The 57,240-nt window shown below is 56.2% G+C and carries 56 protein-coding genes and 1 pseudogene (1 of these 57 only partly in view); 29 read left to right on the forward strand and 28 right to left on the reverse strand.

The genetic code is table 11. The annotated features are described in order from the left end of the window. From Q0955_RS16540 to Q0955_RS16555, 4 genes are all read right to left on the reverse strand, one after another. On the reverse strand, nt 1-1,082 hold a 1,082-nt coding region (locus tag Q0955_RS16540; RefSeq protein WP_299426427.1), incomplete at its 3' end, for an AMP-binding protein. 368 nt (nt 1,083-1,450) lie between these two features. Further along, nucleotides 1,451-2,647, reverse strand: a complete 1,197-nt coding sequence (locus Q0955_RS16545) for a carbohydrate porin (RefSeq protein WP_299426430.1) — start codon at nt 2,645-2,647, stop codon at nt 1,451-1,453. Between the two features lie 18 nt (nt 2,648-2,665). Next, nucleotides 2,666-3,487: a hypothetical protein gene (locus tag Q0955_RS16550; RefSeq protein WP_299426433.1), complete on the reverse strand. Its 822-nt coding sequence runs from the start codon at nt 3,485-3,487 to the stop codon at nt 2,666-2,668. Between the two features lie 126 nt (nt 3,488-3,613). After that, nucleotides 3,614-4,921 carry an amidohydrolase family protein gene (locus Q0955_RS16555; RefSeq protein WP_299426436.1) on the reverse strand — a complete coding sequence of 436 codons (1,308 nt, stop codon included), beginning with the start codon at nt 4,919-4,921 and terminating at the stop codon, nt 3,614-3,616. 235 nt (nt 4,922-5,156) lie between these two features. Between Q0955_RS16555 and Q0955_RS16560 the strand changes: the two genes are divergently transcribed. From Q0955_RS16560 to Q0955_RS16600, 9 genes are all read left to right on the forward strand, one after another. Beyond that, nucleotides 5,157-6,161: an AraC family transcriptional regulator gene (locus Q0955_RS16560; protein ID WP_299426439.1), complete on the forward strand. Its 1,005-nt coding sequence runs from the start codon at nt 5,157-5,159 to the stop codon at nt 6,159-6,161. 178 nt (nt 6,162-6,339) lie between these two features. Continuing rightward, the gene (locus Q0955_RS16565; RefSeq protein WP_299426441.1) at nt 6,340-7,653 is read left to right on the forward strand and encodes a hypothetical protein; all 1,314 of its coding nucleotides are present in this window, start codon (nt 6,340-6,342) and stop codon (nt 7,651-7,653) included. Nucleotides 7,654-7,877: 224 nt separating this feature from the next. Next, the gene (locus tag Q0955_RS16570) at nt 7,878-8,375 is read left to right on the forward strand and encodes a J domain-containing protein (RefSeq protein ID WP_299426442.1); all 498 of its coding nucleotides are present in this window, start codon (nt 7,878-7,880) and stop codon (nt 8,373-8,375) included. A 189-nt stretch (nt 8,376-8,564) separates the two neighbouring features. Continuing rightward, the gene (locus Q0955_RS20915) at nt 8,565-8,870 is read left to right on the forward strand and encodes a helix-turn-helix domain-containing protein (protein ID WP_366140696.1); all 306 of its coding nucleotides are present in this window, start codon (nt 8,565-8,567) and stop codon (nt 8,868-8,870) included. A 122-nt stretch (nt 8,871-8,992) separates the two neighbouring features. Next, nucleotides 8,993-9,424, forward strand: a complete 432-nt coding sequence (locus Q0955_RS16580) for a hypothetical protein (RefSeq protein WP_299426446.1) — start codon at nt 8,993-8,995, stop codon at nt 9,422-9,424. Between the two features lie 5 nt (nt 9,425-9,429). Further along, nucleotides 9,430-10,074, forward strand: coding sequence for a MotA/TolQ/ExbB proton channel family protein (locus tag Q0955_RS16585; RefSeq protein ID WP_299426447.1), 645 nt, complete (start codon nt 9,430-9,432; stop codon nt 10,072-10,074). After that, nucleotides 10,067-10,432: a biopolymer transporter ExbD gene (locus Q0955_RS16590; protein WP_299426449.1), complete on the forward strand. Its 366-nt coding sequence runs from the start codon at nt 10,067-10,069 to the stop codon at nt 10,430-10,432. The genes Q0955_RS16585 and Q0955_RS16590 overlap by 8 nt, the downstream gene beginning before the upstream one ends. Before the next feature lie 4 nt (nt 10,433-10,436). Next, complete coding sequence (locus tag Q0955_RS16595; protein WP_299426451.1) at nt 10,437-10,814, forward strand: biopolymer transporter ExbD; 378 nt, start codon at nt 10,437-10,439, stop codon at nt 10,812-10,814. Next, entirely contained in the window at nt 10,811-11,935 is a 1,125-nt protein-coding gene (locus tag Q0955_RS16600; RefSeq protein ID WP_299426453.1) for a TonB family protein, read from the forward strand. Before Q0955_RS16595 ends, Q0955_RS16600 begins: the two co-directional genes overlap by 4 nt. 222 nt (nt 11,936-12,157) lie before the next feature. Here Q0955_RS16600 and Q0955_RS16605 read toward each other — a convergent pair whose 3' ends face one another. The 4 genes from Q0955_RS16605 to Q0955_RS16620 are packed head-to-tail and all read right to left on the reverse strand — an operon-like array spanning nt 12,158 to nt 15,962. Then, nucleotides 12,158-12,949 carry a heme ABC transporter ATP-binding protein gene (locus tag Q0955_RS16605; protein WP_299426455.1) on the reverse strand — a complete coding sequence of 264 codons (792 nt, stop codon included), beginning with the start codon at nt 12,947-12,949 and terminating at the stop codon, nt 12,158-12,160. An 11-nt stretch (nt 12,950-12,960) separates the two neighbouring features. Then, complete coding sequence (locus tag Q0955_RS16610) at nt 12,961-14,028, reverse strand: iron ABC transporter permease (RefSeq protein ID WP_299426457.1); 1,068 nt, start codon at nt 14,026-14,028, stop codon at nt 12,961-12,963. 3 nt (nt 14,029-14,031) lie between these two features. After that, a complete protein-coding gene (locus tag Q0955_RS16615) occupies nt 14,032-14,910 on the reverse strand; it encodes an ABC transporter substrate-binding protein (RefSeq protein WP_299426459.1) in 879 nt (292 codons plus the stop codon). After that, nucleotides 14,907-15,962: a ChuX/HutX family heme-like substrate-binding protein gene (locus tag Q0955_RS16620; protein WP_299426461.1), complete on the reverse strand. Its 1,056-nt coding sequence runs from the start codon at nt 15,960-15,962 to the stop codon at nt 14,907-14,909. The genes Q0955_RS16615 and Q0955_RS16620 overlap by 4 nt, the downstream gene beginning before the upstream one ends. A gap of 327 nt (nt 15,963-16,289) precedes the next feature. On the opposite strand from Q0955_RS16620, the gene Q0955_RS16625 reads away from it, so the two are divergent. Continuing rightward, the gene (locus Q0955_RS16625) at nt 16,290-18,278 is read left to right on the forward strand and encodes a TonB-dependent receptor (protein ID WP_299426463.1); all 1,989 of its coding nucleotides are present in this window, start codon (nt 16,290-16,292) and stop codon (nt 18,276-18,278) included. A gap of 87 nt (nt 18,279-18,365) precedes the next feature. Here Q0955_RS16625 and Q0955_RS16630 read toward each other — a convergent pair whose 3' ends face one another. From Q0955_RS16630 to Q0955_RS16640, 3 genes are all read right to left on the reverse strand, one after another. Continuing rightward, nucleotides 18,366-18,527, reverse strand: a complete 162-nt coding sequence (locus tag Q0955_RS16630) for a hemin uptake protein HemP (RefSeq protein ID WP_299427023.1) — start codon at nt 18,525-18,527, stop codon at nt 18,366-18,368. Nucleotides 18,528-18,827: 300 nt separating this feature from the next. Continuing rightward, nucleotides 18,828-19,877, reverse strand: coding sequence for a TonB-dependent receptor (locus Q0955_RS16635; protein WP_366140697.1), 1,050 nt, complete (start codon nt 19,875-19,877; stop codon nt 18,828-18,830). A gap of 18 nt (nt 19,878-19,895) precedes the next feature. After that, nucleotides 19,896-20,801: a TonB-dependent receptor plug domain-containing protein gene (locus tag Q0955_RS16640; RefSeq protein ID WP_299426466.1), complete on the reverse strand. Its 906-nt coding sequence runs from the start codon at nt 20,799-20,801 to the stop codon at nt 19,896-19,898. Between the two features lie 162 nt (nt 20,802-20,963). On the opposite strand from Q0955_RS16640, the gene Q0955_RS16645 reads away from it, so the two are divergent. The 5 genes from Q0955_RS16645 to Q0955_RS16665 all read left to right on the forward strand — a co-directional run bounded on the left by Q0955_RS16645 (nt 20,964) and on the right by Q0955_RS16665 (nt 24,937). Continuing rightward, on the forward strand, nt 20,964-21,905 hold the full coding sequence (locus Q0955_RS16645) for a helix-turn-helix domain-containing protein (RefSeq protein ID WP_299426469.1): 942 nt from the start codon (nt 20,964-20,966) through the stop codon (nt 21,903-21,905). Nucleotides 21,906-22,124: 219 nt separating this feature from the next. Continuing rightward, nucleotides 22,125-23,165: a MotA/TolQ/ExbB proton channel family protein gene (locus Q0955_RS16650; protein WP_299426471.1), complete on the forward strand. Its 1,041-nt coding sequence runs from the start codon at nt 22,125-22,127 to the stop codon at nt 23,163-23,165. Nucleotides 23,166-23,169: 4 nt separating this feature from the next. Beyond that, nucleotides 23,170-23,547, forward strand: a complete 378-nt coding sequence (locus Q0955_RS16655) for a biopolymer transporter ExbD (RefSeq protein ID WP_299426474.1) — start codon at nt 23,170-23,172, stop codon at nt 23,545-23,547. Nucleotides 23,548-23,549: 2 nt separating this feature from the next. Next, entirely contained in the window at nt 23,550-23,933 is a 384-nt protein-coding gene (locus Q0955_RS16660) for a biopolymer transporter ExbD (protein WP_299426477.1), read from the forward strand. Beyond that, nucleotides 23,930-24,937, forward strand: a complete 1,008-nt coding sequence (locus tag Q0955_RS16665; RefSeq protein WP_299426480.1) for a TonB family protein — start codon at nt 23,930-23,932, stop codon at nt 24,935-24,937. The genes Q0955_RS16660 and Q0955_RS16665 overlap by 4 nt, the downstream gene beginning before the upstream one ends. A 6-nt stretch (nt 24,938-24,943) precedes the next feature. Here Q0955_RS16665 and Q0955_RS16670 read toward each other — a convergent pair whose 3' ends face one another. From Q0955_RS16670 to Q0955_RS16685, 4 genes are read right to left on the reverse strand one after another with little or no spacing between them, the layout of a single operon-like run. Beyond that, complete coding sequence (locus Q0955_RS16670; protein WP_299426483.1) at nt 24,944-25,696, reverse strand: ATP-binding cassette domain-containing protein; 753 nt, start codon at nt 25,694-25,696, stop codon at nt 24,944-24,946. After that, the gene (locus Q0955_RS16675; RefSeq protein WP_299426486.1) at nt 25,693-26,637 is read right to left on the reverse strand and encodes an iron chelate uptake ABC transporter family permease subunit; all 945 of its coding nucleotides are present in this window, start codon (nt 26,635-26,637) and stop codon (nt 25,693-25,695) included. The genes Q0955_RS16670 and Q0955_RS16675 overlap by 4 nt, the downstream gene beginning before the upstream one ends. Then, the gene (locus Q0955_RS16680) at nt 26,627-27,589 is read right to left on the reverse strand and encodes an iron chelate uptake ABC transporter family permease subunit (protein ID WP_299426489.1); all 963 of its coding nucleotides are present in this window, start codon (nt 27,587-27,589) and stop codon (nt 26,627-26,629) included. The genes Q0955_RS16675 and Q0955_RS16680 overlap by 11 nt, the downstream gene beginning before the upstream one ends. Before the next feature lie 6 nt (nt 27,590-27,595). Next, nucleotides 27,596-28,480 (reverse strand): siderophore ABC transporter substrate-binding protein, encoded by an 885-nt coding sequence (locus tag Q0955_RS16685; protein WP_299426492.1) that lies wholly within the window; start codon nt 28,478-28,480, stop codon nt 27,596-27,598. A gap of 119 nt (nt 28,481-28,599) precedes the next feature. On the opposite strand from Q0955_RS16685, the gene Q0955_RS16690 reads away from it, so the two are divergent. Then, entirely contained in the window at nt 28,600-28,884 is a 285-nt protein-coding gene (locus Q0955_RS16690; RefSeq protein WP_299426495.1) for a DUF2218 domain-containing protein, read from the forward strand. Nucleotides 28,885-29,362: 478 nt separating this feature from the next. Here the strand turns inward: Q0955_RS16690 and Q0955_RS16695 are convergent, their stop codons facing one another. From Q0955_RS16695 to Q0955_RS16710, 4 genes are all read right to left on the reverse strand, one after another. After that, entirely contained in the window at nt 29,363-29,764 is a 402-nt protein-coding gene (locus Q0955_RS16695; RefSeq protein ID WP_299426498.1) for a hypothetical protein, read from the reverse strand. 48 nt (nt 29,765-29,812) lie between these two features. Then, a complete protein-coding gene (locus Q0955_RS16700; protein WP_299426501.1) occupies nt 29,813-30,574 on the reverse strand; it encodes a M90 family metallopeptidase in 762 nt (253 codons plus the stop codon). A gap of 439 nt (nt 30,575-31,013) precedes the next feature. Then, nucleotides 31,014-31,610: a UbiX family flavin prenyltransferase gene (locus Q0955_RS16705; protein WP_299426504.1), complete on the reverse strand. Its 597-nt coding sequence runs from the start codon at nt 31,608-31,610 to the stop codon at nt 31,014-31,016. Next, nucleotides 31,610-33,127, reverse strand: a complete 1,518-nt coding sequence (locus tag Q0955_RS16710; RefSeq protein ID WP_299426507.1) for a UbiD family decarboxylase — start codon at nt 33,125-33,127, stop codon at nt 31,610-31,612. Before Q0955_RS16710 ends, Q0955_RS16705 begins: the two co-directional genes overlap by 1 nt. A gap of 303 nt (nt 33,128-33,430) precedes the next feature. On the opposite strand from Q0955_RS16710, the gene Q0955_RS16715 reads away from it, so the two are divergent. The 4 genes from Q0955_RS16715 to Q0955_RS16730 are packed head-to-tail and all read left to right on the forward strand — an operon-like array spanning nt 33,431 to nt 36,881. Beyond that, nucleotides 33,431-33,799, forward strand: coding sequence for an SCP2 sterol-binding domain-containing protein (locus Q0955_RS16715; protein WP_299426510.1), 369 nt, complete (start codon nt 33,431-33,433; stop codon nt 33,797-33,799). Continuing rightward, nucleotides 33,799-34,776 (forward strand): peptidase U32 family protein, encoded by a 978-nt coding sequence (locus tag Q0955_RS16720; RefSeq protein WP_299427029.1) that lies wholly within the window; start codon nt 33,799-33,801, stop codon nt 34,774-34,776. Before Q0955_RS16715 ends, Q0955_RS16720 begins: the two co-directional genes overlap by 1 nt. Nucleotides 34,777-34,779: 3 nt before the next feature. Beyond that, nucleotides 34,780-35,691 carry a U32 family peptidase gene (locus tag Q0955_RS16725; protein ID WP_299426513.1) on the forward strand — a complete coding sequence of 304 codons (912 nt, stop codon included), beginning with the start codon at nt 34,780-34,782 and terminating at the stop codon, nt 35,689-35,691. Further along, a complete protein-coding gene (locus Q0955_RS16730; RefSeq protein WP_299426516.1) occupies nt 35,688-36,881 on the forward strand; it encodes an NnrS family protein in 1,194 nt (397 codons plus the stop codon). Before Q0955_RS16725 ends, Q0955_RS16730 begins: the two co-directional genes overlap by 4 nt. On the opposite strand, the gene Q0955_RS16735 is transcribed toward Q0955_RS16730, so the two are convergent. Beyond that, on the reverse strand, nt 36,878-38,023 hold the full coding sequence (locus tag Q0955_RS16735; RefSeq protein WP_299426519.1) for an alkane 1-monooxygenase: 1,146 nt from the start codon (nt 38,021-38,023) through the stop codon (nt 36,878-36,880). The genes Q0955_RS16730 and Q0955_RS16735 overlap by 4 nt on opposite strands. Further along, the gene (locus Q0955_RS16740; RefSeq protein ID WP_299426522.1) at nt 38,016-39,368 is read right to left on the reverse strand and encodes a cytochrome P450; all 1,353 of its coding nucleotides are present in this window, start codon (nt 39,366-39,368) and stop codon (nt 38,016-38,018) included. The genes Q0955_RS16735 and Q0955_RS16740 overlap by 8 nt, the downstream gene beginning before the upstream one ends. Before the next feature lie 311 nt (nt 39,369-39,679). Between Q0955_RS16740 and Q0955_RS16745 the strand changes: the two genes are divergently transcribed. From Q0955_RS16745 to Q0955_RS16755, 3 genes and pseudogenes are all read left to right on the forward strand, one after another. After that, a complete protein-coding gene (locus Q0955_RS16745; RefSeq protein WP_299426525.1) occupies nt 39,680-40,306 on the forward strand; it encodes a Crp/Fnr family transcriptional regulator in 627 nt (208 codons plus the stop codon). Nucleotides 40,307-40,455: 149 nt separating this feature from the next. After that, entirely contained in the window at nt 40,456-40,596 is a 141-nt protein-coding gene (locus Q0955_RS16750; RefSeq protein WP_299427044.1) for a hypothetical protein, read from the forward strand. Further along, nucleotides 40,530-41,064: pseudogene (locus tag Q0955_RS16755) on the forward strand (DDE-type integrase/transposase/recombinase); the annotation flags it as partial. The gene Q0955_RS16750 and the pseudogene Q0955_RS16755, both read left to right, overlap by 67 nt. A gap of 360 nt (nt 41,065-41,424) precedes the next feature. Here the strand turns inward: Q0955_RS16755 and Q0955_RS16760 are convergent. Then, a complete protein-coding gene (locus Q0955_RS16760) occupies nt 41,425-43,107 on the reverse strand; it encodes a sulfatase-like hydrolase/transferase (RefSeq protein ID WP_299426528.1) in 1,683 nt (560 codons plus the stop codon). Nucleotides 43,108-43,259: 152 nt separating this feature from the next. Continuing rightward, on the reverse strand, nt 43,260-44,471 hold the full coding sequence (locus Q0955_RS16765; protein ID WP_299426531.1) for a DUF3179 domain-containing (seleno)protein: 1,212 nt from the start codon (nt 44,469-44,471) through the stop codon (nt 43,260-43,262). A gap of 288 nt (nt 44,472-44,759) precedes the next feature. Between Q0955_RS16765 and Q0955_RS16770 the strand changes: the two genes are divergently transcribed. Then, nucleotides 44,760-45,566 (forward strand): hypothetical protein, encoded by an 807-nt coding sequence (locus tag Q0955_RS16770; protein WP_299426534.1) that lies wholly within the window; start codon nt 44,760-44,762, stop codon nt 45,564-45,566. Nucleotides 45,567-45,699: 133 nt separating this feature from the next. On the opposite strand, the gene Q0955_RS16775 is transcribed toward Q0955_RS16770, so the two are convergent. The 3 genes from Q0955_RS16775 to Q0955_RS16785 all read right to left on the reverse strand — a co-directional run bounded on the left by Q0955_RS16775 (nt 45,700) and on the right by Q0955_RS16785 (nt 49,363). Next, on the reverse strand, nt 45,700-47,370 hold the full coding sequence (locus tag Q0955_RS16775; protein ID WP_299426537.1) for an alkaline phosphatase family protein: 1,671 nt from the start codon (nt 47,368-47,370) through the stop codon (nt 45,700-45,702). Nucleotides 47,371-47,442: 72 nt separating this feature from the next. Beyond that, entirely contained in the window at nt 47,443-49,086 is a 1,644-nt protein-coding gene (locus tag Q0955_RS16780) for a sulfatase-like hydrolase/transferase (protein ID WP_299426540.1), read from the reverse strand. A gap of 22 nt (nt 49,087-49,108) precedes the next feature. Next, nucleotides 49,109-49,363: a hypothetical protein gene (locus tag Q0955_RS16785; RefSeq protein ID WP_299426543.1), complete on the reverse strand. Its 255-nt coding sequence runs from the start codon at nt 49,361-49,363 to the stop codon at nt 49,109-49,111. Between the two features lie 120 nt (nt 49,364-49,483). Between Q0955_RS16785 and Q0955_RS16790 the strand changes: the two genes are divergently transcribed. Continuing rightward, nucleotides 49,484-50,800, forward strand: coding sequence for a tetratricopeptide repeat protein (locus Q0955_RS16790; RefSeq protein ID WP_299426546.1), 1,317 nt, complete (start codon nt 49,484-49,486; stop codon nt 50,798-50,800). A gap of 203 nt (nt 50,801-51,003) precedes the next feature. Here the strand turns inward: Q0955_RS16790 and Q0955_RS16795 are convergent, their stop codons facing one another. Continuing rightward, nucleotides 51,004-52,344: a hypothetical protein gene (locus tag Q0955_RS16795; RefSeq protein WP_299426549.1), complete on the reverse strand. Its 1,341-nt coding sequence runs from the start codon at nt 52,342-52,344 to the stop codon at nt 51,004-51,006. 62 nt (nt 52,345-52,406) lie between these two features. On the opposite strand from Q0955_RS16795, the gene Q0955_RS16800 reads away from it, so the two are divergent. The 4 genes from Q0955_RS16800 (at nt 52,407) to Q0955_RS16815 (ending at nt 56,048) form a co-directional block, all read left to right on the forward strand. Beyond that, nucleotides 52,407-52,670, forward strand: a complete 264-nt coding sequence (locus tag Q0955_RS16800; protein ID WP_299426552.1) for a hypothetical protein — start codon at nt 52,407-52,409, stop codon at nt 52,668-52,670. Then, on the forward strand, nt 52,670-53,359 hold the full coding sequence (locus tag Q0955_RS16805; RefSeq protein WP_299426555.1) for a DUF3299 domain-containing protein: 690 nt from the start codon (nt 52,670-52,672) through the stop codon (nt 53,357-53,359). Before Q0955_RS16800 ends, Q0955_RS16805 begins: the two co-directional genes overlap by 1 nt. Before the next feature lie 58 nt (nt 53,360-53,417). Continuing rightward, nucleotides 53,418-54,857, forward strand: coding sequence for a guanitoxin biosynthesis MBL fold metallo-hydrolase GntH (gene gntH / locus Q0955_RS16810; protein ID WP_299426558.1), 1,440 nt, complete (start codon nt 53,418-53,420; stop codon nt 54,855-54,857). An 81-nt stretch (nt 54,858-54,938) separates the two neighbouring features. Next, nucleotides 54,939-56,048: an efflux RND transporter periplasmic adaptor subunit gene (locus Q0955_RS16815; RefSeq protein WP_299426561.1), complete on the forward strand. Its 1,110-nt coding sequence runs from the start codon at nt 54,939-54,941 to the stop codon at nt 56,046-56,048. Nucleotides 56,049-56,472: 424 nt separating this feature from the next. Here Q0955_RS16815 and Q0955_RS16820 read toward each other — a convergent pair whose 3' ends face one another. Further along, nucleotides 56,473-57,240 carry the 3' end of a hypothetical protein gene (locus tag Q0955_RS16820; protein ID WP_299426564.1) on the reverse strand. 840 nt of this gene lie beyond the right edge of the window, so 768 of the gene's 1,608 nt are visible here — the last part of the coding sequence; its start codon lies off the right edge, out of view — the gene reads right to left on this strand; it ends in the stop codon at nt 56,473-56,475.

Raw genomic sequence — 57,240 nt, forward strand, 5'->3', positions numbered from 1 at the left:
GGCGCGGTGTAGAACTGGTTCACGCGGTGCTTTTCACAGACCTGCCAGAAGCGGGAGGCATCCGGATAGGTCGGCACACCTTCAAACATCAGCGTGGTGGCGCCATTGGCCAGCGGGCCATAGACGATGTAGCTGTGGCCGGTAACCCAGCCCACATCGGCGGTACACCAGAAGATGTCGCCATCTTTGTAATCAAAGGTGTATTGATGCGTCATGCTGGCATAGACCAGATAGCCGCCGGTGGTGTGCACCACGCCTTTGGGCTGGCCGGTGGAGCCGGAGGTATAAAGCACAAACAGCGGATCTTCGGCATTCATCTCGGCGGGTTTGCAGTAGTCACCCACCTCCATGACCATCTCGTTGTAGTCATAATCACGGCCGTCAATCCAGGTGGTCTGATCACCGGTGCGCTTCACCACCAGACATTTTACAGTGTCTTTGGTGTGCAAAAGCGCGGCGTCGGTGTTGGATTTCAGTGCAGTCTTGCGGCCGCCACGCGGCGCGCTGTCGGCAGTGATCACAACTTTGGCGTCACAGCCGTTGATCCGGGCGGCGAGCGCATCCGGGCTAAAGCCGGCAAACACAATCGAGTGGATCGCGCCGATGCGGGCACAGGCCAGCATGGCGTAAGCGGCCTCCGGGATCATCGGCAGGTAGATGACAACACGGTCGCCTTTGCGCACGCCCATCTCTTCGAGCACATTGGCAAAGCGGCAGACACGGCGGTGCAGGTCAGCATAGGTGATCGACTGGGCCGGCTCGTTGGGATCATCCGGTTCAAAGATGATCGCGGCCTGATTGCCGCGGGTTTCCAGATGGCGGTCGATACAGTTGGCGGCCACATTGAGCGTGCCGTCCTCAAACCATTTGATGTCCACATTTCCCGGCGCAAAGGAGGTGTTTTTCACCTTGGTGTAGGGTTTGATCCAATCCACACGCTGGCCATGCTCGCGCCAAAACCCCTCAGGATCAGACATCGATGCGGCGTACATTTCATCGTATTTGGCGGTATCAATATGTGCGTCTTTGGTTAGCTCTGCGGATGGCAACGAGCTGGTGGATGCATTGGTGTCCAACGACATGAAGGCTCCTCCCTCGGTCAATATCTCAAAAAACTCCTCACTCAAGCCAAATGGCTCAAGACCCCGAGGCCAGAATAGGGATTTGTGAAAACAAGGAAACAAAGCACGGAAATAAAACAGAAAATCTGTAAAGATATTTCCGAACAAACCGGCTGATCTGTAAATTTTTTTGTGACGGCGAAAAGAAACCCCCTATTTCTAAGGGTTTGATTACGTTTTATTAACCACCTGAAAGGGCCAGAAATCCGCCCCGACACCCCGCGCTAGCGCTAACATTTTCATTTTCGCAGGTGTGACAATTCGTTCCGGTGTAGATGGTCACAAACAGGTCTTGCGCTAACAGAGACGACTCACAGCAAAGCTCCCGGTCAGAAAACCAAACGTGTGCGCAACCCCAGCACCGTCACGGTGCCCAGCCCCGGATTGCCCAATGGGCTGTCGATAACTTGAATGGAAGGTGTGATCTGCAACCCTGAAGAAACCGTGAACCGGTAGAACAGCTCCGCCGTAAACTGTGTCTGGGTCGAGGTTGCGCTCTCCGCCCAATTGAGCCCAAGCCCGGCAGCATCGGTGTTGCGTCCGTAGTAAGCCAAACCGGTGGACAACGAACGCTTGTACAGCCCCGTGCCTTGATCCGCGACACCGGCGCGCAGGAATGGCAACCACTTATTGTCCACAAACCAAGCCGCAGAGAAGCTGGCGCCATAGTCCTCCGCCCGGCTCTTGCTGGCATCTCCGTCAATATGCCAGAGCGTCATATGCACGTTGTCAAAATAGATCCGGTCCCGCGCACTGGTGACACCCAACTCGAGGCTTTTGAACAGCTTGCCGTGGTCAAACACATCAAATCCCGGATCAGACGGGTCCGCATTGGCATCGGCCACACTGCCCACCGCGTAAACCGTATCCCCAAGCCACACACCGCCAGCCAAGCCCAAGCCAGGGTTTGGCGCATTGATGGTGGGATTGGTGTTAAACGACAGATTCTGGAATGCTGAATAGGGGCTCACCGCACCGTAGATGTCCAAGAAGTCCGTCACATCAATTTGTCCAGCCTGGAAACTCCAGCCGCCTTCCGGCGCGCGCTGGGTCCAGAACAGATTGGTCAAAAGCGTGCCGTTGTCATTAAACGCGGTGCCAGGCATAAACGTTGCCCCCGCCGCAAAGCCAAGGTTCTGCGGCGCCACATCAGTATAGGCGTGCCGGTGCTCCAACTTGAACGTCAGGCTGCCATTCTCGGTGGCCGCCCAATTGCCATAGAACCGGAACATGCCACCGGCCGCGCTGTCCTCCGCCACATCCATGTTGCTCCATTGGCCCAGCGCGAGATAGTCAAAGTTGAACTTGAAGCCGCTCTCCGCAAGCCCATCTTTCCGGGCAAACCACCCAGGTGCCACATTGCGAGGGAAGTCTGACCGCAGCTGTGGATCGGTCAGCCCGTCACCCGGCTGCAAATCTGCTGCCACGGAAGAAGGCCCAGACAGACCACCTGATTGAGCCCTGGCGTAACCGCCAAACGCCGCCGCACCCATCAACCCCATCAATATGTATTTATAGATCGTCATTCTGGCCTCCGAATAGGCTTAGCGTATAGGTGCAAGGGCAGCGGCACGCGTTGCCGCATCTACCGGTACGGGCGGCGTTCTCTGAAATGGATTTTTGACAACTGGACTAAAGGTAAAGGTGTAAGTCCATTCTTCGGCAAAAACGTCTGGTCGTACCGCATTGTACTCAGCCGAAAAATTTAACTTCACCAGTTGCTCACCAATCGCAGTTGTTTTTGAAAGGGACAGCTGCACCGGCACGGTCCAGGCATCGCCATCTGGGGCATTCCAATCGTAGCTCATGGTTGGTCCTGTGCCGATCAACCAGCCTTCACCAAGGCTGTAGAACAGGAAATACTGCAATGATGTGATAGAGGTATCCGGCCCGCTGCCACCCACTTTTTCATTGTGAAACGGAAACAGCCCCCAAACTCCCCAATCGGCAGTTCGCACAGCCAAGGCGCTCGGGCCCAGCAACCAATTGTCAGATGAAGCCGCGCTTCCTGTCGGCATCGACCCGACGACCCCAGCACCAAATGTCCACCCATCGCCACTCCAAGAGTAAAGCAGATCATAAGGGACATCGCCCCAAGAATTTCGTTGCGATATGCCGCCACCACTCACGCTTGGCTGATCCCATGCATAGCTGAAAGCCGGGCGGAAAATCAGGTTATTGCCATTTGGGAGGATAAACGGCAGCACAGGCTGAAACGTCAGGGTTGTGCTGCTCTGATCACCCGCGCCTGCCAAAGATCCGTCAAAACTGCGATACTCCAGTTTGAAATTCAAAGTCGCATTTGCGGCTCCAGGATTGGAAAGCTCCTTGGCCAGATCGTCGATATTTGGCCCGACCTGCGCCAAGAGGGGCGCGCCTGCAAAACACCCGATCAAAGCCAGAATTGGAAACCGCATATGCTGTGCTCCACGTCCAGAGAGTTGCGAGGATAAGCCGATAGGACGGAGCCAACAGACACCGCCCTAACAGGTTTAATTCAGCGTGTTTTTATAGATCACGCCGTCTTTCATGATAATGCGCAATGTTTCTGGGCTGTCTGGTCGCGGGTCCGCGCCAAACCACTTGTCGCCGGTCCCAACCACAGAGAAGTCTTCCAAAGGATTACCGTCAATCAGCAGGATATCTGCATAGGCGCCCTCTTCGATCACACCCAGCTTGCCGGCAGTGTAAGGGTTGGTGAAATCACCAGACAGTCCAACCAATTCGCCACCAACCGAAGTCAGCGTTACCAGTGACGCATAAGGTCCAAAGAAGTCGTTGTTCAGATTCTTCTCATAAGCAATTTGAATGTTACAGGCGGCCACCGAGCCCACACAATCGGTTTGGAACGCACGCTTAACGGGACATTCCTGCATGTTGGGAATGTAGTTGGCAAAGGTGGCAGAGGCCGACTTTGCCTTGGCCAGGCTACTTGGCACGCTGGCAACAGCCGGAATCTCCAACAGACCTGGATCAAAAGCCGTCAAGTTGGTGGTGATAAACGCGCCTTTGGCATTCATCACTTCGGCAATCTCGCAGTCAAAAGAGAACCCGTGCTCAATCGACATCACGCCAGCTTCCAATGCACTCAAGATCGCCTCTTTGCGATAGGAATGTGCCATGACGTAGCTGCCGTATTCCTCTGCCACCTGCACGGCCGCTTCTATCTCCTCGGTTGACCCAGCCAGCAGCTGCCAGGGGTCAAACGCCGAGACTACGCCGCCTGATTGCATGTATTTGAGTTGAGTTGCCCCCATGCGAAAGTTATTGCGGCCAAACTTTTGAACATCCGCTGCGCTGTCCGCTTCCTGCGCCATATTCAAGCGTCCCATATTGGTCGACGACCCTGGAGGGGCTGTGAAGTTCGCAAAATCCGCATGGCCGCCACGGGTGCCAATAAACGCCGCCGAAGGATAATATCTAGGGCCAAGGATTTGTCCGCTGTCAATCGCACGCCGCAAGCCAGCATTGCCACCACCCGCATCACGCACTGTGGTAAACCCCTGCATCAGATACATCTCTGCCATCAGTGTCCCGTGGATGGCAAAATCTTCCCACGTGGTATTCGCTTCCATCGAAGGTAGACTTGGCCCCATCAGCATCAAGTGAGCGTGGGCTTCCACGAACCCCGGCGTCAGCGTACGTCCGCCACCATCAATCACTGTGGCATCCGGTGCATCAATTGCCTCGGCACTCACAGCTTTGATTAGGTTGCCTTCAACCAGTACCGACGCGTTTTCAATCCGCGCCTCGTTCACGCCATCAAAAACATGCACATTGGTGAAAAGTGTCTGTGACACAGCATCTTGTGCCGCAAGAGAGGTACCAAAAACCCCGACAACAGCAGACATGAGTCCTGAGAAAATCCGGTTTGACATAATCGCGCTCCCTAAAGAAATATCCTCAATTCTACTTCTACGTGTCGCAAGAAACAGGCCACTTTCGATCTCTTTTTGCCAAACAGTCAAAAAAAATGGCCGACACCTGCATCAAACTGGCCTAAAAGTGACAGTGTAACAACCTGGACGTCACCCAATGCCAACCAAACATGACGGCTTTATCAAGGCCCAACTTCTGCGCCCTTTTGTGGACCTCGCCATGGCGCGGGGCTGTAATGTCGACGCCGCCTTAAAGCTCTATGGGTTGACCAAAACTGACTTGCGAGATCCTGAAAAAGCCGTGCATGCAGAAATCATTTACGGCCTCACTAACACGCTTGCAGAAAAGGCCAAAGACCCGCACCTCGGCTACCATGTTGCGGACACCTTTGACATGAAAACGTGGCTTCCCACTCAGGATGCCTTTGAAAATGCGCGTACTATTGGCGACTATTACACCCGGTTTCTGCTAAACGTCCCGCAACAAGCGAGTTCGGTGCGCCATACATTGACGGTCACCGCACCCCGCGCGACATATGCGGTTACACGCACGGTGCAGACGCACCAAAGGCCGGTTCAGGTAGAAGGTTTTGGTATGGGGTTGCACATCCGCACCTTGCGACATTTGTCTCACGCGCATTGGCAAGCCGATTTGGTGCAATTGGAAACGCCCTTCCCGGAGGCGCTTCCCAAAATGCCAACAGGCGTTAACATCAAACATTCCAATGTGTCAGGTCTCTCACTCACCTTCCCAAGCAGCTGGCTTACCCTGCCTGTTCAGCCTCAAGACAGTCGCCCCAATCGCCCCAGCACCTCTGTGGCATCAGCCTCGCGAGATATCTCCATCATCAGCACCCTGCGCACTGCCGCACGCCCCCTATTGGACGACCGCACCCTCACCGAACAAGACTTTGCAGACGCATTGGGTTTGTCCCCGCCCCGCCTCAAAGCCTCGCTGCGGCTGCAAAACACAACCCTGCCTCGGGAGCTGAAACGTCTACGCATTGATGTTGCCAAAGAGATGTTTAGGGAGGCGACCTATTCGGTCGCCACCGTCGCACAGGCGTTAGGATATTCAGATCAGTCCCATTTCTCCCGCTTTTTTCGCTCTCAAACGGGCCAATCCCCGCGGGAATACCGCGCAACCCTGAACCAAAACTAACGGGCTGAATCTTAAATCCAGTCGCAAACCGTGCTCCGGCAACCCCACATCCAGTTGCAATTACCCCTCAAATGGTTTCTGGATTTGACCATTACGCGCCACTCAGGCAATTAAACATAAATCGCATTTTGTGCAGGCTGACGACCGCCGCACCACCTACAGAAGACAGAAAGACACAATGGAACAGTCTATCCCTCTGACGCATCTCCCCAACAACACGCTCTATGGTGAGGGTGACGTGTTTGTCCTCTTTGGTGAGCTGTTTGGACGCGGCTACGCCACAGGCCTGATCGACGCCGCCAAAGCGGCCGGAATGACCATTGTTGGCATCACCGTTGGCCGCCGTGAAGACGATGGCGCCCTGCGCGCCCTGACCGACGAGGAACTGGCCCAGGCGGAAGACAACCTTGGCGGCAAGATCATCAACATTCCACTGATGGCCGGCTTTGACATGGACGCGCCAGAAGGTGGTGACACCCCAACCGACATGCTCAAAGAGATGACGCTGGACAACTGGCAAGAGTTCAAACTCGACTGGGACAAAGTTGACGCCTGCCGCGAGACCGGCACGGCCCGTTTCACTGGAGCGCTGAAAGAGGTCATGGGTGCCCTTGCTGCACACATTCCTGCTGGAAAAAACGTGCACTTCGCCCACACTATGGCGGGTGGCATCCCTCGCGCGAAGGCTTTCTTGGCAATTGCCAACCGTATCTACAAAGGCCGCGGCGCACGTCACATGTCGTCTCAGGCCCTACTGGACGCCGACCTGGGCAAGCTGATCCTGCAGAACTTTGACGAGGTCACAGCCAACAGCTTTGGCCACCTGCTGGAACACAGCGCAGAGCTGCGCGGTAAAATCGAAGCAGACGGCGGGCAGGTTCGGTACTCCGCCTACGGCTACCATGGCACGCGTGTGCTGATCGATGGCGAATACCGTTGGCAGACTTACACCAGCTACACCCAGGGCTACGCAAAAATGCGTCTGGAACAGTTTGCCCAGGACGCCTGGAACAACGGCGTGAAAGCCACTGTCTACAACTGCCCGGAAATCCGCACCAATTCATCCGATGTGTTTGCTGGTATCGAGCTGTCCTTGCTGCCCCTACTGGAAGCTTTGCGCCATGAAGGTGGTGGTGCATGGGTCGATGCACTTTGGGCGGAATGCCAGGGCCTGCTGAAAGACGATGTGTCCCTCGAAAGCGTGCTGACGACTGTACAGGACTACCAGCAGAGTGACGCAATGCAGCCGTTCTACAACTTCACCGCTTGGCCGATGAACAACTCCGCCGATCAGGTCGACATGACCGTCGGCACCTCTCAGGATATCGTAGCCCTGCACAGCAATCGTAAGGAGCTGGTCAGTGACGTGCTCAGCCAGCACGTGGTGAACGCAACCGGTGCGCTGATTTTTGGGTCCGCAGGCAACCCAGACGGTCCAGTGCTGTGGCTCGATCACGACATGGTTGCCCAGCACCTGATCAAATCAAGCTAAACGCATAGACACCAACGCTTCAAAAGCCCCGGTCACAGCACCGGGGCTTTTTCTTTTCTCACAACGCCTTAGCATACAGAAAATTTTGAAACGCACGATCAAGGTTAACCCTTGTGTATGTTAACCAACGGGCCCGACGGCGCTTCCGGACATCTCGCAGAAAAGGTAATTCAAATTATTACCAAATGATTAACGACTGCACTGCGCGGAACGAGGGCCTGAGTATGAAAAAAGAGATTGCACAAGCCTACAAGATCTTGGGCGTGTCTCCTGAAGTCAGCGACAAAGAGATGCGGACAGCGTGGCGCAAGTTGGTGCGCAGCTATCATCCTGACTTGGCACGCTCCGACCCGGAAGAGGCGTCGCGGCGCATGGGTGAAATCAATGCAGCCTATGACGCTGTTGCACATCACCGCTTAAAAAAAGCTGAGCAGCCAAGACCCAAGCGCCGCCGCCACCCACGCCAGCAGACCGCTCAAACAACCAAAAATGCGCGTCCTGATGCCCAGCGCGCCCGAACAGGCCATACCCGCACGGCCAACAGCGCCACACGCAAAGCAAAGCCATCTCAAACCGCGCCAAACGCCCCGCTCCTCAAGCGCCGCACCTACCGCAGCCCGCAGGAGCAACGCTTGATCGACGCTGCCTGCGCTGTCTTTGAGGAAACCCGCCGCAACCTCAGCGCCGCCTCGCGCCAACCAGCCTTCTCTACATGCCGCTAGGGCGCCTCACGGTCATAAAGCGTCGCATATACTGCCCATGAATTTGCAGAAACCAAACGACAACTGCCATGTAGGGCAGCTTATCTCGGCCGTGTCCGGTCGGTAGAAGCTGATGATCTTGTTCTGGCTTGGGCGGGGCCGTGCCGGTTCAATCAGCGACAGCTGCTTCTCTGGGAAGTCACACATCGCATTCACACACACCAGCTGGCAGAGTTGCTGGAGGCCGGTTTTGTGCATTGCGAGGATTTTCAAACCATCCCACCGCATGTGGAATACAGCCTCACGCCCTTGGATCAAAGCTTGATACCATTGTTGGAGGCGATGCATGGCTGGGCCGTCAAAAATGCCGGTGGCCGCCGAGTAAACGACAAGAACAAAGCATCGAGCGCGCGGTTCTCCAGCCGATCCTGTCCTGTGACGCGGCGACCAGGTTTGGCTCTCATCCGTGTTTGCGCACGCCGTCTTTCTGAAATCTTGCCTCCGGCAGGCAATTGATTGCCACCAGATCGTGATCACCCCTTCCTTCCACTTGATCATTGTCTAAGTTATCACAATCAAGTTTCAGTGGGTGTAGACAGTCCGTCGCGGACTGCCCATCCTGTCGTAAAGGAATTGGCATGTCTGTTTTTACCCGCGCGCTTGCGTTCGCCCTGCTGTTTACGCCAGGCTTGGTCCTGGCTCAATCAGACGGCACAACCAAGCCCGGCGTGTCTCTTGAGCTCAATGCCGTGCAAGATGTGGAAGGTGCCTGCCGGTTTACTTTTGTGGCGGGCAACAGCACGAGCACTTCCATTGACAAGGCTGTCTTTGAGACTGTGATTTTTGACACGGAAGGCGCGGTTGTGCGCCTGTCCTTATTTGACTTTCGCGCGTTGCCGGAAGGTCGCCCCCGGGTGCGCCAATTTGATGTGCCGGGTATGGCCTGCGACCTAATTGGCCAAGCTCTCATCAATGGCACAAACAGCTGCATCGTGAATGGAGCAGAAAGCGGCGTGTGCGGCGACGGACTGACGCTCACCAGCCGTATCACCATGAAACTACTGGGATAACAAAAATGAGTGGATTGCGCGATGTGGTCGCCTTAGGTGGACCAGTGGTGGTCATCCTTTTGGTGATGTCTGTTTTAACGATGGCTGTGACCATCTACAAGCTGTGGCAGTTTGCGGCGTCCGGCGTTGGGCGTCATAAGGTGCTGTCCGAGGCTTTGGCGGCCTGGGACGCGGGTGACGCGGGTCAAGCACAAGCGCGGTTGTCGCAGAGCCGCAGCTATCTGGCACCGCTTATTGAAAGCGCCATTCAAACGCGCACCTCCCAAGCGCTGAGCGATCGACTGGATGCCGAAGCAGGTTTGGCGCTGGCCCGACTGGAGCGCGGCTTTCGCCTGCTGGATACCATTGCGCAGCTGGCGCCTCTACTGGGTCTGTTTGGGACCGTATTGGGCATGATCGAAGCCTTCCAAAGCCTGCAAACTGCTGGCGCGTCAGTGGACCCATCTTTGCTTGCTGGCGGTATCTGGGTGGCCCTTGTCACCACAGCAGTGGGCCTTGCGGTTGCCATGCCTACCTCAATGATTTTGTCCTGGTTGGAGAGCCGCACAGCACGGGAACGCGTGTTTGCCGACAAAGCGTTGCGCACGGCATTGATGCAGCAAGACGCAGGCAGTCATCAGGCATCGCAAACAAAAACACATCATGCGTAACCATGCGCGCTTTGTCCGTCGCCCGCTTGCGCTCACGCCGTTGATCGACGTGATCTTTTTGTTGCTGCTGTTCTTTATGCTGACGTCGACGTTCTCCACGTTTGGCGAGATCGAACTCAGCAACGCGCGCAAAGGCAGCGGCACAGCGGCGGCGGACGTCGAGCGTTACTTTGTGCAGCTGGGCGCAGAGCGTCTTACCCTAAACGGCCAACCAACAACGCTCGAAGACATCGCAGCAACCATTGAAACGGGACAGGTTTTGGTCAGTCTGGATGCGGACACCACGGCGCAACGGCTTGTGGACTTACTCCGCCTCATGCGCGCGCGTGATGGGCTCGACGTTTTGGTTCTGGAGTAAGCAGATGATCCGACACACTCCTCTGCGCAAGAAACGGGATTCGACCATTCCGTTGATCAATGTTGTCTTTCTGATGTTGGTGTTCTTCTTGATTGCAGGCACCGTTGCGCCCCCGCTCGACCCCAATTTGAACCTGGTGCAAACCAAAGACCTCGAAGGGCGCGAACCACCCGACGCCTTGGTATTGCACGCGGACGGCCGCTTGAGCTTTAGAGGCCGTGCCACCTCGCCTGACCAACACATCCTGGAAAATGGCACCGGCCCAAGCCGGATCGTGCCAGACCGGGATGCCCCCGCCAAGCGCTTGATGGAAGTCACAGGCGCATTGCGACGCGCGGGCGCCTCCTCCGTAATCCTTGTCACCGAGCGAGCGCTGCAGTGATCCGTCGCTCGCTCCTCATTGCCTCTGTTGCGCTGCTGCTTTCCCTTGCGGTGCACCTGCTGGGTCTTGGTTATGCCATCAGGATTGAGCACGCCCCGTCGAGGTCGCAAACCTCGGCTGAGCCTATCGCCCTCGGCAACGCCTTTGACGACTTAGCCGAGGAGCTCGAGGCGCCCGAACAGCCCGATCCAGCCCCGGAACCGGAGCCCCCGCAACCTGTAGAGCCAGTGGCGCCAACCACCGACGCCGATGTGCCAGATACCGAAGTTCTTGTGGCTTCTGAAAACCCACAAGACACCTATGCGCCCGATACAGGCACCGCCCAAACTGTCGCGCCGGTCCCGCTTGCCGGGACGCAAAGCGATTTTGTGGCAGAGCCAGATGTAACCGAACCAACCGCTCAATCAAAAGCAACCGCTCCGGTGCCACCACAAACCGACCAGGCTGCACCGCTTGGAAGCGAGACCGACACCGTAGAGATCACCGAACCTGTGGCTGCACAGCCGCCTTCACCGACCACAGCCCCGGAAGTCACACCGCCAACAAAAGAGGTCATCGCAGCTCTACCGGAAACCGTGGTGCCGGTAGAGCCCATCCAGCCGCTGTCTGTTCCGAAAACCGAGGACCAGGCAGCCCCCACTCCCACTGAAAACCAGGACGAGGAGCAGCCGCAGGACAACACCGAAAGCAAACTGCAACCCTTGTTTCCAGGCCTGCGCAACGGGTTTGATGATCTGCGCAATCCAACGCAAACGCTTGAGTCTCCGTTGGAAACCTTCAAACGCGAAGGCGCTCATGCCTCCGTGGGAGGCTTTGGCATCCCATCGGGCTCTGCAGCCAACTCTCGCGGGCCCGGAAATTCTGACACCACCAACTACGCGGGCCGTGTGCTGGTTCATCTCAACCGAACCCGCCCGGTCCACGTCAAAGCAACAGGCTTCGCCCGTGTGTATTTTGAAATTGCCCCGAATGGTTCCATAAACTGGGTGGAAATCATCGACAGCTCCGGCAACGACGCTGTCAATCGCGCGGCCCGCACGCAAATCCAAAGCGCCGTGCCGTTTCCACGGCCGCCAAATGGCGAACGCCGGCAGTTGTCGTTTTTGTATAGCTCAAGATAGCGCGATTGCCTCTGGTGCGTCTGGCCACCTGTCAAAAGTCACTTTTTGATTTCAAATACAAGAGTGTCGCTATCCGGATCAGTGAGGTCAGCCGAAACCGTGACCGACGGGATCGTCGTCATAACCTTGATACAGAAATTGAAAGCAGCTTGGATTCTAGTGATGCGTCTCTCTAAATAGCGAGGAGACCATGCCCCTGACCGCGCAAACAAAAATGGTTATCTAAAGTAACTCCTGGGATGGATAAACACGCGCCAATTGAGGCAACGTGAAAAAACCCGATATCGGCGCTTCGCAGACCTTCAAATCGCACCCATAGGCGTCCGTTAGCCGCTCCGCTGTCAGCGCCTTGGGAACGCTATCCTGCACAACCAACGCGCCATCCACAACCAAAGCCACACGATCCGCAAACATCGCGGTCAAATTGAGATCGTGCATGACAACCACAACACCGCCCCCCTGATCGGCAAAGTCCCGCGCCGTCTGCATCACCCGCAATTGCTGGCCAATATCGAGACTGGACACAGGCTCATCCAGAAACAACCAGCGCGGCACCCCATCCTCAACCGGCTGCCAAACCTGACACAACACGCGCGCCAATTGGACCCGCTGTTGCTCCCCACCGGACAGAGACTGGTAATATTGCCCCTCAAATCCCGCCATCCCAACTTTTTGCAACGCATGCGCCGCGATTTTTGGTTCCGTGTGCCTTTGCAATCCAAGACGCACGATTTCAAACACGGTGAATGGAAAGGCCAAAGGCGTGGCCTGCGCCAGAACCGCCCGATGGTGCGCCAGCACGGAGGCCCGGATGGACTTGATATCCTGCCCGTTCAAACTCACGCTGCCAGTGTAGGCCACATCCCCGGACACGGCTGACAGCAACGTGGACTTGCCTGCTCCCGATGGACCAACAATGGCTGTGACCGCACCAGGCTGTGCATCAAAAGTCACGTCCCGCAGCAGAACCTTCTTTTCAACGCGAACTCCGATATTCTTGGCAATCAAAGCCATTGTCTTCAGCCTCACAGGTCAACCACGCCCCGTTGGCGCAGTAATATCCACAGAAAAAACGGCCCGCCAAAAATCGCTGTGATAATGCCAATCGGCAGCTCCGCCGGCGCTATGATCACCCGTGCCACAACATCGGCCGACACAAGCATACATGCGCCCAACAGCGCGGAGTTTAACACGAGATGCTTGTGATCCGGCCCGGACACAAGCCGCAATACATGGGGAACAACGATGCCGACAAAACCAATGCCACCGCTGATTGCCACAGACACGCCCGTCGCAGCGGCCACACATAGAATGGCCAACCGTTTGATCACCTGCACGGACACCCCCATATGGCGCGCGGCATCCTCTCCCAGCGCCATGGCGTTCAAACCGTTTGCCAAGAACTGAGCTGTCCCCAGTGCAAGCAAAACGACAGGCGCAACAATCAAAAGCTTGTTCCAGTTGGCACCGGATAGCGCCCCCATATTCCAGAACGTGAAATCCCGCATCTGGGCGTCATCCGCCATGTAGATCAGCACCCCTGTGAACGCCATTGTCAGGGCTGACAACGCGATCCCCGCCAACAGCATGGTGGCCACCGACGTGCGCCCTCGACGTGTAGCAATGCCATATAGCAAAAGGGTCGCACCCCATGCGCCTGCAAAGGCAAATATAGGCAGGAGAGCCGCTCCCAAAAAGTTTGCGAACGGCAAAGCACCGCCAAGCACAATGGCGCAGACCGCTCCGAAACTCGCGCCTGCACTCACGCCAATGATCCCCGGGTCCGCCAATGGGTTGCGAAAGAGCCCCTGCAAAAGCGCACCAGAGGACGCCAAAGCAGCGCCAACCAGCAGGCCGGTCAACAAACGCGGCAACCGTATGTGCAGCAGCACAATTTCATCCCGCAACGACAGGTCTTCCCCTTGCATCACCGCAAACAGGCCGGACCAAAGAGAGGTATCAGCAGCCCCAACAGCCAGGCCAGCAATCGACACCCCCAAAAGCAGCACGCATAAGGCAGCTGTCACTTTTTGAGCACCCGATGTGCGGCCTCCGTTTTGGTGCGGCGCATAATCTGTTGTCGCGGCAACCATGGATCAGCTGCCCGCGGCGGCCAATCCAGCGGCCAGTTCAGACACCGCTTGCCCGGTCCGCACGGAGAAGCCGAGAAGCAACATTCCGTCCATTTGCAACACGGCCTGCGCCCGTCCGGCAGGTGTCGCCGCGATGGAGGGATGCGCCAACACATCCGCAGCAGTAACAGCGCCCGGCCGGTGCGATTGCATCATCAAAATCACATCCGGCGCGGCGGTCAAAACGGCCTCGTCTGACACCAACTTATACCCGTCAAAGCCTGCTATTGCATTCTGGGCGCCAGACAGCGTCAAGACGCCTTGCGCGGCGGTATTCCCTCCCGCTGCCATGATCCGGCCACCCTGCATCGACAACACAAACAACACCTTTTGATCACGCAATCCAGCGAGCTGACTGGCCTCTTCCACGTCAGTGGTCACCTGCGCTGCCAAGTCTTCACCTGCATCCACCGCATCCAGAGCTTTGGCCACGGCACGGATCTTGTTTTGGACCGAAGGAAGGTCAAATCCCATGGGAACAGTGACAATCGGTAACCCAGTATCGGCCAGAACGTCAAAGGTTTCCGGTGGGCCTGCCCCCTCTTCCGCCAAGATCATGTCGGGCGCAACGGACAGCAAGCCTTCTGGCGATAACCGGCGTACATAGCCCACGTCCGGAAGCTTGCGCGCTTCCGCCGGGAAATTTGAGGTTGTATCACGCGCAACCAACCGATGCTCTTGGCCCAGCGCAAACACAATCTCCGTCACCGATCCCCCAACAGAGACAATCCGTGAAGGCACGGAATCCGCCATGGCACCACGTGCCAGCACAATCGTAAAAAGCGCAAGCAACGCACCCCCCATACTCACTTGCAGTTTGCTAAGTGGAGACAATTTGGTCATGCCACAGCCTCCTCTTTCAGGCTTGGCAAACCCGCCACCAGATCATTCCATTTTTCGGCGGCCTCAGGCTCAGCCAGAACACCAAAGACCTGCAAAATCAGACCACCCTCGGCGTCAAATGCCTCCACGGAAACAGCGTCTCCACGGCGGGTGGCTTTGGTCGCCTGCCAGACTTCGGCAATATGGTCGTTGCGCAGATGCAGATTGAACCGCGGGTCAAGCACGTTGATCCAAGGCCCCATTGATTTCACTGTCTCAATTGGCCCGGTGTGGATTTCAATGCACCCGCGATTGCCAACAAACACCATAATTGGCAGCCCCAAATCGCGGGCCTTTTCAAGCAAGTCTGAAACCGCAGAGGTCTGCAAGGGACGCACATATGGCGCACCGGCCACGCGATAGGCTCCTAGCCGATTCATCGTGAGCTTTTTCACCATCTGCAAGAACTGGTGCGTGTCGGTGATCTTGTCCCACTCGGCATGCAACCGCTCTGCTTTTGCGTGGTCACCAATCGCTGCTTCTGTCTTCTGCCGGGGAAGGATTGGAAGGTCACCGGACTGCTCCGGAAACCTCAGTTCCGCAAGCACGCCTCGCCACGCCTCATGCTGGGAAGTCTCTTTGAGAAATACCTTATGCACCGCATCGCCTGCGGCATCAAACACCTGAAGGGAGCGGCGCTCGCTGCCATCGTCCAACGGCTTCACGACCGCAAAGGCATACTTCCAATGTCCAGGAAACATGCGCAGGTCAATCTCATCATTCACCACCAACGCCGCATGTGGACCACCGCGGTAGTCAGCATAAACGCCAGTCTTCTCAATCACGCAGCTCTTATTGCGGGTGAGCGCCATTACTTCGCCTAACCGCATAATCGCAGGCATCAATACATCCATCTCCGGCGTTATGCGTGTCACCCCCTGCCCCAAATGCGCCGCAAGCAGCTGCGCCTCCGAGATCCCAAGCTTGTCGGCCAGATCGCGTTCCCGCATTTTGGGGTTGTCCAGGCGGGCTTGCTGGATTTCTGTAACTGTAAAAGAAGTGGATCGTGCCATGTGCGTCCCCCGATGAGCTTGGAAGAAGCAGTGGCTGTGACCGAAGGAATCGGAAGCAGTGGCTGTGCTTTGCTGATGTGTTCCTCATGCACTAAGTGCAAAAAAGTCGCACCGCAAGACCCATCGCAATTTTTCTGACAAAAATAATATAGTATTTACCAATCAGATCATTTAGGCCGCTTCCGACTCGAACCTCGGACGTCTTCTAACGTCTGCTTATCGGGCAATCACCCAGCTTCCAGCCAGGAATAAACACACCGCAAGGCCCCATAGGTCCACTCGCGGTTTGCCATGGGGCCCTACGCTCCGGAAGGAAGGAAAATGCCTGTGAAATATAGTGTGAGCTGTTTATCGATGGCCTCCGCCGCCCTATTGGGAGCGGTGTTTGCCAGCCCCGTCCTCGCCCAAGACGAAACAGATTATGCCTTGGACGCCATCACCATCACCGGAAGCGGGCTTCCGACCGAAGTCATGAACAGCCCGTCCTCGGTGACTGTGGTAGATGAAGAGCAAATCAAAACCATTCCGCCAAGCTCGGTGGCAAACCTGCTCAAGGGTGTGCCCGGCGTCCGCGTGACAGAATCCGGCATCGAACGCATCAAGGTCCGAGGCGAAAGCGCCCAGCGTGTTGCCATCATGATCGACGGTCAGAAAATCACCGACCACACCAACTACGGCACGCCTATCCTGATTTCGCCAACCGAGATCGAACGCATTGAAGTTGTACGCGGCCCATCCTCCGTAACCTCCGGCAACGCAGCCATTGGCGGTGTGGTCAATATCATCACCAAGCGCGGTGCGGACAAGCCAGTTGTGGCAACAGTATCTGCCGGGTATTTGGGCGCCAACAAAGGTTATCGCGCAAATACCAGCCTTGCCGGCACCGTTGGCAATTTCGACTACCGCCTGTCCTATTCCAAATCAGATTTGGACAACCGCGAAACCGCTAATGGCGAGCTTGTCCCTTCAGGCAGCGAAGACCGTGACATCCACGCCTTTGCTGGCTATCGCGCAGGCAATCACTACTTTGGCGTACGGGCTCAGGATTATGACCTGTCCGCAGATGTTTACACTGGAACCCCGACGTTTGCCATTGACCTGCCCAAACGCGACCTCCGTAAATACAGTGCCTTCTATGAGAGCGAAGACCTCACCCCATGGATGTCGCTTCTGAAAATCGACGCCTACACCCAATCTGTTGACCGCGCGTTTGAAAGCAACGGCATCTTTGGCCCTGGCATGTCCAGCAACTCGACTTCGGAAGATGATCAAAAAACCTCGGGCTTCAAGGCAACCGCCAATTTTGAATTTGCGCCGGGTCACCGCACCGTGGTGGGTTTTGAATACGAAGACGACAACCTGATTTCCGACAAGGTCGCCACCAGCAGCTTTGGCGGCCCGCCTTCGGTCACAACTCGCTACTCCGACGCCACTATCAAAACAGCCTCGGTTTTTGCCCAACATGAGGCAGAGCTGGGCAGCGCGACCGCCGCAACCTTTGGTCTGCGCTACTACAATGTTGACAGCAAGCTAAACCAGTACCTGGTCAATGGCGTAGCGCAACCAACCCAGTCCAATTCAGACAGCCGTCTGCTTGGCTCACTTGGCTTGGTGCATCAGCTGAACGACACCTCAGTGCTGCGAGCCAACATCTCGCAAGGCTACAACTATCCGTCGCTGAGCCAGTTGTTCCTGACCTCGGTTGGCGCAGGCGGGACTGTGATTGGCAATCCAAACCTGAAACCCGAGACCTCCATCAACTATGAGGTCGGCGCGCGGATCGACAACGGCAATCTCGTGTTGGACGCGGCGCTGTTTTACACGGATTCCAAAGACTACATCGCATCAATCGCCACCGGCATCCCAAGACAATCGCGCTATGAGAACGTGAACGCCGCCCAAACCTGGGGCTTTGAAGTGGCCGCAGAGTTCGATCCAGGCTGGTGGGGCGGCGTACGCCCTTATGTGAACCTGTCCAATGTAAACCGCACCTTTGAATACTCTGACGGGACAAGCACCAAAAACACCGGCACACCAACGTGGTCCGGTGACATCGGTCTGCGCGGGGACTGGGGCCTGCAATCCACCTCCGGCACATGGGACATCTTCGTGCGCGGCGAAAGCGGCAACACCGACACCGACGGCACACGCTACGGTGGCTACGGCACGCTGAACCTGCGTGGCACCGTAGACCTGACCGACAATCTCGATGTGAGCTTTGAAGTTGGCAACATCTTTGACCGCTCTTACCAGGCAGTAGACCAGATTCCAGGCGCTGGCCGTAACGCCAGTATTTTCCTGACCGCCAAGTTCTGACGCCAGTTGCACCAAACAAATAAAAGGCCCCGCGAGGGGCCTTTTTCATAGGTGTTTCGAAAAAACTTGGGACCAAACAGAAGGGATCTACTTGGTCAAAATAAGCTTCCCCTGACGGGTGATCCGCAGGGTATAGACAGCTTCAGAAAGACGGATCTGCGCCTGGTTACCGCCAGCCGTCAGCTCCTCGGCACCATAAACCGGGGTGCCGCTTTCCACGCCTTCAATCGAGGCCACAGAGTGCCCCATTTCAACTTTGGGTGTCATTGGATTCTTCCAGTGCGCCCTAGCTGCGTCGCTGTGGTTTTTGGGGCCGAGCAATCCGATCAATGAAGCTTTCGGAGCACCAGGTGTCCGGCCACGGAATTTCCCCAACCAGATCAGCCAAGTTCACCCAGTCGCGGTCTTCTCTGTCTTTAAAGTCGTTTTGCTCGCTGCGCATAACTAGCCTCAAAGTTGCAATGCGCATTTCATACAAAAAGAATCAGGTATTGACAAGAGGCTGAAATTTGCCGCCTGCCCCGAGGGAGGATAGGGCACCAAAGTGGCTTAGAAAGTCAACGTCGCGGTCAGAGCGATGGTCCGCCCCGGCTCGTTCATCGGGATGGGACGCCCAGAGGTATCTCCGGCCGAGTCGTTGGCCCGCGCCACAAAGGTTTCATCAAACAGGTTGCGCAGGTCGAGACGAACGCGCAGGTTGTCCATGTTTGGTGGCACATACTCCGCATAAACGTTCCAAACCGAGTAGGACCCCATATTGGCGTCTTTGTACTCCGGTGCAATTTCTGCTGTACCGCCAAGGGTCCAACCGCTACCCGGCTGCCAGGCACTCTCGAGCGCCACAATGTGCCCCATTGGACGACCACGGTAATAGGCTGTGGACCCGATGGTTGCGCCATCCTCCTCGACGTCGGCGTAAGTATAGTTCAGACGCGCAAACCCTTCGCCCCAGTGATACGCCAACGATCCATCAAAGCCGCGTGTTGTGATATCGGATGCCGTCGCACGCGTGCCGCCGCGCGGCGGGAAGCCGGACACATAGTCGTTGATCTCTGTGTAGAACAGCGCCCCATTCGCAACCCAAGGTCCATTGTCAAACCGGAGCCCAAGACGCGCACTGTTGCTGCGCGAGGTGTCCAAACCGGTATACTCCCAAGGCGCAAAGAAGTTGATGATTGTTGCCTCACCAAGCTCGTATCCGCCAAAGGTCGATGCAATCCCTGCATTCAATGTCCAGAAATCAGACAGAACATAGTCAATCGCTGCATTGGCACTCAGACCGCTGTCATCAAACTTCGATCCATCTGCACCGGTGAAGTTCTGAAAATCAAACCGGGCGCCATAGGAAACGGATGCGCGGCTCGAAAGGTCCTGCCGGACCTGCGCAAACACACCGATGTTCCGGTTTTTCTCCGTGCCACCAAAGGCCAAAGGCGTCACCGAACTTGCCGTGCGGCCCGCCGCTTTCTCGTCAAAGAAGTCCAAACCAGCAGAAACAGTGCCATTGTTGAGCTGGAAGGTGTTTTTAAACGTCCCGCTCAGGCTTGTGTTTTCGCCCCAACCATCGCCTGCGTCAATTTCCTGTTCGTTGTAGGCAATCTAAAAAAATGGATCGAACTAGCCCCGCGCATCTTCTTTGGTGTAGGTCAAAGAGTAAGACGTCCGCCGCGCCAAGGCGTCAACGATCATATTTGGCCCGGTGTTCAAGCCACTGAAGTCAGGACGAATGAACACAAACGGCCCCGGTCCCATCTGTGCCGCGCGGTCGCCGGTGTCGCGCGTGTCAGACGCGGAAAACGCCACGCGGTGACCTTCATCAGAGGTATAGGAAAACTTGGCCACATAGTCGGTCAGATCCGCCTGTGTCCCCTGTACCGTTGTCCCGTCACCGTCCTTGTAGTCTTCGCCTTTGTGACGTGCGCCGTGCAAAACATAGTCAAAGCCGCCAGACTGGCCATAAAGCGACAAGGTCGAGCGCAGTCCAACCCCGTTGCTTCCACCGCCCAAAGTTAGACGACCACCAAAGGTGTCCCCTGCGCCCAGCATGTCCGACGCGTCTTTGGTGGTGTAGGCGATCGAGCCGCCCAGACCGCCGGGACCGCCATCAGCTGGGGCCAGACCAGAGGTGACCTCAACCACCTTCAGTAGGCCCGGATCGATCAATACGTTGCCGGTGTGGTGGAACGCAGATTTGTTCTGGCGCGCGCCATCAATGGTCACGTTCAACAGAGTTTCTTCGATGCCGTTGACATAAACCTTCTTTGCGATGGCGGCACCGCCGCTGGCATTCACCGCGGACTCGCCGTCAAACACATCACTGATTGTTGCGGGATTACGTTGCTCAATATCTTCTTGCGAAATTGTGTGGTTGCCCAGCACAGTTTGCGCGTCATCAGCCTCAATGCGGATTTCATCAAGTTCATAATCTTCTGCCAGGTTCTGGGCATAGGCCGGCAGTGCGAGGAAAGGCGCACACAGCGCTGTTGTGGTCAACAGCTTCAGACGCGGGAGCGGGTGGGTCATTCTTCGTCTCTTCAGTTCATTGACTATTATTGTCAGGTAAGTAAACTGCCCTCCAAATCCTTGCCAGACGACGGCCTTTGCCTCCTGTTCAAAAACCTTTGCAGGCTGTGCAAACTCAAAACCGCCAAGCTTTTGGGACCGTTTTGATATGAAAGTCTGTCAATGGCGCAGCCCCGCACCGCCTTCTACAGAGGCGCGACCCCCTCTGACAAAATCAACTGGTTTCGCCGCGCGGACCTGTCGGAAGACAATGTGTTTCAAGGTCTGGTCACCGCCACTGAGTTTCGCGAAGGCTTGGGCGTGCACACGCTCAATGCGCGCGCCAAACGCAGCTTTGAAACAAAAACGCAACGCGTGCCGGGCGTGATCCTGAACTGCTTTCTCGAAGGCTCCACCGAAGCCTGGCTGGACGACAAGCCGATGGGTTTGGGTCGCCCAAACCACGCGCCAGTAAAGTTTTCTCTGTCCGCAATTGATGAAACCCTCAGCTTTCATCGCCGGAGTGGCCCCGGTGAATACGTGCGAAAAGTCAGCATTCGAATATCACATGACTGGCTCGGAGAGCAGTGTCTTGAGCTCCCGCAACCAACTGTTCTGAAGAACAAAAGGCAATATCTTGCGGACTGGAACGCCACCCCTAGCGACATTCAGATACTGGAAACTCTCGCATCAATGGATGGTTTTCACTCCCCGATTTCGCGCCTTCACGGAGAGGCCATGGTGCTTGAACTGATCGCCTCCACCTTTGAAAAACTATCTGACACGGGCACCTCCGCAAGCCTCACGCCGCGCGAAGTTTCCCAACTCAAACATGTCGAAGACCTCATCCATACTCCTGGCCCCTTGCCTGACTTGGCAGCCTTGGCGAAAGCTGGCGGTCTGAGCCTGTCCTCCCTGCGTCGGCTGATACAAAAGGCCCACGGATGCGCGCCTTTAGCGCACGCCCGCGCGATCCGTCTTGCCATGGCCAAAGACCACCTGGTGGCAAACGCACTCTCCGTTTCACAGGCAGCCGAAGTGGCAGGGTTTTCCACGCCAGAGAATTTTTCTACCGCCTTCCGGCGGGCTTTTGGTATCTCCCCCTCTAGCGCAAGGCGCCGCTGAACCGGCGAAAGCGGCGAACCACCCTACTTGACAAAAACAATCGACATTTTTATCCTATGGAAACACTTCCAGCCATGCTTAAAGCCCCGCCACGCGGCTCGCCAAGAAGTCATCACCGCAATGCCTGTGGTCGACGACATAACGCGCGCGCTTTTCGTCTTCCTGTTGGCCTATGAGTTCACTGGAGTCGCCATGTCCCGCCATTTGTGCGCTTCCCTCATGAAAGCAACATCCCTGTCAGGCGTCCTTTTGCTTGCCGGTGTCTACACAGCTCTGGCGCAGACAGAACCCGCTGCACCGCAACTGCCCTCGCCTCCGACCACAGAAATGCCTCCGCCGTCTCTGCAATCACTGCAAGAGGGCGGCCTTTCACTTGAGGTCGCAAACCAACCTGAGAGCCTGAACGTTCCAAGCTCCGAAACGCAATTGTCCAGCGACACGACGTCGACACTTCCGCCAACAGTGAAATCAGAGAGCGCAACCGCCCCTGAGGCCGAAAATCTAAGCACCGAAAGCGAAACCGGAGAAGCCATCACCGAGGCCACAATAACAGCTCCAGAGCCAGAAATTGCCACTCCTCAAACCACAACGGAGCAGATAGAAGCCGCCGCAAAACGTGCCACCACTTTCCTTCAGCACGGTGGTCCGTCTATCTGGGCCATTGCCGCTCTCTCTGTCATCACCGTCGCGCTCATCCTCTGGAAAATCTGGCGGCTTGCGCTCATAGGTGCCTGGGCACGCGGCAAAGCACAGAAGGCTGTTAGCCTCTATGAAGATGGCAACACCGATACCGCACAAGCGCTGGTATCCCGCCGCAGGGGGCTGCGCTCCAAAGTGGTTGGCGCGGCCATAACCGCTCGCGAAACCTTGACCGAAGACGCCGCGCGCGAGGAAACCGCCCGCGTGGCAAGGCGCGAGCTCGGCGAAGCGGCTGTCGGCCTACGCGCATTGGAATTGATCGCCACCATTGCTCCGTTGCTGGGCCTGCTGGGCACCGTTCTGGGCATGATCTCGGCATTCCAGGCACTGCAAGAAAGCGGCAGCAGCGCCGATCCCTCGCTGCTGGCAGGGGGCATCTGGGAAGCGCTTCTGACCACCGCCGCTGGTATGGCCGTGGCCATTCCCGCCTCCGCGGCTCTTACATGGTTTGAGGCCGTCATCGACCGTATGCGCCGCGATGTCGAGGATGCCGCCATGCGGATTTTTGTGACCCGCAAAGAAATGGACGCCATCACGGTGCAAGCCCTCGCGGCCGAGTAACCCAATGCAGTTCACCGACACCCGCCGGTTTCGTCGCAAACCCAGCCTAACGCCGATGATCGATGTGGTGTTCCTGCTGCTGGTTTTCTTCATGCTGGCCTCCCGCTTTGGCATAGATCAGGTGCTGCCGATACCGCTGGCTTCATCCGGTGGCGACTTCACCGGCAACCCAAAACTCGTGGACATCTTGCCCGAAGAACTGCGCCTCAACGGCATAACACGCACCGCCGACAGCCTTATCCCCGCCCTCACAGAAGTGATGGAAAAATCCACGGAAACCATCGTGTTGCGCAGTACGGACGGTGCGACCGTGCAACGGGTGGTCGCGATCTCCGAACACCTGCGCGCGGCCGGCTTCACCTCAATTGTGCTGGTGGAATAGCCATGGACTTTGACAACGCCCCCCGCAAACCGCGCGCTGAAAGCATCGTACCGATGATCAACGTGGTGTTCTTAATGCTGATCTTCTTCCTGATGACCGCCCAAATCGCCCCACCGGAACCCTTCGAGGTCTCCCCGCCCACCGCAGATAAAGCCGCCGAGCCGGATGGAGAGCTTGTCCTCTACGTGGGCAAGGATGCCGCTTTGCAGTTCCAGGACACGGCGGGAGATGCCGCCTACGGCGCCATTTCCGCCGCTGCCGGAGACGGCAAAACTCTGCAACTGCGCATTGATGCCTCATTGGATGGAGACCGCCTCGCGCAAGTTATGCAACGCCTGTCCGCTGTCGGCTTTTCCCGCGTTGAAGTGGTGGTGCAAGCGCCATGAAAAAGATCACTGAACTTATTGTATTCCTGAGCCTCGCACTAAGCATCCACGTCCTGATGGCGGTGCGCAGTGCCGAAGATGGCGGCAATGCAGACGGCGCTGGCGGCGATGCGTTTGTGTCCATCACAGGCGCGCCCGCGTCCATCGAAACGGTCCTGGCGGATTGGACAGCCGCCCCGACGCACCAAGCTCAAGTTGTGGAAATCGAACAGCCTGAGCTCGACATCACCGATGCGATCAACGCTCCTGCAATGGCGTTGCACGAAGCGCCCAACGCGGCCATCAAGATTGCGGCACTGCAACCCAAAGACCTGCCCAATCAACCAGATGTGGACCTGGCACGTACACCGTTGCCAGCACAACCAACACTCACCGCGCCCACATCTCCCGCTCTCCAAGTGCCTGAAACTACCTCTGCGCCGGAACTTCGAGAAACAACCCCAGCCCCCGTGAAGCCGCCTCAACGCCCCACCTTGCGACCTCCAGAACCAAGCATGGATCAGGCCATCGACATGCCAGAGCCAGCGCCGAAGCTGCCGGCCGAGCCTGTTAAGAAGCCGAAGCCCAAACCTGCGCCGAAAAAGAAGCCTGAACCAAACAAAAAATTTGCGGACAAGGCTTCCAAGGCCTCTGCGGGCGCCGCGACCCAAAAAGCAGCGGGCGCTGGTAAGAGCCATCAGGCGGGCAGCTCCAAAAAATCAAACGCGCTAGGCAAAGGCAAAGAGGCCAGCCTGATGTCTGTTTGGGCCGGGAAAATTCAGTCCCGCCTGCAACGCGGCGTGCGTATCGGCAAAATCAAGGGCGCGTCAAATCACGTGGTCATCCGCTTGAAAGTGGCACCAAATGGACGGTTGCAAAGCGCATCCGTCGCCAAATCCTCCGGTTCGGCCAAGGTGGATCAGGCGGTCCTGACCTCTGTTCGCCGCATCGGAAAATTTGCCAAGGCGCCAAAGCAACTAAACAAAAGCAGCTACGGCTTTACCCTGCCTGTGCGGGTCAAATGACCCGCCCTAGGGCATCACAAACGGCGTAGCGCCCACCAAGGCCACCTGCGCATCCGTGCCAAACACATCCGCCAGCAGCGCCCCTGTGACCATGTCCACCGGTGAGCCTTCCCGCTCAATGCGCCCATCTTTGAGCACCACCAGATGATCCGCATAATGAGCAGCAAAATTGATGTCGTGCAGCACGATCACAATGGTCTTGCCTTCCTCATCCGCCAACCAACGCAACAGCGTCATCAGCGCGCGTGACGCAGCGATATCGAGGTTGTTCAGCGGTTCATCAAGCAGAAGGTAGCCCGTGTCCTGCGCGTAGGTCATCGCCACATGCGCTTTGTGACGCTGCCCTCCGGAAAGCGTGTCCAGAAAACGATCCGCCAAGGCTGTTAGACCAAAGGCGGCAAGCGACGCCTCAACCATCTCATGGTCTTCTGCGCCCAACCGCCCCTGACAATGCGGATAGCGCCCGAATTGAACCAACTCCTTCACCGTCAGCCGCGTGGCAAAATGCACTTGCTGAGGCAGGATCGCCAGTTTGCGGGCCAGAGCCTGCCGATTGGCAGGCGCAACGTCCATCCCATCGACCGTGATGCGGCCAGACTGCATCGGCAACAGCCGCGCAATATGAGAAAACAGCGACGACTTGCCAGCACCATTGGGACCGATGAGGGCGGTGATGCCGCCTTTTGGCAAAGTCACAGACACATCGGTCAGAATTTGCGCGCTCGCCACCGAGTAGTTCAAGTTCTCAACGACAATCATGTCCATCCTTTCCGCAGCAAAAGTGCCAAAAATACAAAGCCACCGACAAAATCGATGACTACGGCCAAAGGCGTCGACATGCCCAAAACCCGCTCCAAAATGGTCTGCCCGCCCACCAGAACAATGCCTGCGATCAAAGCAGAGAGCGGGATCAGCATGGCATGGGTTTCGTTGGGCGCAATCAGTCGGGCAATCGACACCACCAGAAGCCCCAAAAACGCCACTGGCCCGACCAGCGCCGTACTCACCGCAACCAGCACCGCCACAAGCACCAAGGCCTGCTTCTGCCGCTTCGCCACCGGCTCGCCAAGGTTGGTGGCAATTTCAAAACCAAGGCTCAAAATATCCAGCTGCCGCCGCATGCGCCAGCACAGCAGCAGCGTCACCAAGGTCAGCCCAGCTGCCAACCACAGCAGGTTGAGCTCAATATAGTTGAACCGCGCATAAGAACTTACCTGAATGGTCGCAAACTCGCTGGGGTCGATCATCCGGAACACAAATGACGTCAACGAGCGAAACAGGAAGCCAAAAATGATCCCGGTCAGCACCATGCGCATCAGATCCACGCGGTGTTGCCCCAACAATGTGCCAAACAACAGAAGCGCCGCGCCGATCAATAGAAACAGGTTTACAAAGAACACCAGTTCAGACGGCAAATGGTTGTACCCCGCCGCCCCAATCGTGAACACCGCCAGCGTGACGATCAACGTGAACAGCGCATCAAATCCCATGGTGGACGGCGTCAATATGTGGTTGCGGGAGATGGTTTGAAACAACAGCGTCGCGGTCGACACCGCCACCCCAACCAGCAGCAATGCCGCCAATTTCCGTCCCCGGAACCACAGCACAAAATCCCAGTTCCCACGCGCCTCCAACGTCATAAAAAGGCCGCAGCACACGGTCAGCAACACGCCGCAAATCAGCATCGACCTAGCGCGCATGCTTTGGCCTCGCATAGAGCAGCCACAAGAACACCACCGCGCCCAAAACACCCAGCACGGTACCGACCGGAATTTCGTATGGCGCCCGGATCACCCGGCCAATGATATCAGACACCAGCACCAGCGAAGCCCCGCACAATGCGGTCAGCGGCAGCGTGGCGCGCAAGTTGTCGCCAAACCGGCGACTGATGATGTTGGGCACTATCAGACCCACAAACGGAATGGCCCCAACCGAGATCACAGTCAGCGCGGCCACCACTGATATCGCCAACAATCCAAGGATCATCACTTGATCATAATTGAGACCCAAGTTGATGCTCGCATCCCGACCAAGCCCGGCAATCGCAAACTGATCGGCGATCACATAGATCAACACTGTCATCAACGCGGCGATCCACAACAGCTCGTAGCGCCCGCGCATGACGCCGCTGAAATCGCCATTCAGCCAGGTGTCAATGTACTGCAGCATGTCCCATTGGTACGCGACGAAAGTCACCCCTGCCCCAATGATCCCACCGTAAATCATCGCAACCAAAGGCACCAAAAGCGGTTGGGCCGGTGGCAAACGCCGCACAATCAGCAGGAACCCAATGCTTGAGAGCAGCGCGGTCGCCGTGGCGATGCTCATCTTCACAAGAATAGAAACCTTCGGGAACAACAGCACCACTATCAAGATGCCAAGCGCCGCCCCCTGCCCTGTGCCAGCCGTCATCGGTTCAACAAACCGGTTGCGCACCAGCATCTGCATGATCATCCCGCACACCGCCAAGGCAGCGCCAGCAATCAATGCGGCCAAGGTTCTGGGCAATCGACTGTCCAGCATCAGGCCAAAGGCCTCACTGTCGTGTAAAACCTCACTTGGCCGCAGGGAGATCACCCCAACAAACAAGGAAATGGCGGCCAGAACCAATGTTCCAGCCGCCAAACAAAGTGCTGCGGAGTGCCGTCGCATTCAGCGTTAGCCCGAGGTAAAGGCGCTTAGGAACGCGTCCAGAGTGCGGGACATGGACTGGATGCCGCCACCGGCAATGTAGATGTCCGCCGCATTCAGGTAGACAACGTTGCCGTTTTTCCAGGCAGTGGTCTCAGCAACCAGCGGGTTGTCCAAGGTAATCGCTGCACTTTCGCCCGGACGGCCAATCGCCGCCAGACGATCAATCACGATCAGAATGTCCGGGTTGGCCTCTTTGATGAACTCAAAAGAAACCGCCTCGCCATGCGAAGATTGCTCCACGCCATCCACGGCTTCTTCCAGCCCCAACTTGGTGTGCAGCCAGTCAAACCGCCCGCCAGCGCCATAGGCCGAGATCTTTGGCCCGTTGGTCATCACGATCAGCGCAGTGCCTTTGCCGTCCAGTGCGGCCTTGGTATGCGCCAGCTTGTCCGTGAACGCCGCTTTCAACCCGGCCGCTTCCGCTTCCTTGCCAAAGATCGCACCGTAGGCGTCAAGGCGCTCAAGCCCCTGACCAACAGTGTCTTGCCAAATGGTCATGTCAATGGTGGGCGCCATTTCTGCCATGGCCTTGGCCTGCTTGGAGGAGCGTCCGCCTACCACAACCAGATCCGGTGCCAGCGCGTTGATCGCCTCAAAATCCGGCTCAAAAATGTTGCCAATCGTGGCCGCGCCTTTGGTCGCATCCACCAAGTAATCTACGTAGACGTTTTCCGGGACACCCGCCAAAGGCACTTGCAAAGCCGACAGCGTATCGATGGCCGCAATGTCAAACACCGCTACCTTAGCGGGTGTGCCATCTACATGTGCCTTACCTGCATAGGTGTCCACCTCTGCGGCTTGCAGAGAGGTTGCGCTCAGAACCAGCGCGCAAAAAATACGCTTAAACAATGGAATTCTCCAGTTTAGGCGTCTGGCTGTTTATCTGGCTGAACGCGATTGCAGCTTGATTATCCGCTCAAAATGCGCGAGTCCAGAGTAACAAATTATTTTACTCAGGAACTAGCCCGATGTTGACGGCCACAGGCACTTTTTCCACCAAAAACGCTTCAAAATACCTTGTACAACTGTGCAAGCACTTTGCCCATAAGATCGACGTGACCTACGACGAGGCCAACGGAAATTGCTCCTTTCCCATGGGCACCGCCGCCATGGCGGCCGATCCTGAAGAATTGCGTGTGGAAGTCGAAGTGAACGATGCCGAAGGGCTCGCACAGGTCAAACACGTGATCGACGTTCATCTTGAACGGTTTGCCTTCCGCGAAGATTTCAAAAACATGGACTGGAGCGCCTAAGCAAACTTGCGCTGTGATTTCTTCACAACCGAAGTACCGTTATGAGTGAAAACAGTGCCTCACTTCAGGATACGCCATCTTACGCAGCCTTCTTTAATGATGCGATCCAAACATCGGCCACAGCCGTGTTTGGTTTTACATCCTGAAAAGCCAACGCAAGTTTTCCCTGAAAATCTCCCAAGCACTAACAGAGCAAGGAATGGGAGATCCCGTCTGGTATGAAAACTTGTATGTGAGCCGGATAGGAAGCTCATGGGCGAATTGGAGATCAAGCAGCTGCTCCGGCAATACAGCCTCTCCCGCCATGTCAGACGCATAGAAAGCGCGGGCCTCATCTGCCGCGACTACATCGCGGACGGGCGACGGAAACAGGTGTTGTTCCTAAGTGACCTAGGCGCTGAGCGATTGGACAGCGACTGGCCCTGTACCTTGGCCCGCTCAAGGCGGAGATGGGGCCGCTCCTTGACACAGATGACGCTTACGTTCTTGCGCGCTTCTTACTTCGCTTGCTGCCATACTCCACGGCCATATCCACACTGCCGCTATTCACCAGGTTTTGGTTGTGCGGATACTGTTGAACCTGCAACGCCGCCACGGTGCCCAATGGCGCGCCGTAATCTTGCAGATACCAGGCGCCGTGGCCGATGCCATCCCGCTCCACATCGCTGCGCGACACGCTAAACCGAATGGAGCCGTTGTCCCCACCACTGCGCACATTGTCGATCTGGGTCAGGAAGAACTCACCACCAATTTTGGTGTTTGCAGCCCCCCAGTCAAAACCAACCGTGTGGTTTTCAGCCTGTGAGGCCTCCAGGCTAGAGCAGCCCCATGTGGGAATCTCGAATAGATAGTTGCCCTCCAGCTGGATGCCGCCAAACATATTGGACGCACCACAGTGGTAACCCGGCCCACACTCCTATTGTCTCATTCACCAAGAAATTGGGTCAAGGCTGAACAACAAGGACAACTGTTCATAGACGCCTGGTTCTTCTTGCTTAAGGGATGTCGGTCTTTCAAAGAAAACCTCAACGGATACAGCAAAGAATTCTTCGTGACCTTCCGCACCATAATGGTCGATAACGGTCTTCCGCCCCCTTTGAACAAGTTGGACGTGCTTGTTAAATGCCGTTTTGAACACTTGAGCCCAATCCGAGTACTTTTGGTTAGGTCCGAGGTTTGGCACCCCATCTGTACGGCCTGACAGGTCATCGATTTGATGGGCAAACTCATGGAATACTACATTGTGACCATCCATGTGATTTGCTGCGCCTTTCTGGGAGTGCGACCAGGACAGGATGACAGGTCCACGCGACCAGCTTTCCCCAGTGCGAACGATGTCGCGTTCGATCACGACATAGCCATTGTGTTGTGTTTGCCTCGACTTGAAGGCTCCGGGGTATACAAGAATAGTGGTAAGGTGATCATACCAGATTTCGCTGTTAGCAACCAAAAGACAGGCTTGCCCCGCTATGGAAACTTTCATTTCCTCCGTGATTTCAAGCCCATTGCATCCGGTGAATTGCACCTGATCCAAAAACCGATTGATCTTGCCTTCCAGCTTATTGCGCAGGTCTATGGGCAGCTTTTCGGTAATGGGAACTTGTTCCTCCAAAATCGCGCGATGAACCGCAGACAAGGGTTGAGACAGAAGCCTATGCAGGCGCTGGCGCTTGGCCCAGAATTTGATCATCAAAGCGAAGGCACCTAGGGCCAACACAACAAAGAAGACAACCATCCGTGTAAACCTCGCTCTGCACAATACCGCCCCCCGGACATAGGCGAAAATGGGATGAAACAGAACCGTGCGGGTCCAAGTATCCGAATTCTGTCAACACATACCGCACAGTGCATCGACACTCGGCGAGATTTAGAATGTGGTCAATAAATGGGAAATCCCCAACTGTGACACGAAAACGCTTGCACTAAATCGTCAGCGAGCAGTCATTCGACCCGGCTGCGAAAACAAAGCGTTAATGGCGAAAGCGACCAACTAGGCTCTCCCTGAGCGAATTCCGCATCCAACGCTGCACACCAACATCGGTAAAGTGCAGGTAGTGTCTTTCGCTAAATTACAGAAAACGGTTCTGATCGTAATTATGAAATCGAGACGGTTTTGAGTGACAAACCTGTTAGAGCGCTTTTTCTGTGTGGGACCCCGCCGTCTCCGTCCAACATTTCGCAAGGCCGCTGCCAACGCCTAGAACATCAATTGCTCGCGCGGCCACTTGATCCACAATCTGGGCAGTGGTTTTCGGATTTAAGTAAAACGCGGGCACCGGTGGCATCACAATTGCGCCCATTTCGGTCACCGATGTCATGTTCCTGAGATGCGCCAAAGTCAGTGGGGCCTCGCGGGCCAGTAACACCAACCGCCGGCGCTCCTTGAGTTGCACGCCAGCCGCGCGGGTCAGCAAATTGTCGTCTAATCCCGCAGCGATGGCGGCGAGCGACCGCATGGAACACGGCGCTACGATCATGCCCGCGACCGGCACGGATCCGGAGGCAATGCTGGCGCCGATGTTGTGCACGTCGTGAACCCGAGAAGCCTGCGCTTTCAGGTGGTGCCAGGCGTCCGGGCCAACCTCTTCAAGCAACGTGAGTCGCGTCGCCGCGCTGGCCACCAAATCCACTTCGGCGCCCACTTCACGCAACTGACGCACCACTGACACACCCAAGGCCGCGCCGGACGCGCCTGCAATCCCCACAATCACTCTTGTATTGTGCATTATTTTGCGTCCTTTCTGAGCCCTGGCATCACCTGAGCAACGAGGCTTTCCGCAAAAGCCGCGTCCGCGGGTGCTGTGTGCATGACAGCGCCCCAATCACGGCGGGTCTCACTCTCAATTTTGATGGTGGCATCAAGGCCAATTTTTCCCGCTAAGCCAGGTTCTGGCGAGGCAAAGTCCAGATAGTCCATTGGCATGTTTTCAAGTCGCAAGACATCGCGCCCCGGATCCATCCGGCTGGCCAAGGCCCAGGCAATGTCATCCCAGTTACGCACGTCGATGTCGTCATCCAACACCACAATCATCTTGGTGTAGCTGAACTGCGGCAGCATTCCCCACAGCGCCATCATCACGCGACGGGCTTGCCCGGGATAGCGTTTGTCTATGCTAATAACCGCCATGCGGTATGAACAGGCTGCTGGCGGCAGCCATACGTCGCGGATTTCTGGGATTTGTGCCTGAATGGTTGGCAGTGCCAGATAGTTGAACACCTCTCCAATCACCGCAGGCTCATCCGGAGGCCGCCCCGTATAGGTCGACAAATAAAGCGGGTCTGTGCGGTGGGTCACTGCTGTAACTTGCATCACTGGGAAGGGCTCTGCCTTGTTGTAATAGCCAGTATGATCGCCAAACGGACCTTCCGGCGCGGTCTCCGTTGATGACACATAGCCTTCCAAAACAATTTCGGCGTTTGCCGGTACGAGTAGCGGCACTGTCTTGGCTGGCACCATGGCTGGCCGTTGGCCATTGAGCGCTCCGGAGAAGGTCAGCTCCGACACGGTTTCCGGCAAGGGCAAGGCGGCTGACAACAGTGTCGCGGGGTCTGCGCCCAGTACCACCGCCACGGGGGTTGGCTCCCCAGCTTGTGCCCAGCTTCGGTGATGCGCCGCGCCGCCGCGATGAGGCAGCCACCGCATGATCAGTTTGTCGCGGTCGAGCACCTGCGCGCGATAGACCCCCGCGTTATATCGTGTCACCTGCGTGGTCTCCACGCCACAAGGTTTGGTGATGACAACTGGCCAGGTGATCAGCGGTCCGCCATCCTCCGGCCAATGGGTTTGCACCGGAATCTTTCCAAGATCCACAGCCGCGCCTTCCTGCACCACCTGTTGAACAGGCGCGGATCGCACTGTCTTGGGCCGCGTATTAAGGGCCGCCTTTAGCATTGGCCATCGCGACAGCACATCCCGCATGCCACCTGGGGGCGTTGGAGCCCGCAGCGCTGCCAAGAAATGCCCCAGCTCTGAGATACTCTCCAGGGAAATGCCCAACCCTGCGGCCACCCGTTCTGAGGTGCCAAACAGATTTGTCACCACGGGCATGTCAAAGGTGCGCCCTGCATCGGACCTCGGCGTCTCGAATTGCAACACCGGTCCATCCCGCTCCAACACATGACGATGCACAGCTGTCATCTGATGGCACACCGCAACCGGGGCGGTAACGGATTGAAACTGTTGGGTCTCTTTGCACCAAGCCAGAAAGTCTCTCAGGCTTGCAAAAGGCGGAAGCTGGCGCACGGCGTCGTCCTGTATTGTCTGTTTGCTCCGCCTATCAGCAAAAATGCCGGGCGAAATTGACCGCCGTCAATTTGCCCCCCTGTACCAGGCCTTACGAAGGAGCAGTCAAGACCAAGACCAAGGGAGTCCTCCTTGTCACAAACTACTGTTTCCGTGCCACGGTGCCCGCCTCTATTGGCCGTGCCGTTGCGCGCTGTGCCGCTTGCGCCGCTATCAGCTTCACTCACAGCTTTCTCGCGCCGTATTGCCACGTCCCATCCTGGCTTGTTTCGCCGCCTGGGCGACTATGCCAACACACCTTTCGTGATCGATCCAACCGACCTGCCGTTGGTAATCCTTTTGCACCCCGGCAATGGCAAACCCAAGATCACACTGACCCGCCGTCCGGTTCAGGGGGCCGCCCGCATCGCAGGGCCTTTGGCCGCGCTTCTGGGGCTTGTGCATGGCGGCTTTGATGGGGATGCGCTGTTTTTCTCACGAGATCTGGTGATCGAGGGGGATACCTCGGCCTCGCTTGCGCTGCGCAACGCCATTGATGACGCGGAACTCGACTTCTCTGAAGAGCTTATGAACTTGACCGGTCCGCTTGCTGCGCCGGTCCATCGGGCATTGCTGTTGTTGGAGCGGCGCACTGGCCTGTGTCTCACCCGTCCGGAGGAACCCGCATGGTGATGGAAATTGTTTGCCCGGCGGGCACGCCTGCTGCTTTGCGGGCTGCGGTGAAAGCCGGAGCGCACACGATCTACTGCGGCTTTGCGGATGAAACCAATGCGCGCAACTTTCCGGGGCTGAACTTTGACCGAACCGAAATGCGCGAGAGCGTTGCCTTTGCCCATCATCATGGCTCAAAAGTTCTGGTGGCCATCAATACCTTCCCCCGCGCGGGCGACGAAGCCATCTGGCACCGCGCTGTGGCAGACGCGGAATCCTGTGGCGCGGATGCGGTCATCCTGGCCGACGCAGGGCTGCTTGATTACGCTGCGCGCCACCATCCCAATCTGCGCCGCCACCTGTCTGTGCAGGCTGCCGCGGCCAATGCTGACATGGTCAACTATTACGCGGACACCTTTGGCGTGAAGCGCGTGGTCCTGCCACGTGTGTTGTCGGTGCCGGAAATTGCCGCCATCAACGCGGAAACCGAAGTGGAAACCGAGGTCTTTGTGTTTGGAGGTCTTTGTGTGATGGCCGAGGGCCGCTGTTCGCTCTCCTCATACGCCACCGGGCGCTCGCCAAATATGAACGGCGTCTGTTCCCCGGCCAGCCACGTAGAATACCACGATCACAATGGGGTCCTGGATGCGCAACTGGGCGGTTACACCATCCACCGCGCGCAAAAAGGCGATGCGGCCCCGTATCCAACGCTCTGCAAAGGCTGTTTCACCGCAGGCGAGAAGACAGACTATCTGTTTGAAGATCCGGTTAGTCTCAACGCTGAACAGCTGATCCCGCAGTTGCAAAAAGCAGGCGTGACGGCCCTTAAGATCGAAGGCCGCCAGCGGTCACGCTCTTATGTGACCCAAGTGGTGCGCAACTTCCGCGAGGCTGTGGACGCCTTGGAGGAGGGCCGCCCCCTGCCGCAAGGCATGCTGGCGCGTCTGTCCGAAGGTCAGGCCATGACCACCGGCGCTTACAAAAAGACCTGGAGATAACCCATGCAGCTTACCGTGGCCCCCATTCCGTTTTTCTGGTCCAAAGACACTTGGTCTACGTTTTATGAAGAGATCGCTGAGACGTCTGTTGACCGTGTGGTGCTGGGAGAATTGGTCTGTTCAAAACGCCTGCCGTTCTTCCAAGGCCAAATTCCCGGCGCGATAGAGCGCTTGATTGCAGCAGGCAAAGACGTCGCCCTCACGAGCCTTGCGCTGATCACGCTCAAACGTGAGCGCAAGTTGACCGCTGATCTGGTTGAGATGGGGCTAGAGGTGGAGGTCAATGACCTCTCGGTTTTGGCCTACCTGCCCAAAGGCACCAACTTCTCCGTTGGGCCACTGGTAAATGTCTACAATGAAGGCACTTTGCGTTGGCTGACCTCCCTTGGGGCAACGCGTATCTGCCTGCCGCCAGAGCTGCCACTGGCTTCAGTAGAGATTCTTGCCAAAGAGGCCGAAGCGCTGGGTGTGACCATTGAGGTTTGGGGCCATGGCCGCCTGCCGTTGGCCATCTCTGGTCGCTGCTATCACGCGCGGCTGCACGGCCGCACCAAGGACAACTGTCAGTTTGCGTGCGAGGATGACCCAGACGGGTTGGATGTCGCCACGCTTGATGGGCAGCCCTTTTTGACAATGAACGGCGTGCAAACCTTGTCCGACAGCTACGCCACCACGGTGCATCAGATCGATCAATTGCGTGCTGCTGGCGTGACGGCCCTGCGCCTGTCGCCACAATCACAAGGCTTTGCCGACCTCTGTCACCAGTACCGCGCCTTGGTGGAGGGCCAATGCAACGGCGAGGCTGTGCTTAATGCCATCTCCGGGCAAACCCCTGAGATCCGCTTCTCCGACGGCTTTTTGACCGGAGACCGGGGTGTGGCCATGTCCACGCCTGCAATTGCTGCGAGGACGTGAGACACAGCGCTTTCTGGCAGGCCCCTTACCGGCCACTGTTCACAGCCGCCGGTGTTTGGGCTGTGCTGTGCATTGCCTGGTGGCCGCTGGGCCCGTCGTTCGGAGTGCCTGCGCCTGCAATGTCACCGCCGGTGCTCTGGCATATTCACGAGCTGTTTTTTGGCTTTGCCACCGCAGCCGTTGGTGGCTACCTGCTGACGGCCATGCCCAATTGGATTGGCAAGCCCCCAGAGCGAGGCTTGGTACTCAAGGGCTTGTTGTGCGCGTGGATTGCCGCGCGCCTTGTCATGGCGACCTTTGATATCATGCCGCTGGCTGTCTTACTGCCGGTCAATGCCGCCTACTTGGTGGTTTTGGCAGGTCTCATGGCGATCCGCCTGAAACGCGCCAAAGCGTACCCAAAGCTTGGTTTTGCCGCCGCTTTGCTTTTGTTGGCGACGTTGGATGCGACCTTCCTCATCTTGGCAAAATCCGGCGACATTGCAGCTTGTATCGCGCTCACACAGCTCTTGCTTCTGGGCTTCGCACTCTTGCTGACATTTGTTGGTGCCCGGATGATCCCCGCGTTCACACAAAGCTGGCAGCAGATCACAGGTTGCTATGACCTTGCGGTACACCACCGGCTTCGCGCGCGGGTGTGTGCACTGCTCGCCCTGTTGGTGGCTGTGGTTGCCACGGTGCTGAGCCTGCCTTGGCTGGGCCCGCTTGCGCTCTTGATTGCGTCCTTCTGCGCGCTCCTCACCGCCACGGGCTGGCGCAGCTTTTCAACGCGGCACAATCCGCTGCTCGCAGGGCTTCATGTCGCTTACCTCTGGTTGCCGCTTGGACTCGCCGCCCTCGCACTCACAGACCTCTTCCCCGCCACCTATCCGGCAGGGGCCGCCAAACACGCGCTCACCATAGGGGCCATTTCCGGCCTGATCCTTGCTGTTGCAGGCCGCGCAGGATCACACACGCCGTCTGGCCAGCTCAAAGCCCCCAAACCGCTCATCCTCGCCATGATCTGCCTCTGGCTTGCCACCACCCTGCGCCTGATCGCGCCTATGTCACCTTCCGAAACCACACTCCTCAATGGGGCAGCCCTGCTCTGGATCACCGCTTGGAGCGCCTTCCTGATCACCCTGCGACCCAGCCTCATCGGCGCGCCGGTCCGTCCGGTGCTCAGCGGCAAAAAAGCCCGCAAAACTTAGCGCTCACTTGGGTCCGCGTGTGAAAGCGTCTTGTACGGGCCCCAATCCTCAATCTCGGGATAAAACTGCCGCCGCCAAGCCCGCACGCGCGGATTGAACATGCGTCGCCACAACGGGGGCACCATCGCCAGCGCCGTCATTGGCGGATAGCCGGTGGGCAACATCGGCACTTCGCTTTCATCATAGACTTGCAACAGAGGGAACCGCCGCATCGGGTTTACATGGTGATCGGCATGGCGCTGCAAATTGATCAGCAACGCCCCGGACACTTGATGGGCCGAGTCCCAGCTGTGATGTGGCTTCACTGGTTCATATTTGCCCTCGCCGAGGTATTTTCTTGTCAGCCCATAGTGCTCTACATAGTTGGTCAGCTCCAACTGCCACACGGCAACCAACGCCTGAAACGCAAACAGCCCCACGCCAATCCAGCCACCAATGCCAAAGGCCAGTGCCAGGAATCCCGCCTGCAAGCCGAGGTATTTCCAGATCGGGTTGGACAAATGTGTGGAGGGCAATCCTTTGCGGGCCAGCATCGCCTTTTCCGCCCGCCAGGCTGAGCCAAATCCGGTGAAAAGCACCCGCGCAAATGCCCGGTGAAACCCTTCATTGTAGCGCGCAGTAACCGTATCGCGGCCCGTGCCCACATAGGGGTGGTGCACCAACAGATGTTCGGTACGAAAATGCCCGTAGAGCACCAAAGCCATCAGAAGATCACCCAGATTGCGCTCCAGCTTGTTGGGTTTGTGAAACAGCTCATGCGCATAGACAATCCCCACGGTGCCGGTGGTCACGCCAATGCCAAACATAATTGCCAAGGCCTCCCAAGCGCCATAGTCCGCGACCCGTGTCACGTAATACAGCGCGCCAAATACCAGGCAGAACTGGATCGGAAACCAGATGATCGTCAGCAGGCGAAACCAGAAGAGTTCGCTCACCGGCGTGTCCGGGTCCGGATTGCGCAAATCCTGTCCCAGCACCACGTCCAGCAACGGCATCAAAACCCAGCCATAAGCCGGGATCAGCAAAACCGTCCAACCGCCTTTGACCACGGCCAAGATCACCAGCGGTACAAAGGTGACTGTCAGCCAATACGGCCAGGCGCGCAGCCGCGCCTTGTCCGGTGTTGTTGTCATCTCAGTCATGTGTCTTGTCCTTTGCCGCACCGCGTGGTGTGAGTTTGAGCCATATTCCGTCTTTGGACCGCACGGTTAGATGTGCCACCGGAACAGCTGGCTTTTCTGTCACAACCTCAAAGTGATACGCTCGTACCAACATGGCCAGTAAGAGCGGCCCTTCTGCCATGGCAAAGGCTGACCCCGGGCAGACCCGCTGTCCGGCGGAAAACGGAATATAGGCCTTGCGCAGACAGTCTTTGCCGTTTGGGGTTTCAAACCGGTCCGGATCAAACTCATCCGGCCGCTCCCAGAGCCGTTCGTGCCGGTGCAAGTGCCATGGGCTCAGAATAACCTGCGAGCCGCGCTTCACATCACGCTTGCGGAAATGCTCGGGACAGGCTGCCTCCCGCACATACATCGGCACCGGCGGGTATAACCGCATGGCTTCTCGAAACACCGCCCGCGCTGCCCGCAGTTTTGACAGGGCTGAGAAATAGATCTTCTCTGGCGCAATCGCCTCCTGTGCCTCGGCCGCAACCTTGTCCTGCCACTCGGGGTAAAGCGCAAGCAAATAGAGCGACCAGGACAGGGCCGCAGCCGAGGTCTCATGCCCCGCCAGAAAGAAGATTGCGACCTGATCGATCATTTCGTCGGTCTCAAAGGTCAAACCCGTCTCCGGGTCTGGCGTGGTCATGATTTTGGTGGCCAAATCCTCCGGCGCGGTCCCTGCCGCGATTTGCGCGGCCCGCGCTTCGGTCAATTGCCCAATCAGGTCGCGAATGGTGCGCGCGGTCTCTTTTGTTTTACGGGAATGAAAACGTGGCAACCACTTGGGCATGGGCAACACGGCGGCCACATTGGCCAACGGTTGGGCCGCTTGATGGGTTTTGAAGGTTTCAAAGGCCGCCGCAGCGATCTCATGTTCAATGGGCACGGAAAACAAGGTGCGAAAAATCACATCCATGGCCACATGGCTACAATGGCCCTCCATCTCAACCGGCGTGCCATCTGCCAGTGGTCGCAGCCGGTCTACCACCGCCACGCCACTGTCCCACATCGCCGGAAACACGCTGCGCAGCCGCCCGCCTTCAAAGGCAGGATCAATGATCCGCCGCTGACGCGCCCAAAGCGCGCCGTTTGAGATAAAGATCGACTCCCCCAAAAGCGGCTTAAGACCCACTCGCATGCGCTCTGATTTTGGAAAATCCATGGGACGCTGTTTGAGCACCAGATCCACCAACTCAGGATCGTTGCACAGGTAAGACCGGAAGAACGGGGTGCGCATTTCCGCCATCCACGCGCGATACAAATGCACGGGCTGGGCTGACAGAATATCCCGCCGAAACAGCTTCAGATAGCACCAGAGCGACACCTTTCCTGTGCGAGGCTTTGGTTTGGGAGGGGACGGCGGGGCCGTATGTGGCGTGTCAAACACTGAAATTTCCCATCATTTTCCCGCGTATCCGACGCGCAATCTCATCAGGTGTAAGTCGGAATTTTTTGGGGTCATTGATGTTTGTCAAAAAAACCGCCGCCAATTTGTGAAACAGAAACAGCACATGTCCACGCCCCCGTGGCGCCATCAATGAGGTTCTCATGCGTCCGCCGTCTTCCTCGGTACACCCGTGCAGCCAGTGCGCTTTCTATGACCAAAGCGTTTGGCACCCAGTTGGCAATGGTGCCATGTCATTTCTCACTGGTGGATTCTCCCGTCGAGAGTTCTCCGAAGGGCAAGCGCTGTATCAACAGGGTGATGAAAATCGCGGGGTGTTTTGTGTGTCTCGCGGCCTTTTTGCCATTCGTGCCCACAGCGAAACCGGCAACACAACTTTGCTAAAACTGGCGTATCCGGGTGACGTCATTGGCTTTCGCTCTTACCTCGCAGGTGGCCTTCACAAAACAGAGGCCCGCGCGCTTCTACCTTCTCGCGTGTGTACGGTGGCCCATCGAAATGCCAACCGGCTTGTTCACACCGATGCCAAGGTGTTGACCCGCCTGACCGCACGCTGTGTTGACGAGATTGACGCCGGACGTGACCGGATCATTGATGCTGCAACCGAAAGTAACCAGACCCGATTGACCCGCATTCTGAGCAAACTGATGCAGGCCCATGGCAGTCGTGACGGTGCCTACCTCCGGATGCAACTGCCGTTGTCTCGAACCGATTTAGCGGACCTTTTGGGCATTAAACCTGAAACGGTTTCACGTGTGCTCAAGCGCTTGAAGCAGGAAGGCGAATTTATTGTGTCCGGGCGCGATATCCGGATGCCGATTGTGCAAACCAGTTCCCCGGCGATTAAAGGCGCGTAGCCCGATTTCAGAGCTTGTAGCGCCAAATTACGGCATTTGATATGAGGTGGTTCTTGGGTCGTCGATGAAAAGAACACATGGCGTTTTGGACCTGCTACGGTTTGATGACGTTCCTTTGATAGCAACTACTGCAACAAAGGAAATGAACTATGAGGCTGAGACAAAAGGATGAATTCCGCCAAGATGCGATGCGGATTGCGCTGACCAGCTGGACGTCCGATCTCGCGGCCTGCGGGCCTATCGCAGCGGCCCGGCCAGTCAATGACAACGAACTGACATGGTCGTCTTAGCTCATTTCAAGAAACAGTCCCGCCTGAGCCTGGGAGGCTGGCCCTACCTCTCCGTGATCCTTGCCTACAAGCACGCCGGGTGATCCGCTAGGCCGTCAGCAACAGGATGAAGCGCGATCTGGAAATCCGGACATTGAAGATGGCCGTGGCACTGCGGCAACCGCCCAAAGGATGCCTCCACCATGGGATCGCAGCAGCCAATACTGTTCTCACGATTATCAGAAGCTCCTGCGCCAGCATGGCGTCCAGGTATCGATGAGCGGCAAAGGCAATTGTTATGGCAACGCCGCAGTTGAGACACTCTTTAAAACCATCAAGGCTGAGCTGATCTGGAGGCAATCCTGGCCAACGCGACGAGCCGCCGAGCTGGCCATCTTCGAATACATCAACGGCTTCTGCAACCCGCGGCGAAGGCATTCAGCATTGGGCTGGAAAAGCCCTGTCGCCTTCGAAAGGAAAGTCGCTTAAACGAGCACAGGAGGCGGCACGAAAACGTGACAGGTTCGTTTTTTGAAGCGTGGAAAAACGTGTAGGAGCGACAGCCAAACTCGAAACAAAACGTCGCTTCGGTCGGAACTCTATCGATAGAGTTAGCTTTGGATCTAGGTCAGACTTCCCCAGCGATACTGGACCTGAATGCTTCACCTAAGGCCGCCTGAGGCCCAAAAAGGCCATCCACTCCTGCTATGGTAATATCAGATTTGATTTGAAAGCGGACAGCTAACGTTAACAGGGTGAGTTTGTGAAAATCAGTGCCCACCCGAAGGAGACGGATCGATAGAGCTTGAACTCATGCTCCAGCAAGCACTGGAGCATGAGCGAAGTTCGTCACCGTTTCGGTGTTTGAGTCATGTACAGGAACTCCTGAACCGCTGCGACGGATTCTGGGCGCAAGTTGTCGATACCCTCGTAAGGCATGCCAATTGCAGGACCTTCACTGGGATAGGCTTCTTTGCGTTGCAAGTGGCGCTGGATCATCCGCACAAATTTCGCCCCACCCCAAGCACCGATCTCTGTGGAGACCGGATACTTTTCTTGGGGATCCCGGAACAAGTCATAAAAGTCGGCCAGGATCGCATTGTCGATGTTTCCGCCCGGAATCGCGAGTTTATATTGCTCCTTAATCACAGCTTCAAGCTTACCGATATTGTACAGGAACACATAATCGCGGCGGCCATGGGAATCTCCATTCATCAACATGGATGTCTGGTCAATGCCGTCGATAATACGGTCTGTTGGAACACCCGCAATTGCGCCGCCGATCCGAGCAAACGTGGTGAAGAAATCGGTGACGTGGAATATGTCATTGGCGATGGAGTCCGCCTTGATCATACCCGGCCAACGCACAAAGGCATCGACTCGCACACCGCCCTCAAGGGTCTCTCCTTTACCGCCTCGATAGAGCATAGGCGTATACCCTGAACCCGGTGAGTACTTTGTAAAGTGACCATTGTCTCCCATGATGATCACGATGGTATTGTCCGCCACCCCCAAAGTGTCCATTTCGGCCATGAGTTCGCCAATCCACTGGTCCACCAATTTCATTTTTTCAACGTAGATACCGCCATTGGGCGTTGTGTATTCGTCGGTTGTTGTTCTGGGCCCCACCAGCGGATACAGAGGCCAGAACTGGAGGAAAAACGGCTCATCTTTGGCCGCAAGAGACTGTAACTGCTCGCGCGTTTGCTCAAAGTAGCGCACGTTCATATCGTGATATTTGGCTTCAGTCCACCGTTCACCGGCTTCCATATGGACTTCATTGACGTTTTGGTCTCGCACCCCCTCAACGCCTGTAACCATGGCGGAGGCATCTGTGCGCAGCCATCCATCCAGAGTGTAGCGGCCGTCGTAGTTGTTGTCGCCAATCCCGATGGAAACTTCTTCATCGGCGGCATCGTCGTGATAAATCGTCAACTGACCCTGCTGATGGATTGGAAAAGCGGCATAGTCAAAGCCCTGAAAATTGGGCCAGGATTCCTTGATGTCCCCCATGTGCCACTTGCCAACGTGAGACGTGTTGTACCCGACATCAGAAAGCACCTCCGCCAGTGTCACTTCCTTGCCCGCCAGGCCAAAGCCGGAGATGTCGACGGCGGTGTTCCCCATGCCATTGCGGTGAGGCTGGCGTCCGGTCATGAACGCCACGCGTGTGGGTGTACAGGACGGCTCGGTGTACATGCGCGCCAAACGCATGCCTTCACGGGCAAACTCGTTGATCGCCGGTGTTTCATACCCACGGACTGCGTTTAGCGTGGGATTACCAAGGTCGCCAAAGCCGATATCATCAATCAATATGTAGAAAATGTTAGGCGGCTTGCCGTTGTTGCTTTCCCGGAACTCCGCGAGAGCATTGTCCAATGCGGAGTCTTCTGCCGCCCAACGATCGCGGTTCTGTTCCTCAAGGATGTAGTACTCTGCGTCGCGCACGATCTCACCTTGGGCGACTGTGCCCAACCACAACAGCGTTGCGGCGGGAGCGCCTTTTAGAAGAGTTGAGAATAGTCGTCTCATAGTGCCAAATCCTCCTTGTTATTTAATAAGCAACCCAATGTCGTCTCCAGATTGGACGCGGGCTGAAGTATCCGGAACAGGATCATTACTTACAAAGGAACTGGGAAAAGGCAGATGGGTGTCTGTGTCATTGGCCCCTTCCCTGACTTCAATCATGTCTGTCTATTGATGTCTGTATGGGGAAAGAACTCAGCCCACACATGCCAGAACATTCCAGGTTTCACATCAGGTGATCGCTTCAGGACACCATCGGTAGCACGCCCCCAGAAGTCTATTTCAGTCACCGGCTTTCCACCGTCGTTGACCCAAACATTCAGACTTTCAAAGATGGGGTCCCAGGACAGAACCAGTGCCTGACCGCCAACTTCGGCATTAATCACACCGCCATTCTCAACGACAAAATCATCTGTCCAACAGCATGCATCATCGCCAATGTTTACGCCCCACACGTAAGACTTGGTAGGTAAGCGCGGATCAATGGGTCGCTCCAGGTTTTGCATGACTGGCTTGGCTTCGGTGTGGTGCTTTTGAATTGTCGCCGTGAAAGCAATCTCCATGGCCATATCCATCAGATACAAAAATGGATTTGACGGCGGCTTGTTAAGGAAAACCTGCCCTTCCGGGAAAGCCTTTTGGAAGCCGCGAAACGTCATGCGGAAGGTTGGCCAAGGTCGCATCGTTAGCGTTGGGCGCAATGGGCAAGCCGGACCGTCAGTGTTAAGGTCCTGATCTTTGGCGCGGAACCCATAGATCTGTTGGAGAGGCTCGCCGGTGTTATTGTCTCGCAGAACCAAATTATTGCCGTGTTGGGCAAGCACTTCCAGGTCGACGTTCTGGCCTTCGACTTCCGGCGTATATCCCAGACCCAAATTTGCAATGGCGCAAAATGTCATAATCACATTTTCGCCTTCCAGGCCTTGTTCGTTACCTGCCAAATGCGGGCGCATGATCTGGGACTGGGGATGAGCGCGTGCCACACCGTCGTTTTCGAGCACAATCACCTGAGTTGTTGGGCTGACAAACTCTTTGGCCTCTTCGATGCTGTAAAACTGCGCACTGCCTTTTTGATTGCGCAGTCCGAGATGGACGTAGATCCAAGTGAAGGCAACCAAACCAAGTGCGGAAATGGTCCCAACCCAGAACACCCAACCAGCTCCGCCTCCAAAACCCAGATGCGTAACCGCAGACAACACCCAAGCACCGAGGCCGATTGCCAAAAACTTATATTCGTGCCGGATAAATCGATCTACATTTTTACGCTTGGTGGTGATGAAGAGCTGCGGAATATCCCCCAAGTCGCGAAAATAGACAAAAGCGATAATGACTGAGATTGCAGTCGTTATGTAAAATGCTAGTTCGGCCAATCGTGTCTCCTAAACAGCGTTTTGACAATGACGTGCGCGTTCTTCACACACCGTAGTGCGGCTTGATGGTTTTGCGCAACCTTCAATTTTCTAAAGGAATTTTCGGATGGGTGCGCTGGATCAGCTTCAACTAATCTCGTCCCCCAACAACCGAGCGGCAAGTTGATCTGCCCGAGAATTTGACAGTTTCGCCACAGGTTTTGGCGCGACGTATCTTTGCCTTTGGAGATCACGACACATTGCCCCTACAGTTGCAGAAACATTTTTTTGAAGTAGTGGAGCAAATACATGAAACGATTTTCCCTTCGTCCTCTCATCGCAGCCACAAGTTCTGCCATCGCGTTGCTCTCTCCACTGGCTGCCACCGCGCAATCCCTGCCAGCCCCCGGCCAGTCTGAAACAGGATGGCGCCATGCAATTGCCGGCTACCTTTTCGCGCCGGTCCGGACAAAAGGGACGTCAACGATCAACGGAAACTCGGTGCCAATTGATCTGGACTTAGGGGACGTCTTGGACTTGCTCGATTTTGCGGCCGCCGGGAGATATGAGGCTTGGAACAATGACTTTGGCCTGATCTTTGACGCCAACTATGTTGCCATCGAAGCGGATGGGAACCTGCCCGGTCCAGGCGGTGCGGCTTTCGATGTAACCGTGCGTCAAAAATGGCTCGCGCTTTTGGGCGCTTACCGGATCGCCAATGGCACCTATGGAGATAATTCACAACGCTACACCGTCGACCTGCAAGGCGGTGTGCGCTACAATAATCTCAAGCAGGAAGTGAACGTTGGCCCGGCACCTACCGCAGGTGGCGACGAGGGTTGGTGGGAACCTGTCGTTGGCGCACGCGGAATGTGGCGCCTGAACGACAAATGGACCACAATTGCGTCCATTGATCTGGGTGGCTTCGGAGCTGGCGGCAACGACCTGCAAGTTGGCGCAAACCTGGGCTTTGACTACCAGCCATGGGACAACACTGCGATCACGTTTGGCTATCGCTACTACAGCATGGATTACTCAACCACGCTCTCAGGCGGCGCTTTTGCATACGACACGACGCAACATGGCCCTTACGTTGGTGTGAAGTTCTTCTTTTGAAGCTGATGCTCAGCGAGCTGTGCCTACCAATACTGGAGCCAGTTAAGGCAATCAAAGCGAAGATGAAGGCAATTGGTGCGCTCACCTCGTGGCGCACCAATGTCTGTTTTTAAGCATGTGTGTTTTTGAGACGTTATTTGGATACCTCGGGCAGCACGCGACCTGAAGCTCCGCTCGGCTGCGTTGTGCCAAACAAATCAGCGAGAGTGACCGCCACATCGGTGGTTGAAATGCGACGATCCACTTTACCAGTTGTGATGTTTTCGCCAGAGAAAATGACGGGAACATGTGTGTCATAGCGCCAGGGAGAACCATGCATTACCGCCACAGCCCCCGGGTCAAGCAGGAACGAGTACGCTGACTGCACGACGTAGACGTCGCCGGAGCGGGCCGGATGAAAATTGTTGCGGATTGGGTTTTCGACAAAATCGCCGCGCTGTTCATCCATGGGAACCTTGGGCACTGCTATGGCAATGCCTTCTCGGTCCGACATGGCTTGAACAATCAGGCGGTCAATCTCCCGCGGGTCAACGCCAGAGGCAGCAATGTTGGCGTGATCGTAGTAGATGTAAGGGCGGAAGAACGCCCTAATCGCATTTTCGACCCCCAGCGTTTTTTCAATTTCGGCGTTAAGGTCAAACATGATCGCCGTGTGGCCGTTGCGTGCGGTCTGATGCCCAAGGTTGGCCATAAACTCCGGCATTTCTGGCATGCCATGATCCGCCGACAATATGTAAAGCACGTTATCTCGCCCGACTTCGGCGTCCAAAAAGCCAAATAGATCTGCCAAGGTCAGATCCAGGACACGCACCATTTCTTCGCTTTCCAAGCTGGACGGACCAAAGAAATGGTTAGATGCGTCAACACCAGAAAAACTGAGGCTCAGGTAATCAGGAAATGCGTCCTGCCCCAAGGATTCTGCCAAGACAGCAGCCTTTCCAAACTCAGCCGTTAGTTTGTCCCCCAACGGGCTAAGCAAAAGCTGTGTGTAGTACAGGCCATCTTCAGGGGTGCCGTAGGTATGCGGGAAGGTCACCCCGAAGCCTTTCAAGTCAGTCTCATAGTCGCGGTCGTCGTTGGCCGCGAGCAGATAGCTGTCCTTGTCCGCATGTAGCGCCCATTGCTGACCAATCATGGCGTCCGCTGGGCGCTTTGCGTTCCACTCCCTCACCCAGTCTGGGTATGTGTCGTAGTAATAAGCGCTGGTTTGATAGGCGCCGGTGTCCGTGCTCATCCAAAAGGCCTTGCCGGATTTGCCAGCCATGGAAACAGAAGAACGGTCCTTGCCAGACACGCTGAACACTTTTGACATTCCATTGTTGGACTTGATCAGCTCGTCGCCAAAGGTTGACGCCAAAATGTTGAGAGGAGAGCGACCGTCAGATTGCGCAGCCGCTTGAGTGGCATCAACCTGGGCCCCGTCTTGATCAAACCCTTCGAGAGGCAGCAGGGGAAAGTTCGCATCCTCAATATTGTAAACCAATCGTCCGTCTGATGTGTCAAACCAAGCATTTCCGATCATGCCATGTTCTGACGGATGTGCGCCCGTGGCCAATGTGGCATGCCCAACGATGGTCTCAGTATTGGCATGATCGTGATGCGCATCGGTGTACCACACGCCATTGTTGATCAGCCTCATGAAGCCATCTTCTGAGAACGACGGTTTATATCTGCTCAATAAATCGCCGCGCAGCCCATCCACAGTGATCTGTACAATCAAACGTGTGTCAGCATGGACCGTTTGGCCTAGCAGGCCAATTGCGAATGCCGCACCGGATAGTTTGGACAAGGAGGATAAGGCCATCTCAAAAAGCTCCGTCTCAAAGTTGGGAAGTGTATGTTGACGGCGCGCAACATGTACGCGCCGTCAGGCTTCTTACTTTGCTGGTTGCCAGCTCTGGAAAACTTCGCGTGCCTGAAGGCTCTCTGGCCGCAGGTTATCAATGCCTTCATAAGGCGTGTCTTTGCCAAGCGCCAAATGGGGATACTGTGCAATTGTCAGCTGGTGGCGTTTGACCATGTCCTGGAAGGACGCTCCGCCCCAAAGAGAGTACCCAACTTGAGCATGCTCTTCGCGAGGATCGCGATACAGGTTAAACACGTTGGCAGCGGCCCCAGGCTGGCCAGCAGCCGGCAAGTGCATCTTGAATTCCTGTTTCACGACTGAACGCAAAACAGGTCCCTCATACACATATACGTAATCGCGCCGACCATTTCCTTCACCTTCAAGCAGCAACGCCGTTTGATCGATGCCATCAATTACCCGGTCTCGGGGAATAAAGTCGGTGGCCCCGGCAATGCGCGCAAATGTGGTGAACAGGTCGGACACGTGGAATATATCACCGGCCGCGCTACCCGGCTCAATGGCCGCTGGCCAGCGAATGAATGCGTCTGTGCGCACACCGCCTTCGAGGTGTTGCGTTTTACCGCCACGATAGATCAACTGGTTAAACCCTGAGGAGCCCTCATAGTGATACATCAAACCGTTGTCGGCCATGATCATCACGATCGTGTTGTCAGCCTCACCGGTTTCCTCAAGTTTTGCCAACAGATCGCCAATCCAAGCGTCCAAGAGTTGCAGCTTGTCAGCATGGAAACCACCGTTGCGAGAAAGCGCTTCCTCTGGATACACAAAATTCAGAGGATAGAGCGGCCAATACTGTAAGAAAAACGGTTCGTCCTTGGCTGCTAGGCCTTCAAGTTGCTCCATAATCTGAAGCTGATAGCGCTCGTTCATCGCCTCATATTTGGCCTGTGTCCAAACTTCTCCAGGTTCCATGTCAACTTCGCGCGCAGTACCGCCCGCTTCACCTTCCACCCCCGTCACAAGACCGTAGGGCTTAAACCGCTGATCAAGCTGAAATTGATTGTTCTGACCGGCTTCCGCATACCCAAGCATATTGCCGGACCGCATGGCTTCTTCGGTCATAAGACTTAGCTGCACTTGTTGATGCAGCGGAAAAGCGGCCCAATCAAAACCTTGGTTATGTGGGTAGGCCTCTTCAATATCCCCTTGGTGCCATTTCCCAACATGAGAGGTGTTGTAGCCAACCTCTTTCAGCAGCTCCGGAAGCGTCACCTCCTGCGCAGACAGGCCTTCGCCAACCAAAGCCACTTTCACCTCGTCGACGCCTGCACGAACTGGGTGACGCCCTGTTAGCATTGCCGTTCGTGTCGGAGTGCAAGAAGGCTCCGTGTACATGCGCATCAGCGACATGCCCTCTTGGGCAAAGTTATTGATGTTGGGCGTTTCAAATCCGGTCACATAGTTCATGGTCCGGTTGCCCATCTGACCAAAGCTGACATCATCAATTAGAATGTAGAGGAAATTCGGTGCCCCTCCGTTGGCGTCGCGAAGAACCTCAAGCTTTTGTTCAATTTTCACATCCTGAGCATCCCACTGTTCGCCAAATTGGGCGCGCAGGTATTGGTATTCGCCATCGTGTACGATGGTGGACGTCTCTGCCAAAGCCGCTGACGCACAGAGCGCCAACGCTGACAGGGAGCTAAAAAGTTTCATGGTGATACCCTCCAAAATGTTTTCAGTGTGAGTTTCCGTCCCGTTTCCGGACCAATTCCGTTTGAATTTCTCGTCGCAAGTCTTCGAGGCTCTCGTTCAAATCTGCCAAGAATTGGTCATCGCCCACCTTACGGTGTTGGGCGGCCTTCAGAATTTCCAATTTGATCGCGGCAAAGTCGGCACAGGCTTCCTGAAAGGCTTCGTTGATGCGGCGCTCCGCACAAAGCCGTTCAAAGTCAGACGGGAAGTCCAAGAAAAGAATTTCATCTTCGGTCATGGTGACCTCTCAAACGATTTGAAAACAACTGCACATCAATCGAGAGCCAATTTACAGGTATCAGAGCGCATGTTACGGTAGCAAGCCTGTATTATCTCATTGAAAGAAAAGTACTTTGGTGTGACTTCTGAAGCCGAAAGCCAAACCAACAAAATCGACGCAGCACATGACGAACTGCGCGCGGCACTGGCCACAGTGTTGAGCTCTAGCGAGTTTTCCGGATCCGCGCGGATGCAAAATTTTCTAAAGTATGTCGTCGAAGAGGCTCTCGCTGGCCGCGCGCAAAACATCAAAGCGAAAACCATCGGTATGGATGTACACGGCTACTCTCCGGATGAAATTTCGGACCGAGAGGGCGTTGTGCGAGTGGACGCAGGGCGTGTTCGACGAAAGCTCGCAAAATACTACGCAGAGGAAGGCCAATCTGACGCGATCAAGATTTATCTCCCAACTGGAAGATATGCTCCGGAGTTTTCAAGAAATGCCAGTGAGGAAACCGCTGAAGAGGTTCCGTCAAAACCACGCCTTGGCATTGCGGCAATTTCCGTTGTTGTTCCGATTATAGCTGTTGGAATTTGGATGGCTGGGCGCGCGACACATGACCTCCCTCCCCCCTCGATCACATCAATTGATCATAGCGAGATTTTTGACATTTCGCCGAACAGGGTGGAAGCCATTAATCTGGCGGTTAAAGCCCGCGGGTTGATCTTTCCGGCAACGGATGCGCAGAGGCTGAGCATTGCCCTCCAAGCCTTTCAAATTTCTATCGGCAAAGATAATGTCTATTTCGGCGGCTACGCGGGCGCAGCGCAGGTTTTGGCCAGCCTCGCGCTCATTGACCCTGATAGAGAGCGCGCAAAGAAGAACCTGGCTTTGGCGGCCCAGAATGGCAAAGAGGCCACCCGCTTGGCACCAGATGAGGCCTGGTCTTTATCGGCGCAGGCTTGGGTAGAATTTGCGGTACGCAATCACGGCAGTGCGCTGGAATTGTCGCAGCGGGCAGTCGCCCTCGCACCACTCGACCCGCACATTCTTGAATTCGACTTTCTGATCTCCCTTTTTAATGGTCGTTTCCAACACATTCTGGACACGGCAACTCAGTTACCGGTCAGCGCAAAGAGTGTTCAGGGGTTCGTTTATTCCAACGCAATTGGGTCCGCACAGTACCACACAGGCGATTATGACAGTGCAATCCATAGCTTGGAGCAAGCGATTGCGGCGCAAGGCCCCTTTGGCCCAATTTCCTTGACTTATTTGACCGCCGCTTACCAAAGAGCTGGCGACACCGAAAACGCCAAATACCTGGCTTCCGTCATGATGAAGAATTGGCCACAAGCCAGACCGGACCTCCTGTTTTTTGCGTTGTTTTCCGATCCGGCGCCGGCACAGGATCTGTTGGATGCCATAACTGCGGCAGGGTGGCGTGTGCAGAATTAGGAATACAGTAAGCGCCAACCCTTTCTGCGGTAGTCTGTCATTGCTGTATGTCGCCGCCCCGCATTTTTGTTGAACGCTTTGCCCATTGGAGCCGAGCGAAGCGCGGCCCGCTTGATTGGAGCAACGATTTTGGAAACATCTCAAACCAGAAGCCTACGCCTGATAAGCTCAAGAAACGTACCTTGAGGCAACCAGCCTTATTGTCAGTTATCAACTTTCTGCAACACGCTCAGTATGGTTTTCTCTACGTGAGACCCATCCGCGAACATCGCGTTCACCACAAAGGCCGCCGGAAAATGAGGCCATGTGTGATTGAGCTCGGCCATCAACGCTTGGGCTTTATCCGGCTCGGCCATCTGATCAAACGCGACAGCTTGGAACAACAAGGACGGCGGGCTCACAGGTGCGCCAGCTGCCGCCGCCCCCTGAAAAGCCGCCACCGTTTCCGGGTAATTTTGCAACATTAGCTGGGACACCGCCCAAATATTGCGGGAGCCAAAACGCCCAACCCCTTCCCGGAAAATCTTCGGGTCGCTGGCACGTGCCGCCAATGCGGCGTCATCGGCCATAATCGCGGCCATCCCCACCAAATCCAAAACATGGCCGTCCTCCGGCGCAAGCTCCAAAGCAATCCGCGCATGTTTGAGCGCATCCTCAGGCTCTTGGCGCGCCGCTAGAACGAAGGCCATCGCCCCATTTGCCCAGGCATTTGTTGGTGCGATATCTAGCGCCTTTTGCGCCGCGGCAAACGCTTCGCCTCGGGCGTCAGACGCGGCTTCGCGATCCGGCGAGAATAAGCCGATCACAGCCAGCGTCTGCGCTTCCCCAGCATGTCCATCCGGCAAAGAGGCGTCCAGATCAATCGCATGCCGGAACATGCCCAGCGCCAATTCTTGCCGTTTCAGATCGAACACCGGAAACAACATGCCTTGCGCCTGCTGGGCCATATTTTTGGCCTGTAGAGACAACATCGAATGCTCACGTAACGCCACGCGCGCAGGATCATGCTGCTCCACTGCCAAAGCCTCCTCTGGGACGGGGCGCCACAGAACAGCCACCAGAACGATAAGCGCCGCGATCACGCCGCCCCCCACGAGCACAGACGGGTTGATCTTGCGCTCCGCCGGCGCGGGACCCTGCTGCACCTCCGCATTCCCAGCGTCCATCGACTGCGGTACGGCCACCTCAAAGCGTGGATGATAGCCGCCTGGATCAACAACAATGTGCACCGGCGCATCTTTGCCTTCGCCTGCGTTGTACTCGGCCAGAAGCCGACGTAAGCGCCGCGCCTCCACACTCACCAGGTTGAGGCCGGCGTCTTTTTCAAGTTTGCGCCCATAGACATCAACGGCCACCGACTTGCCACGGATGTCCGCCCCGCGCCCTTCCAGCGTTTCGCTGACAATATACCTTAAAAAGTCCTGTAAACGAGGCGATCCCTCAAATCCGGAGCTGACCAATACATGCTCCAGGGCACTTTTGATCAACGCCTCAGATTCGACGATAAAGTCCTGTTCTGAATCTATTTTTTGCAACTGACTCACACTCAACTCACCCCAAGCTCATGGTGACTCACTTATGCCGAAGACTCAAATCGGCGCACGTTATGAGTGTTCAGATGGTATTCGCCGGTGGTGTAGAGTCAATGTCCAACCTCGAAGAAGATCTCCCGCATCTTGCGGTCTCGATACGTGCTGCTCTTCCGGGCAACGCCCCTTTGAGCGAGGCCTATGATGACTATCAATTCGCCTGCCAAAACCAAAAGGCCCCCGACATCAGCGACGCCGAGCGCGCCGAATGGACCCGTATCCGACGCGAGGTCGCAGATGAACTCGCCCGTCTCTGTCAACGTGCCAAGGAGCCCAAATGATGCCGCTTTCGATCACATTTATTAATCCGTGGCGACATACGGTTCGGACCTTCGTCTTGGCCATTGGTTTTCTGTTTTCCCAAATTGGAGACAGCTTGGCTGCAGAGCCACGTAACCTTGGTTGGGACGATCTGGTGCCATTGGTCACGGTCGGAGAAAACCCTTTTGAAGCGCTCGATTTTCGTCAAAAGAATGACTTGGCCAAACTCTATCGCATCGAGGTGAAAGAAGCCGCAACAGCCAGCAGCTTTGAAAAGTCTCAAGCAAAGGCCATTCGGGACAGCCTGTCGGCAGATGGTCTCGATGCCGATTGGTATTTTGCAGAGCGTGAGCGTTTGATGGCGGAACATACTCGGCAGTTTAACGCGCCAAACCCAGAGGTTTTGGCTCAGTCCGTGCGCGTGCCGGGCTACATCCTACCGCTGGAAATGGATGGTGTCTTGGCGGTCGAGTTCTTGCTGGTCCCCACGGTTGGGGCTTGTGTGCATACCCCGCCACCGGCGGCCAACCAACTTATCCACGTCCGCTACCCGAAAGGTTACCCCCTTAGAGGCATGTACGATCCTGTCTGGATCATCGGTGAATTGAAGGCGGAAACTCAGGTCGAAATGGTCTCCTACTCGGACGGCCAACGGCACGTGCAGTCCAGCTATGTGATGACCGCATTTGAGGTCGAGCAATACCAGTAGGCGCTGTCACGCTTCTCCCTACCCCCCATTTTCCACAAAATCCGTTCAGGAGGATAACATGAAAAAAATCAGAGCATTGGGGGTTGCGGCCCTCACATCCTTGTCACTTGCAGGTTGGGGGCACGCGCAACAAATCCCAGCACCCGCAGAACCTTCTTCCCCAGAAGACATTCAGAGTGCGCTTCTGGGCGGTGTGCCAAACGGGCGCTGGAAAGAAGGCCTGATGTTTGAAGGCATTTCGCCTCAGCCTTGGCTTCAAAGCGCCGCGAACTGGTTCCCGGGGACCGAAGAAGTCCAGCCAGAAGAAATGCGTATCACCTTTATGGGTACGGCCCCTCTGCTGCGTCCGGGGCAGATGAACACCTCTGTGTTTGTGGAGCTTGGCAATGGCGACAACTTCATCTTCGACATCGGCGAAGGCTCTGTTGCCAACTATCAGGCCGCACGAATTGCCCTCAATGAACTGACAGATGTCTTCCTGACCCACCTGCACGTCGACCACTTTGGTGCGCTGCCCTACCTGTGGATGTTCCGCACCTGGAACGGCGGTTGGCACGAGCCCCTGCGCATCCACGGCCCATCAGGTCGCACGCCAGAATATGGCACCGCGGCCATGGTCGAGGGCATGAAGATGATGACCGCCTGGCACCGCGATGCCTTTAGCGTCTTTCCAACCGGTACAGGTTGGGACATCGAGGTCAACGAGTTCGATTTTGCGGACAACGGTGGCATCATTTACGAGAAAAACGGCGTGACCGTACGCCACTGGCAACGCAGCCACGCAAAAGACGGCGCCACTGCGTACCGTCTTGACTGGAATGATCTTTGTTTTGTCTGGACCGGCGACGGGCGCCCCAACCTTCTGGATGTAGAATACGCCAAAGGCTGTGATGTCTATATCACCGAACAGCAGCAGGAAGTTGTGGAAATCAACTCCGGTGTTCAGGGTGTGCCGCCTTTCCTCGCGCGCTACACGATCGACACCCACCACACGCCAACCTATGCGGCGGGCTATATTGCCAACCTGATCCAACCGCGTCTCTTCATGACCACCCACATGAGCTACGACAAATATTTGCTGGAAGAGTCCGTGGCCGAAATCCGCGAACACTGGAAAGGCCCGTTCCACTTTGGGGCGCCTGATGGGATCGTTGTGAACGTGACAAAGGATCAAATCTGGGTCCGCGAAGGCATCTTGCCGGAATTCCCCAACGTGCGTGCGCCACAGTTTGACTTCACCAATGAACAGCTGGTTGTGCCTGCGCCGCCACATGCGCGCGAAGACATCCAAAATGCTGAAGTGCGCGAGACCGAACTCGATCCAGAGCTCTACTACCCGGAAGGCTACCATCCGGAGTTGCTCCCCTTCTGGCCGGTCGAAGGCGATCTTGTTGTGCCCATGGAAATGATGCCTGAGACACTCAAAAACAGCATGGGCGCAGCCTGGCGCCATCGCGAAAAGAACCGCGCAGTGCTGAAAGAGATGGGCAAGTTCTAAACAAATCAAGGCGGCGCTGGATTTCGGCGCCGCCTTTCCGCAAAGTAGAAATAACATTCGCTCCATCAGAGGACAGCAATCGTGCTTATTGTACTTGGCGCCTATTTTGGCCTGATCTGGTTGATTTTCTCGAAGTTCCAGCTGCTGCCTTGGAACGCTGTCACAAAAGGGGTGACCTACTTTACCGCGCTTGTCATTGCTTTGGTCGTTATTGGTTTGCTCAATCACACGACCCCTACCGGCCCGATCTCCGTGCAAGGGGCGGTTGTGGAAATCAAGCCCAACATCGGCGGCACCGTCACACATGTAGACGTCACGCCCAATACGCCGGTCGGCAAGGGGGATCTGCTGTTCACCATTGACGCGGCGCCACAAGAAGCCGACCTCGCCATAGCGCAAGCCGGTTTGGAAACCGCTAAGGCAACCGCCGATCAACTGGAAACCGACCTCATCGCTGTGATCTCGGAAATCGAAGGGCTCGAAGCCCAGCTGGCGTTTGGCATCCAACGGCGCGATGACATCATCCGGCTCGAGGAACGCGGTGCCTCCACCGGCTTCCAGATGCAGGAAGCGGTCACCACAATTGACCAGCTCTCCGCTGCCATCCGGGGCGCACAGGCGCGCAAGGCTAGCCTAGAACGCCGCATCTCAGCCCAGATTGACCAAATAGACGTCGGCGTTGTCGATGCGCGCGGCAAACTTGCCAAAGCAGAATGGGCATTGGCCCAAACCGTGGTCCGCGCTCCGTCTGACGGAGAAGTCACCGCACTTGATCTTCGGGTCGGCGACAGGGTGTCCCCGATCAACGGGGCGGTCAACTTCGCCTCCCAAAGCGACCGCGCGCTTGTGGCCACTTTGCCCCAATCCAGTCGTGGCAACGTCCAGGTTGGCGATACCGTCCGCATTGCCTTACGCACCCTGCCCGGTCAGGAGTTTTCCGCCCCAATCTCCGCCATTCCCCTTGGCAGCGCAGAGGGCGCCTTTGCCCCAAGAAACGGCCTACCGTCCTTACGTGAAATCAGCGGAGGTTCCCGCTTCATCATCAGAGTCGACATTCCCGACGACGTGCCACCGGAGGCGCTGCAACTCGGCGCCTCTGGCACTGTTCTGATCATCACCGAAGAAGCCGGCGCTATAGCGGCCCTTGCCAAAGTTCTGTTCTGGGTCACTCGCATGATGAATTTCATCTGATCGAAGGGAATAGTTGGTCTCCACACATCTGTTGCGCAACCAGCTGACCGGCACCTACTCCGCTGCAGTAAGCATCTTGTCCGCACAACAGCCTTTCAGCTTAAAGAAATCATGCAAACGCCGCGAAGGTCCGAAATGACACGCTGCAGTGCAGCGCCAAAAGCTTCGCTCAACGGCTGGTATGGGCCGGATTACGGACTGTCGCTGCCCACATGCGTGGGCGACCGCTCTTAGTCGTGAACGACTGGCCAAAAAGGCTGCACCGCGCAATGCATCTGAGGTAACATTTGTAACCTGATCGCCGGTGGAGCCAAACGAACGAAACAAACTGGTTCGAGCTGCCCAATGTGTCCACCCAAACCTCTTGCGGCAACGCCAGATGTGCCTCGTTTGTTTTGACTGGCTTCCAAAACATGCACCGAATTCAGAGGAGTTTGGGAATCCGCTTCAAATCAATAATTCGGTACTTTTTCATCAGAGGGTTCGGGTAATCGGGTTCCGCCAATAGTGAAAGCTCGAAGTCTGGCTCCAGTTCCTTGAGGCGTAGAAGCGTTTTTCCTGCGGCGTCGGTATCTCCCAATGCAAGATGGGTTGCCAGAAGGTACCTTAGAGTTGGTGCAAAGTCTGGCTTGTAGCTGAGAGAAGTCGCGCCGTAGGCGATCGCATTTTGAAAGTCACCACTCAGCATTTCGGCAATACAGGAATAGCAGTCTATCAAATAGCGATAAGGCGCTTCGCCGGTCGTATTTCTGGCTTTGGCAATGCTCTGGCGGCCTTCCTCAAGACGACCCAGGTTGATCAGCGCAACGCCACGAAACATCCATCCCAAGGGATTATTTGACTGCAGTTTCACGCTACGGTCGGCAAGTTCGAAAGCACTGTGATGGTCGCCCAACGTAAAGGCGTTGACATGTGAACACAGCGCCAAAACCAGCGCGTTATGCGGTTCAAGCAAAAGGGCTTGGTGCACAAGTTCGCGCATCTCTTCAGGCATGGTGTCGCGATCATGGGATTTGCGGCCACCAATCACGTAGGTCGACAGAAATGCTCTCCAAGCAAGAAAGACGCCGTGTTGGGTGGACTTGTATTCTTCCTCAAAGACGCTGGACAACATGTCAAACGAGTCACCATGAGTTGCAAACATGCGCTCGATTGCTTGAATCGCGGCATTGGCGTTGCGTGGCGTCAAGCC

It is taken from the genome of uncultured Shimia sp. (assembly GCF_947493595.1).
Lineage (GTDB): Bacteria > Pseudomonadota > Alphaproteobacteria > Rhodobacterales > Rhodobacteraceae > Shimia.

What these genes read in the sequence shown, in the direction of transcription:
- Q0955_RS16745 (WP_299426525.1), top strand. Translation starts at nt 39,680, where the DNA reads ATGTCATTTCTCACTGGTGGATTCTCCCGTCGAGAGTTCTCCGAAGGG.
- Q0955_RS16560 (WP_299426439.1), top strand. Translation starts at nt 5,157, where the DNA reads ATGCCAACCAAACATGACGGCTTTATCAAGGCCCAACTTCTGCGCCCT.
- Q0955_RS16690 (WP_299426495.1), top strand. Translation starts at nt 28,600, where the DNA reads ATGTTGACGGCCACAGGCACTTTTTCCACCAAAAACGCTTCAAAATAC.
- Q0955_RS16610 (WP_299426457.1), bottom strand. Translation starts at nt 14,028, where the DNA reads ATGGTTGCCGCGACAACAGATTATGCGCCGCACCAAAACGGAGGCCGC.
- Q0955_RS16645 (WP_299426469.1), top strand. Translation starts at nt 20,964, where the DNA reads ATGGCGCAGCCCCGCACCGCCTTCTACAGAGGCGCGACCCCCTCTGAC.
- Q0955_RS16720 (WP_299427029.1), top strand. Translation starts at nt 33,799, where the DNA reads ATGGAAATTGTTTGCCCGGCGGGCACGCCTGCTGCTTTGCGGGCTGCG.
- Q0955_RS16665 (WP_299426480.1), top strand. Translation starts at nt 23,930, where the DNA reads ATGAAAAAGATCACTGAACTTATTGTATTCCTGAGCCTCGCACTAAGC.
- Q0955_RS16700 (WP_299426501.1), bottom strand. Translation starts at nt 30,574, where the DNA reads ATGATCAAATTCTGGGCCAAGCGCCAGCGCCTGCATAGGCTTCTGTCT.
- Q0955_RS16630 (WP_299427023.1), bottom strand. Translation starts at nt 18,527, where the DNA reads ATGGGGCACTCTGTGGCCTCGATTGAAGGCGTGGAAAGCGGCACCCCG.
- Q0955_RS16580 (WP_299426446.1), top strand. Translation starts at nt 8,993, where the DNA reads ATGTCTGTTTTTACCCGCGCGCTTGCGTTCGCCCTGCTGTTTACGCCA.
- Q0955_RS16750 (WP_299427044.1), top strand. Translation starts at nt 40,456, where the DNA reads ATGAGGCTGAGACAAAAGGATGAATTCCGCCAAGATGCGATGCGGATT.
- Q0955_RS16735 (WP_299426519.1), bottom strand. Translation starts at nt 38,023, where the DNA reads ATGACTGAGATGACAACAACACCGGACAAGGCGCGGCTGCGCGCCTGG.
- Q0955_RS16675 (WP_299426486.1), bottom strand. Translation starts at nt 26,637, where the DNA reads ATGCGCGCTAGGTCGATGCTGATTTGCGGCGTGTTGCTGACCGTGTGC.
- Q0955_RS16595 (WP_299426451.1), top strand. Translation starts at nt 10,437, where the DNA reads ATGATCCGACACACTCCTCTGCGCAAGAAACGGGATTCGACCATTCCG.
- Q0955_RS16785 (WP_299426543.1), bottom strand. Translation starts at nt 49,363, where the DNA reads ATGACCGAAGATGAAATTCTTTTCTTGGACTTCCCGTCTGACTTTGAA.
- Q0955_RS16680 (WP_299426489.1), bottom strand. Translation starts at nt 27,589, where the DNA reads ATGCGACGGCACTCCGCAGCACTTTGTTTGGCGGCTGGAACATTGGTT.
- Q0955_RS16770 (WP_299426534.1), top strand. Translation starts at nt 44,760, where the DNA reads ATGAAACGATTTTCCCTTCGTCCTCTCATCGCAGCCACAAGTTCTGCC.
- Q0955_RS16585 (WP_299426447.1), top strand. Translation starts at nt 9,430, where the DNA reads ATGAGTGGATTGCGCGATGTGGTCGCCTTAGGTGGACCAGTGGTGGTC.
- Q0955_RS16570 (WP_299426442.1), top strand. Translation starts at nt 7,878, where the DNA reads ATGAAAAAAGAGATTGCACAAGCCTACAAGATCTTGGGCGTGTCTCCT.
- Q0955_RS16725 (WP_299426513.1), top strand. Translation starts at nt 34,780, where the DNA reads ATGCAGCTTACCGTGGCCCCCATTCCGTTTTTCTGGTCCAAAGACACT.
- Q0955_RS16620 (WP_299426461.1), bottom strand. Translation starts at nt 15,962, where the DNA reads ATGGCACGATCCACTTCTTTTACAGTTACAGAAATCCAGCAAGCCCGC.
- Q0955_RS16545 (WP_299426430.1), bottom strand. Translation starts at nt 2,647, where the DNA reads ATGACGATCTATAAATACATATTGATGGGGTTGATGGGTGCGGCGGCG.
- Q0955_RS16660 (WP_299426477.1), top strand. Translation starts at nt 23,550, where the DNA reads ATGGACTTTGACAACGCCCCCCGCAAACCGCGCGCTGAAAGCATCGTA.
- Q0955_RS16805 (WP_299426555.1), top strand. Translation starts at nt 52,670, where the DNA reads ATGCCGCTTTCGATCACATTTATTAATCCGTGGCGACATACGGTTCGG.
- Q0955_RS16780 (WP_299426540.1), bottom strand. Translation starts at nt 49,086, where the DNA reads ATGAAACTTTTTAGCTCCCTGTCAGCGTTGGCGCTCTGTGCGTCAGCG.
- Q0955_RS16650 (WP_299426471.1), top strand. Translation starts at nt 22,125, where the DNA reads ATGAAAGCAACATCCCTGTCAGGCGTCCTTTTGCTTGCCGGTGTCTAC.
- Q0955_RS16670 (WP_299426483.1), bottom strand. Translation starts at nt 25,696, where the DNA reads ATGATTGTCGTTGAGAACTTGAACTACTCGGTGGCGAGCGCGCAAATT.
- Q0955_RS16605 (WP_299426455.1), bottom strand. Translation starts at nt 12,949, where the DNA reads ATGGCTTTGATTGCCAAGAATATCGGAGTTCGCGTTGAAAAGAAGGTT.
- Q0955_RS16655 (WP_299426474.1), top strand. Translation starts at nt 23,170, where the DNA reads ATGCAGTTCACCGACACCCGCCGGTTTCGTCGCAAACCCAGCCTAACG.
- Q0955_RS16775 (WP_299426537.1), bottom strand. Translation starts at nt 47,370, where the DNA reads ATGGCCTTATCCTCCTTGTCCAAACTATCCGGTGCGGCATTCGCAATT.
- Q0955_RS16705 (WP_299426504.1), bottom strand. Translation starts at nt 31,610, where the DNA reads ATGCACAATACAAGAGTGATTGTGGGGATTGCAGGCGCGTCCGGCGCG.
- Q0955_RS16590 (WP_299426449.1), top strand. Translation starts at nt 10,067, where the DNA reads ATGCGTAACCATGCGCGCTTTGTCCGTCGCCCGCTTGCGCTCACGCCG.
- Q0955_RS16800 (WP_299426552.1), top strand. Translation starts at nt 52,407, where the DNA reads ATGAGTGTTCAGATGGTATTCGCCGGTGGTGTAGAGTCAATGTCCAAC.
- Q0955_RS16640 (WP_299426466.1), bottom strand. Translation starts at nt 20,801, where the DNA reads ATGACCCACCCGCTCCCGCGTCTGAAGCTGTTGACCACAACAGCGCTG.
- Q0955_RS16565 (WP_299426441.1), top strand. Translation starts at nt 6,340, where the DNA reads ATGGAACAGTCTATCCCTCTGACGCATCTCCCCAACAACACGCTCTAT.
- Q0955_RS16615 (WP_299426459.1), bottom strand. Translation starts at nt 14,910, where the DNA reads ATGACCAAATTGTCTCCACTTAGCAAACTGCAAGTGAGTATGGGGGGT.
- Q0955_RS16760 (WP_299426528.1), bottom strand. Translation starts at nt 43,107, where the DNA reads ATGAGACGACTATTCTCAACTCTTCTAAAAGGCGCTCCCGCCGCAACG.
- gntH (WP_299426558.1), top strand. Translation starts at nt 53,418, where the DNA reads ATGAAAAAAATCAGAGCATTGGGGGTTGCGGCCCTCACATCCTTGTCA.
- Q0955_RS16695 (WP_299426498.1), bottom strand. Translation starts at nt 29,764, where the DNA reads ATGTTTGGCGGCATCCAGCTGGAGGGCAACTATCTATTCGAGATTCCC.